We start from the raw sequence: 42,949 nt of genomic DNA, 5'->3' as shown, positions 1-42,949 counted from the left end.
TTGCTCATTGCTCATTGCTCATTGCTCATTGCTCATTGCTCATTGCTCATTGCTCATTGCTCATTGCTCATTGCTCACTGCTCACTGATAACGATCTAGCAATGCCTGTAAACCACCTTGATAGCCTGCACCAACAGCATTAACTCGCCATTCACCATCCTTGCGATAGAGTTCTGCCATAATCAAAGCCGTTTCCACAGAAAAATCTTCTGTCAGATCATAACGTACTACTTCCTGTTTGTTTTGGGCATCAACCACGCGCACAAAAGCATTCTGCACCTGTCCAAAATTTTGTTGACGTTGTTCCGCTTCGTGAATAGTTACCACCATCGCAATCTTATTTACGTCTGGCGGGACTTGCTTGAGATTGACTTTGATTACCTCATCGTCTCCCTCCCCTGCACCCGTGCGATTATCTCCCAAATGCTCGACAGATTTATGAGGATCAGGACTAGCAAGATTGTTATAAAAAATAAAGTGATTGTCTGAGATCAACTTCTCATTGCGATCTAGCAAAAATACAGAAGCATCAATATCAAAATCTTGCCCCGTATCAGTAATATTTGTATCCCAACCCAAGCCTACAAATGCTTCGCTGATTCCTGGTGCTATTTTCTCTAAAGAAATGCGCTGTCCTTTACTTAAATTAACTGCCATGTTTTTGATTACAAATTATTAATTACTGCTCACTTCTTACGAAGTTTGCTTATCCGAAGGTGTACCCATGGGGACAACGGGGGAAACCCCCGCGCCGCGAAGCAAGTCCTTTAGGGCAACGCACGGCGGCTTTTGAGTAAGAATACTCTTTCTCAAAACGCGCCTTAACTTCGCGCTGTTCATTGTTCATTGATATCGTTCTACCAAAGCCTGTAGTCCACCTTGATAACCCGCCCCGACAGCATTCATGCGCCATTCACCATCCTTGCGATAAAGTTCTGCCATAATCAAGGCTGTTTCTACGGAAAAGTCTTCCGTTAAATCGTAGCGAATGATTTCTTGTTCATTTTCGCAGTTGACAATTCTGACAAAAGCATTAGTTACCTGACCAAAATTTTGGTGACGCTTCTCCGCCTCATGAATAGTGACGGTAAGAGCCATTTTTACTACTTCTGGAGGAATAGTTTTAAGGTTGACATCAATGATCTCGTCGTCTCCTTCTCCTGCGCCAGTGCGATTATCACCCCGTTGCTGAATTGATTGTTCAGGGTCTGGACTTTTGGAATTATTGTAGAAAATAAAGTGCTGATCGGAAATCAACTTATCGTTGCTGTCCAAAAGAAAAATTGACGCATCAATATCAAAGTCCCCTCCAGTATCCGTAACGTTAATGTCCCAGCCCAAGCCGATAAAAATCTGTACTAGTCCTGGGGCTACTTTTTCAAGAGAAATTCTTTCCCCTTTGCTCAAATTAATAGTCATTGTTGATCTGTCCTAAATTTTTACTCGGTATTTTGCTCAGTCGGAAACTCAATCTGGGTGTTAACTGCTGATTGTGCTTATTTTAATAAATTTTAGAATAGTCTTCAGTTTCTTGGCTTTTCCTCTTGTCAATATTATCTACTTTCCTGATTTAACTTTTAAGAGACAAATTAATCCATTGGGGCTGATTCAGGAAAAAGAGTAAACTGTTTATCTCTGACTTGGGTTTAATTTAGGGGAATCATCTGCTACCTTGAAAAAGCAAAAATACAAACCTCAAAATTAATCTTAGTGAAAGCTAAAAAAACTAAAGTTGTTAAGCAATATCTTAGTTATTTCGTTCCTTTCGTCGCGCCTCAAGTTAAATCTTGGACATGGGAAGCCCGCTTATTAAACTGGCTAACCTGCGTCTGGTTAATTATTGGCTTAGGGACTTTAATGTCCGCTTCCTATCCTGAAGGAATGGTCAACAATAATGACGGACTGTATATTTTAAAACGCCAGATGATTGGGGTGGCGGTGGGCATTGTTGGATTTAACCTAGTGTCTCGTCTACCGTTGAATAAAACGATTAAGATTGCGCCTTTGATGGTGTTAGTGTTCTTAGTCTTAATTTTTGCCACATTGATTCCTGGCTTGGGCAAGACCACCATGGGAGCAAGTCGCTGGATTGCCATTGGGCCTTTTTCCTTGCAGCCTTCTGAGTTAATTAAACCCTTTTTGGTACTCCAATCAGCATATTTGTTTTCCCGCTGGCATAAATTGACTAATAAAGTACGATTAGTCTGGTTAATCATTTTTGCTTTGGTATTAGCAGGAATTTTGAAGCAGCCTAATTTAAGTACTACAGGACTATGTGGGATGAGTTTGTGGCTGATTGCTCTGGCTGCTGAATTACCCTTGAGTCAGTTACTAACCGTAGCGGGAGGAGGAGTAGGCATAGCCAGCCTCAGTATTGCCTTGAATCCCTATCAATTAGATCGGATCACTTCCTTCCTCGATCCTTGGCAGGACTATCATAACAAGGGATATCAGCTAATCCAAAGCTTACTGGCGATCGCTTCTGGCAGTTTTAGCGGCTCAGGATATGGTCTTTCTCAACAAAAATTATCATTTCTGCCAATTCGCTCGACCGACTTTATTTTTGCCGTTTATGCCGAAGAATTTGGCTTTATCGGTTGTGTACTGCTGCTATTGTTAATTATTGGCTATGGCACTCTAGCTTTAAGAGTCGCAATTAAGTGTAGTCAAGAACTGCCACGATTAGTTGCAGTGGGAGCAATGGTGTTTATTATTGGACAATCATTGATTAATATTGGTGTTGCCACAGGTTCTTTACCGACGACTGGCTTACCTCTACCTTTTTTTAGTTATGGCATTAATTCAATTATTGCTTCATTATTACTGGCAGGGTTACTAGTTCGTGTGGCGAGAGAAAGCAACACCACTAAGATAGTTAACCTCAAGCAAAGTACCGCTGTTCAACCCATTTCTAGTCGCTCAAACCTGACTAGACCATAACTGTACAATCGGATATTTAAGCTGAAACGATCAGCTAAAATATTTTCCAGGTTACGAACTAGTAAAAGTTGCTCCCTCACAATCAAGCTAGTCAAACTACAATAGACCTTCCTAGCCACTAATTCCGAAAAAGCAATGCACCTGCCAGGCACTATTATTGATAATCGATATCAGATTATTCAAAAGTTAGGTCGCTCAGAAAGGGAACAAACCTATCTAGCAAAAGACTTACAGACTATGGTTGATGCAAAGTGCATAGTCGAACAATTGGACTTTGACAGCGAAAATGAAGTAAATTGGCAAATTATTCAAGAATATCTGTTTAAGGAAGTTACGCTCATCAAAAGACTGGGAGATCATCCTCAAATTCCCCAGATCCAAAATTACTTTAGCGAAGGTCAACAATTTTATCTCGTCCGTGAATATATTGACGGTGATAATCTCGAACAAGAAATTGAACGTAAAAAATTTGACGAAGCCGAGACAGTTTACTTGATCCAAGATGGGTTAAGGATTCTCGACTTTATTCATAAGACTAATGTGCTGCATCGTGATATTCAACCAGTTCATTTGCTTAGACGCAAGCAGAATCAGGCTCATATTTTAATTAATTTTGGCGCACTGCGTAAAATTGAAGCCAATGAAATTAACCTACAAGGGGAGCTAATGTTAAGTAGAGGTATTGGTAATCCAGCCTATGCTGCCCCAGAGCAAAAAGCAGGAGAGTTCTACTTTAGCAGTGATATTTATGCCCTGGCTAAAACTGCTGTTTATGCTTTAACAGGGCGATCGCCCCTAGAGTTAGAGCAAGCTAATCTTGACTGGCGATCGCAATGTCAGATCAGCAGTAAATTAGAGGCAATTCTCACTAAAATGATGTCCCCGATAGTAGAGCATCGCTATCTTTCTGCTTTAGAGGTGCTGCAAGATTTGCGGCCATTGCTCAAAATTAAACAGTTAGTAGGTGGTCGCTATCTAATTACAAACTATTTAGGAGGGAATGAAGGGGTTGAGACTTATCTGGCTAATAATCTGCACCGTCAATATCAATCTCCTTGTTTAATCAAACAACTTGAACTACCTCATAGCGATGATGACAACAAGATTCAGCTCGAACATCATTTTGTCGAAGAATTATCTGTTTTAGAAAGACTAGGCTATCATGAGCAAATTCCTCAACTACGGGATCATTTTGAAGAAAACGATGAATTTTACCTAGTTCAAGAATATATTCAGGGCAAAAGTCTCGCCCAGAGAATAGCCCAGCAAAATCTCTCTACTGCTCAAATAGTTCAGATTTTAGATAGTAGTTTATCTGTTCTGCAATTTATTCATCAAAATCGTTTAATTCACCGCAACATTAAGCCGTCTAATTTAATCGTTCGCGAACTAGATCAGCAGGTAATTATCACTGATTTTGGTATTTTGCATGAAATTAAAACCCGCTCAAATTTGGCTAATTTGGTCGATAATCGCAGCGTTGACCGACAAAATTATTGCCCACCAGAACAGGTTGCGGGACGACCGACGATTAGCAGCGATCTTTACGCCTTGGGCATGACTATAATTGAGGCATTGACAGGAACTAAGCCAGCAACCTTTACCAGGGAAAAGAATGGGAAGTTGTTATGGGAGCAAAATCTCAATCTAGACCGCCGTTTAGTTAAAATTATTGATAAATTAGTTCAGCTAGATTTAGGACAGCGATATACCTCAGCCGACAAAGTTCTTAGTGAGCTACGAAAAATTAACAGTTACGATTTAAATCACCACCCACCTAAAACTCAACTTCAAGATGTTAAGACTGTTAATCGGCAGCCAAGATCGAGTTTGCCCCTGCTGGTGGGATTATTAGGTGTTATTTGTTTACTGGGCAGTATTGAATTTACTTTTCCAACTGTTAGACCTATTTATTATTTGTATCAGGGTCAGAAACTATTGCCCCAGAAGCCCCAGGCTGCTGTCGATCGCTTTACTCAAGCGATTAATCTTCAAGTTCAGAGTTGGCGGGCATGGTTAGGGAAGGGAGATGCTTTAGCAGCTATGGAACGCTATCCTGAAGCTTTAGATGCCTACATTGAGGCGACAGAGTTAAATCCCGATCTTGGTTCTAGTTGGCAAAAGCGAGGAGATACTTTATTCCGTCTCGATAATTTTACTGAAGCTATCTCCGCCTATAATCAAGCGTTAAGGTTAGAGCCACAAGAAGCCATAATCTATAATCGCAAGGGACAGGCTTTATTCCAACTTCAGCAATATGAAGCCGCTTTGGTCATGCAAGATGCAGCATTAGAGCGCGATCAGCTCAATCCTCAGTTTTTAAGCGATCGCGCCAAAATATTATTTCAACTGAGAAAATATCCTGAGGCGCTGGACTTATTTAATCAAGTTCAGGCAATTAAACCTGACAGTCTTGAGCTATGGCAAGATAAGTTTTTTGTTTTAAAGGCTTTAAATCGTTTTCAAGAGGCGGAAAAAGTTCGCAAAGAAATAAATAACAACTATATTAAAATCACCCAGCAGCGTCCCGAAGATAGATCAGCTTGGATTGCTCAAGGAGATTTTTTTGCAGCAACTCAAATGTATAGCAAAGCAGTCGCAGCTTATGACCAGGCGATTAAATTAATGCCCGATAGTTATCGAGGCTGGTTAGGCAAAGGCGAAGCTTTAGCACAAAATGGTCAGGGGATAAATGCCTTGGCGGCATTAGACCGCGCGCTCCAAATCCGTCCTCAATCTTATCAAGCTTGGCAGGCTAAAGGCACAATCTACCAACAGCAAAATAATCTCGATCAGGCGATCGCTAACTACGATCAAGCTCTCAAAATTAATGATAATATCCCTTTGTTGTGGCGCGATCGCGGCGTTGTCTTAAATCAGCAAGGACGATATACTCAAGCGATCGAATCTTTAACCAAGGCGAGTGAACTTAGCTCTTACGATGTGCAAATTTGGCGAGAATTGGCGATCGCTTGGTCAGCTTTAGGTAAAGATAATCAAGCCATCTCGGCAATTGATCGCGGACTTAAATTTTATCCCCAAAATTCCGCCTTATGGGGCTTAAAAGGTTCGCTCCAAACCAAAAATGCTCAGTATAATCAAGCCTGTGACACATATCGCAGCGCACGCGCAGCAGGTGGCGCATCGACGATAATTATGGACTATATGAGACAGTTAGGCTGTCGTCTAAATTAATTTACAGCAGTTTTCAACAACGTGGTTTGACCTGACAATGCAAGTTCGCCATCCCCATGTTCAATTGAACAGACCACGTTGATCACTCAATCAAGTGTTGTATTCAACCCAAAAGTGCAGTAGATTAATCGCCTTCCTCGTTCACAGACTGACATAAACACCAGCCTCAAAACAATTTGCAGATTTATTTACTCAAAATTATGAGAGTTTTTATAGTTAATTTTTTTAAAATTAGACGGCTGTAATTAAAATGCAGACTTTAAATAAAATAGTAGTTTAAATTAAGTCTTGCTTTACTAATTTTGGCAGAAAGGCGGTTGACGGTAGCAATTTTCTGCTCAATTTGTGCCGATAGCTGAGAATCTTGGTTGTATTTTTGCTGATGATTTTGCAATTTGGCTAAAGTTTCTTTCACAGCAGCTAATTCTTTCTCAATTTTGATTAGCAAAATAATTAACCGAGCAACCTTAACGGTTTTTTCTTCAGCAACAATCTCTTGTTGAATAGCAGAAATATAGTTATTAATGTCTTCCATGAATTTACTGATATGTTGGTGATTACAATAGAGTTACTATGTTTATTTTTATGACTTAAACTCAGTATATCCGCGAATATGGGAGCAAGCCGTAAAGTTTAAGTAATTATTGCCGTAAAAATGTAAATAATGTGTAAATTTACTTATTTAAACTCTGATAGCTTTAGTGGATAGGCATTGTATGGATAAATTTGCTGCTAAGTTGAGTGCTAATTAATTGCCTATTTATATTTTACAAGGTCGTGAGGCGAGATTTTAATGATTGTGGAGTAAATAATTTTACTTACGGAAATATATCAAGCTACAACATTAGTTGAAAACGAGTAGACAGGGTCAATTGAACAAATTATGCAATTGCCAAGATATAGTTTTGCCCAAACATCTTGTTCAGACGAAAAATATTAATTTTCTCAATTGCGTGTCCATCCAAATAATCCAGATTGCCTTAGTAATTAGCAAAATTTCCACTTTAAGATGCTAAAACATATATCTAACACTGATTATTAACGGTAAAACTATGCCCGAAATCATTAATACAATTGTTCAAGTTTTACTGGAGTTGCTAGGTCAAAGTATTAAAGCACTACCGAGTTTATTATCGGCTTTGGTAGTGTTATTTTTGACTCAATACGCAGTCAAAATTACCTTAAAACTTGCCGATGAAACAGGAAGGCGCGCGATTAAAAGTACTTCCCTACAGCTATTGCTCATCAAAGTATGTCGCATCGGCGTATGGACGGTAGGAATTTTGCTTGCCTGCGTTTTGGCATTTCCTGGATTTGAGCTAGGAGATATTATTGCGACGCTGGGGGTGGGTTCGGTAGCGATTGGGTTTGCCTTCCAAGATATTTTCAAGAATTTCTTAGCAGGAATTATTTTGTTAGTTGAAGAACCATTTCGGATTGGTGATGAGGTCGTAATTGGTGAATATCAGGGAAAAGTCGAACATATTAGTATTCGTACTACCAAGATTCGTACCTATCAAGGAGAACGAGTCTTATTACCCAACTCAGCGGTTTTTGCCGATGCAGTTAAAGTGGTTACTGCTTATGATTATCGGCGAACAGATTTAGCAGTAGGAGTCGATTACAATACCTCCTTACCCGAAGCGAGTCAACTATTATTGCAAACAATTGGTCAGGTTGAAGGGGTTATGCGCGAACCTAGTCCTGAAGTTGACTTGGTCAACTTTGGCGATAGTTCCATTGACTTTGTCGTGCGTTATTGGAGCAGATCCCAGCAAAGACAACTGCGTAGGGTACAAACTAAAGCCATAATGGCGATTAAAACAGCTTTGGATCGAGCAAATATTAGTATCCCTTATCCTATACGTACTCTTTACTATTACGATCAAGAAAAATATCACGATTATTCCCCTGTTGAGGTCGAACAAACTAACTAACCAACCATCTATCTATCTCGGTTAGGGGAGCAACATCCGTCGATTTAAAATTGATAAATCTGCTTTATTTACAATAATTATGCAAAACTATGTTAGACCTAGCCAAAATTGCGGGACAAATTCCTGGAATTAGTCAACATCTGCACAAAGAGGCGATCGCCTCCAGCAAAAGACTGGAGTATGCCCAAAATTTACAGCGACAGGCAGCTAAGTTACAGACAGAATTAATTCAGCAGCAGACAGATTTTCGCGATCGCCTGCTGTTTGCCGCAGCTACTCCCATCGAGCCTTTAGATCGATGTTTTGAGATTCCAACCGCACCCTATAGCCATAGTGTTTTTGCTACCGATGGTTCACAGATTTCTCCTTCTCACCATGAGATTGCCTACTGCTATCTGATTAACATCGGTCAGATTATGCTTCATTATGGACAAAGCCTACATCCATTATTAGATAGCCTTCCCGAAGTTTTTTACAAAACCGAAGACTTATACATCTCTCGACAGTGGGGTATTCGGTTAGAGGAATGGATGGGTTATCGACGCACGGTAGCCGAAGCCGAAATGTTGGCAGAAATGGCCTGTAATTGGGTGCTACCCCCAGGAGAACACCATCATGTACCTAATCTGGCTTTGGTTGATGGTTCGTTAATTTACTGGTTTTTAGATGGCTTGCCTGGGGAAGCAAGAGATAAAATATTACCGCCGATTCTCGCTGCTTGTGAACGCCTCAGAGAAACTCAAATTCCCCTGATGGGTTATGTCAGTGCATCCCGAAGTACTGAAGGACTAAACTTTCTGCGCTTGCATACCTGTGAACATGAACAGCCAAACTGTGTATCTCATTGTGGCGATCTAGTGGAAAAATATCCTTGTCAGAAAATAGATTCTCTACGAGATTCAACCTATTGGGCAAGTCGCCTCCAACCAGGACAGCGTAGCCCTTTATATCGGAGTAATTTACGTATTTTAGATCTTTACGAAGCAGCCCAAAGAGTCTATTTTTGCTATGTCAACGTTGGTGCAGAAGTAGCACGGATTGAAGTTCCTGCCTGGGTAGTAGAAGATCAGGCTCTATTCGATCAGTCTTTGAGTATTATGTTGGCTCAGGTACAGAAAGGTTATGGTTATCCTGTCGCCCTAGCAGAAGCTCATAATCAAGCCGTAGTTCGAGGCAGCGATCGCGCGCGTTTTTTTGGTCTATTAGAACAGCAGCTAATTAAAGCAGGTTTACGCAACGTCGGCACATCCTACAAAGAAGCCCGTAAACGAGGCAGTATTGCCTAATGTTGGAGTTGAGTTGAGGAGTGGGGGTTGAGATCTGGAAAATTTTGAAAATAAAGTTTTCCCACAACCTATCGCTTTGAAGGACAATCATTTGTTACAATTACTGGCGTTAATCTTAAGATCACCATATTTGTTCATTGAGCCAACAACCACTAGACACTGTTACCGCAAATGACATTAGCCTCGATACATTAACCCAAGAATTAGCAGCGATTCAGCAAACTGGTTCTAAGCGATTTGCCTTACTAGGTTCTCGCCATGTGCCTTTAATGCACCAGCAGCTAATTGAAATGATGAGCTACGCTTTGGTTTTGGCAGGAAATCGGTTAGTTACTTCTGGAGCAGTTGGCACTAATTCAGCAGCGATTAAAGGTGCAATGCGTGCGGACTCAAATTTATTAACTGTAATTTTGCCCCAGAGTCTCTCACGTCAGCCTAAAGAATCTAAAAAACAACTGGAGAAAGTCGTTCATCTAATTGAGAATTCTAGCAACGATCATCTGTCTCTGGGGGAAGCCAGTGCAATGTGTAACAGCGAAATTATTTCTCGTTGCCAGCAATTAATTTGCTTTGCGTTTCACGATAGCGATACTCTTTTGAAAACTTGTCGAGAAGCTGAGGAACAAAGAAAAATTGTTACCTTATTTTATTTTGATTAAGTTGTTTTATTGATGGCGTAGCGATCGCTTAATACCTGTAGTTGCTATTTTTTATAGTATCCCATCTATATTCGCTAGTTAGATAGATCATAACTAGTTAGAATAGACTAGGGATTTTAAAATATTTCCATGACTGTAAGACCTGTAAAACACCGTGAAGAGCATATTTTAATTGTTACCGATGGCAAAGGTCATCGCGAAATTCGTCTTCAGGATGATCTTTACTCCATGGGCAGAGGCGCACAATGTCATATTCTGCTGCAATCTCAGTTTGTGTCTCGCCATCATGCCACCCTAGTCAGAAGAAAGGAAGAGGATCATGATTATTATCGAATTATTGATGGTGATTCTGAAGGAAAAAATAGCGTCAACGGTTTATTAATCAATGGAAAAAAAGTTAGATTTCACGATTTAAAACATGGGGATAAGGTTGTATTTGGTCCACAGGTGGAAGCCGTGTATGAATATCGAGAATATGATGTTTTTCCAACTATTCCCCCCGACGATCCTTACGATATTACCCTGATCGATCCTGCCATGATTGATGATGATGATGTGAATTAGCTTCGTATAAACTAGCTAGTTTTCAGCTTTAAGCTTTAGCCCATATTTTAGATTTGGCCTTGGTTAAGACATGAATGCTTTTGCTAATCTGCTAGGTCAATCAAGAGCAGTGCAGTTGCTACAACAGGCGATCGCCAAACAGCGAATAGCCCCCGCCTATCTTTTTTGTGGTTCATCGGGAATTGGACGCACCATCGCTGCCCAAAATTTTACCCAACTGTTATTAACCATTGGTTTGTCTGCCGAAAAACAGCACCTGGCTTGCAGAAAGTTACACACAGGTAATCATCCAGACTTACTATGGGTAGAACCTACTTTTATTAAGGGGGGTGAACTATATACTGCTGCTCAAGCTACTGAACAAGGTTGGCAGAAAACACCGCCCAAGATTCGGATTGAACAGATTCGGCAGATTACCCAGTTTCTCAATCGTCCTGCATTAGAAGCCACAAGACAGGTTGTCATTATTGAAGATGCTCACACTATGGCAGAAGCACCTGCTAATGCTTTATTAAAAACCCTAGAAGAGCCAGTCAAGGCCACGCTAATTTTAATTGCCCCTGATGCCGACTCTTTGTTAACCACCTTGGTATCTCGCTGTCAAAAAATTCAGTTCAATCCTCTCTCCTCAAAGAATTTAAGCACTATACTGCAAAATGACTATCGAGAAATTTTAGAGCATCCTGAACTCATGGCGATCGCCCAGGGAAGTCCAGGACAGGCGATCGCTGCTTGGCAGCAATTAAAGCTAATTCCCGATCAACTGTTACAGCAGTTAAAGCAACCCCCCAAAACTCCTTTAGAGGCTCTCAACCTAGCACAAGCTATTACTACTCAATTAGATAGTTCAGTACAACTGTGGTTGGTGGATTATCTGCAATATTATTACTGGCAACAAAATCAACACCCAGAGTTAATGGAAACTTGGGAGAAAACTCGTCAGTATTTACTGAGTTACGTGCAACCCCGCTTGGTATGGGAGTGTGCGCTGTTAAATTTAATTTCCTTATAATCCGTCCTGTTTGTTAAAATCACTTCAAGATAACTTGTTAATTCCGTATTTGTAATGACAATTAATCAGCTATTCAATCTTGCCAATTTCTTCGTGCTTCCATTCTGGATTTTGATGATTTTCTTGCCTAAATGGGGAATTACGCAAAAAGCCATGGCATCTTTTCTCCCATTTATCGCATTAGCGGGTCTTTATATCTATCTCTTTTCAGGGTCAATTACTCCAGAATCGGCTCAGGCTCTTTCTAATCCTCAGCTAACAGATATCGCTCAATTTTTTGCTACCGAAAGAATTGCAGCTACGGGATGGGTTCATTTTTTAGTTTTAGATCTTTTTGTTGGTCGCTGGATTTACTGGCAGGGGCAAAAAACTGGAGTTTGGACGGTTCATTCTTTAATTCTCTGTCTTTTTGCGGGACCAGTAGGATTGTTATCCCATATCTTTACCGCTGCGATTACAGAGCGATTTTTCTCGACTACTAAAGATACAGAAGCTTCTACTCCCGCAACCCCCTAACATTTAAAAAAACTGAGCTAATTTCTGGAGAATCAACATTCTCATAGATATTGGATCTTGTGTGAACTTTACCTATCTTCAGCCCTTAATTAGTTTCTTAAGTTTTTTGACTAGAGCATTAAGCCAAAAGTCTTGAAACGGGTCGACATATTTAGCACCAGACCATAAAACAAAACAAGGTTGCTGAACCACTTGCAGTAACCCTAAATCATCCTCAGAATCAGTGACTAAGAGTGCTGTTTTGATTGCCGATGGGGATAATACTTTTTGCATCATTAATAGTTTACCCTGTTGGCGATCGCTTGCTCCTTGCCAAAATCGACAGCTAACTAAGCGATCGCATCTCATCGGCATATTTTGAAGTAAAGGAGTAATAATAAAATTGAAGCCCAAACTGGCAACAATAACTGGGGCTTCAGTATTTCGTTTGATCGCTGAAATAATTTCCAGATTGCTATAATCTTTAGCTAATCTTTGTGCTTTCTGCTGCCAAAGTAACAGCGTCCAGGGTAATAAAATCGTAGGAATTGTTACCAAATACCAATCTTTAGTTTGATTCCCTCTGAATATTCCTGGTAGCCAACACCAAGGTCTAATTATCTTTAAGAGCATAATTAACACAAAGCCAATTAAGCGGGGACGTAAACTGTTGATATATTCTGCTGTTGAGTTTCTAAGGAGGAGAGTTTCGTCAAAATCGAGAATTACAGTGGTTTCTTTAGTAGCATTCGCGATCGCTGCGAGCGATTTTTGTGAATCAATTGTGTTCATTATTTCACTTTGATTCTTTTCCATTGTCAAAAATTAGAAAAATTTAGTTTTATAATCATTCCCCCAAGAAACACTACTAATACAATATTCTTATCTAAGAATCAGTATTAGCTTTTATACTCTTGTAATGCCAAAGGCTACAATAATCGGGTTTAATTAGAACCATCTTGAGCTACTAGCTTAACTTGAAGCAGTATTCTTTTGATTTGACCTTGACCCTGAATAACACACCAGGCAATAATAGTCCACGTTTGCCACCTTTGCCATAATTCTAAACTTTGGCTGCCAAAACAGATACTTGTTAGCATAAAGATGAAGATTAAACAGCGCAAAACTTTTTCGGGTATTTCTCTAGGCCAGTCGTTAGAATCGCCTCCAGAGTATCGATATACGAGATACAAAAGGCTACGTGAAAGTATCTGACTGGATAACAAAGTAATGCCGATTAAATTAGTTGCTGTCACCCATAAAAAGCTGTAATAACGAAATGACTGTAATATTATGTACAACCAGATTCTAGTCTGTTTATTGGCATAATTGTACACGAAAAAACAGTATCTCATACAAACTAAAAAGATAATCCAAGATAAGTAAGTTAAAATTATCGGATTAAAAAAATTAATCTTTTGCGCTATTAATATTGCAAAAGGCAGATGAATGACTTGAGTTTTCTCTAGTAAAATTATCCCGATCAAACCAAACACTAACGACCAAAGCCAGGGATAAGCAGTCCTCATCATCGACTTATGGGCATAATAAGTCAGAGCTAGTTTTGGCTTTGATTCATACTTTTCTGCAACATAGTCATTTTCGTAATAGCCCAACTCATATACACACCAGAAGGAAACTAACAAAAATATTATGCTAACGCCATGTAAAACAGAGTTAGTTGCTTGCCAAGAAAAGGCTAATAAAAGTAGGGGAACATCATCCCATAAAATTACTTTAAGCGTATAGTTTTCGCCTCTGCGCTTTACTTTTTCTAAATAGGCAAATGGCAAATAAATAGCATTGCTCAAAAAAATTCTGACTTTGTTTTTTTTAGGAGTTACTGATTCAGCTAATTCTAGATTATTAACTTGCTCGACCTGTTTGATTGGACTCGATGGCATTTGCAATAAGTAAAATACTTTCCAACTACGTTTGTTTTTATTAGCAATGATTCAAGCTATAGAATTAAAAGTCTAATTATTTTTTGCCAACGTTTAAAAGGCTTGAAACTCTTGAAGCACAAGTTGGCCTACAAAAGTAATATTGATTAATATTCAATTAATAAGATTGTATAGTTAACTTGTAAAAAATCAGTATACGTCCATCTAGAAAAAGCGCGATCGCAAACTCCAGGCTTTTAGTCAGTATGGGCTTTGAGAGTATCTGCTATTACTCCTACCGATGTTAATATGCCTCTAATCGAAAACAAATTTAACTTTATTTTGTACTAATTTGTCATAACTACTTTAGAAGAGCCCAATTTTTTGGTAGTTGCTTGAGATGATATTTGGTTCGACTGGCTCATAATTATCTTTATGCTAGGGTAGATAACTTTACTAAACTAATAAATGTAATATTGAAGAGTTATCAAATTTTATCGTAGCAATTTATAGGAGTAACCCCAGTTGTGGAGTCACGATACAACGCAGCAGAAATTGAACAAAAATGGCAACAGCAGTGGCAAGAATTGGCGAGCAATCAAACTCCAGAGCAGAGCGAGCGCCCAAAATTCTATGCTTTGTCTATGTTTCCCTATCCATCGGGCAATTTGCACATGGGTCATGTGCGTAACTATGTGATCACTGATGTCATTGCGCGTCTAAAACGGATGCAGGGTTATCGAGTGCTACATCCTATGGGTTGGGATGCTTTTGGTTTACCTGCCGAAAATGCAGCGATTGATCGCGGAATTCCTCCTGCTCAGTGGACGTGGCAAAACATTGCTCAAATGCGGGAGCAGCTTAAGCAGTTGGGGCTTTCGATTGACTGGGAGAGAGAAATTGCCACCTGTTCTCCTGACTACTATCAATGGACTCAATGGCTGTTTCTCCAATTTCTGGATGCAGGATTGGCTTATCAGAAAGAAGCTGCGGTTAATTGGGATCCGATCGATCAGACTGTGCTGGCTAACGAACAGGTAGACAATGAAGGACGTTCTTGGCGTTCTGGGGCAATTGTAGAACGAAAGTTACTCAAGCAGTGGTTCTTTAAAATTACGGACTACGCAGAGAAGCTATTACAGGATTTAGATCAGCTTGACGGCTGGGCAGAAAGAGTCAAAACCATGCAGGCTAATTGGATTGGTAAGTCTGTTGGGGCTTATTTAGAGTTTCCTCTTGTCGGTAGAGACGACAAGATTGCTGTTTTTACTACCCGTCCCGATACTGTTTATGGGGTAACCTATATTGTGCTTGCCCCCGAACATCCTTTAACTCTTAAAGTAACTACTTCTGAGCAAAAAGCAGCGGTAGAAGCTTTTATTGAAGAGGTTAAAGGAGAGACTGAAATTGAACGGACTGCGGAGGATAAGCCTAAGCGAGGTATCCTGACTGGGGGCAAAGCAATTAATCCTTTTAACGGTGAAGAAGTACCGATCCTAATTGCTGACTATGTTCTCTATGAATACGGTACTGGTGCAGTAATGGGTGTCCCTGCTCATGACGTGAGAGACTTTAAATTTGCCACCGAAAAAGGTTTGCCCATTAAAACCGTAATTGTTCCCGACGAAACAAATCCAGGGGCGTCTCCCGTAAGGGCGTTTCGCGAAACGCCCCTACAAGATGCCTATACGGAGCCAGGAACAATAGTTAATTCAGGACAGTTTGACGGTATGCCTTCGGTTGAAGGAAAAGCCAAGATCATCGAATATGCCGAACAACAGGGTTATGGTCAGGCACGCATTCAATATCGTTTACGGGATTGGTTAATTTCTCGCCAAAGATATTGGGGTTGCCCCATTCCCGTGATTCACTGCGCTGATTGCGGTACTGTACCTGTCCCCGACCACGATCTACCTGTAAAATTGCCCGAATCTGTGGAATTATCAGGGCGCGGTGGCTCGCCTCTGGCTCAGTTAGACAGCTGGATTAACGTAGATTGTCCCGCCTGTGGCAAACCTGCTCAACGGGAAACCGACACGATGGATACTTTTGTTGATTCTTCTTGGTATTTCCTCCGCTACAGCGATGCTAATAACCCTGAAAAAGCTTTTGCTCCTGAGCAGGTCAACGACTGGATGCCTGTGGATCAGTATGTAGGTGGCATCGAACACGCTATTTTACATCTATTATATTCTCGCTTCTTTACTAAAGTGTTGCGCGATCGCGGTTTACTCAATTTTGACGAGCCATTTAAACGTTTGCTAACTCAAGGAATGGTGCAGGGTTTAACTTATAAAAACCCCAAAACTAACAAATATATTCCCTCTACCGAAGTTAATCGTGACAATCCTGTAGATCCCGAAACAGGAGATAGATTAGCAGTTTTCTACGAAAAGATGTCCAAATCCAAATATAACGGTGTCGGTTTAGCAGAAGGGTTGGGTAAATACGGTGTGGATACCGCTAGGATGTTTATCCTCTTTCAAGCTCCTCCTGAAAAGGATTTAGAATGGAATGACGCGGGGGTAGAGGGACAATTCCGCTTTTTAAATCGAGTATGGACTTTGGCGACAGACTACGATCCTGCTGGTATTAATCAATCCCCTGGAGAACTTACTAAAGCCGAAAAAGAATTACGCCGAGCTATTCACACTGCCATTAAGGAAATTACCGAAGACTTAACAGGAGATTACCAATTTAATACTGCTGTCTCGGAGTTAATGAAGTTAAGCAATGCCTTAAAAGATGCTCAGTGTAAAACTTCCCTTGTATATCAAGAAGGAATTGAAACTTTGGTCTTATTGCTTGCTCCTTTTGCGCCTCACATTGCTGAGGAATTATGGAGTAGGTTAGGTAACAGTGAATCAGTCCACCAACAACCGTGGAGGTTAGTAGATCCATCTGCCTTAGTGGTAGACGAGGTAACTTTAGTGGTGCAAATCATGGGCAGAACTCGCGGTACAATTCAAGTCCCTGCTGGCTCTGATAAGTCCACGTTGGAAAAATACGCCACTGAATCGGAAATTGCTCAAAAATATATCGAAGGGAAAGAAGTGAAAAAGGTAATTGTCGTACCGAATAAGTTAGTTAATTTTGTGCTGGGAAAATAGTTTTTTGGCGATTGGCAAAGCCAGCGCAGAGCGCATCTTATTTTCTTGCTTGAGAAAGAAATTAAACATTACAAATATTACCTTTACCCAGCGATTTTTAGAATACTAGAGCAACAAAAAGCAGGTTAATTATGGTTAACCTGCTTTGACAAAATATTAAATTTAGCTAGTTTCACCTTATTGTCTATTATTTGACTAAGTTTAACTGAGCCTTCTAATTAATGTATCTACACGCCGAAAGACTTGCCACAGCCACAAGTTTGAGCGGCATTCGGGTTGGTAAACTCAAAACCACCACCAATCATAGCGTTACTATAGTCTAAAACTAAACCATAAAGATACAACAGGCTTTTAGGATCACATACAATCTGAAACCCATCGTAATCAAACACTTCATCGCTATCGTTGAGGTGATCGGGTTCTTCAAAATCCATCATGTAGGACATGCCAGAGCAACCCCCTTGACGAACCCCTACACGAAGACAAAGTTCCTTTCCCTGTTGTTCTTGCAGCATTTTAATATGCTTAAAAGCATTTGGGGTTAATTGAATTCCTCTTTCTATTGTTTTGATTGCTTCTGTCATCTTTTTAAATAACTCCTATTGAGATCTAACGATCATTTAGTCATGGGACTCCCTCGCAACTGTGGCTTACTCAGGATTCTCCAGAACAATAAACTTCATCACTTCTCTATATTTTAGATTCTTTGTTTAGAACCAGGAAAATAATAATGCTGACTCGATTATATTGTTCAGGTTATAAACCACAAATTCATGCCTAGATCTTGGAGATATAGTCATTTCAAATAGAAACCAAACGAAGAGTAAAAGCTGGTAAATTTGCTGTAAAGCTTTTGACTACATACGGGCATATGCCCTAAATGACACACCTGCGGATATTAATTGGAATCACTATAGTTGTAGGGGGAATTAGTAAGCTAAATGGTAAAAACCTTCGTGGAGATAGCAATTAACTTCCTAGATCCCCGCAAAACATTATTCGGCTACACTACTAACGCTTAGAGGAACTAAATCACCGTAGATTGTAAATCCTAGCAGCATTGATTCGTCTTCTTGAATTAGCTTCCCTGTTAAGGCGCAACTTTCATCTTTGCGAGCCGTTGCTTCTACTGTAGCGCGAATATCAGAGCGAGCAAATTGAGGTCGATAATCGCCAGATTTTTGATGGACATAGTTCCACAAAATATCTCTGATTAAAGCCTGATAGCCTTGATTACCCGAAAGTTCTTTGAGCTTGTCTTTGAGACTACGCTCTAAACGAATACTGGTAACTTCCATTTCAGTTGTTGATGTGCGAGTTAGGGTTCGCATTTTTTTCCTCTAGATACTAGACATACACGGTGCTATAATTGTAGTATTAAAAATGTAGTTTGGAAACCCTTAGCCACAAATTTAATCTTGTTTTAATCACTTTTCTCTTTAATCCATAATGTATCGCGCCTCAACATATGTTTGTTTTTAAACAACAAACGCCAGCGTTGTGTGAGTTTAGGGAAAAGTGCAGTATAAAGTACAGCATATTTATTAATAATAAAACGTAGAAAGGGTAATAACCTAGAATTAGTTAGGGATTACACTCTAAAAATTGAGCGTAAATCACGCCTAGAAATGGATAGCGGGGCAAAACAGTTCAAAATAGCCATACTAAATTGAGAGCTTATTTTAATAAAATTTAACATATCTCGCAGCCTCAAAAAGATTCTCCAGGGTTTTTTAAAATTAATTTTTTCCAAGTAAACAATTGTCAAGTGATTTGTGTCAATGTCAAAAACTAGAAAATAGTCAACAGTTAGTTATGGATTATTTCAATCCAATAAATATATCCCCAACCTGAATCTACAGGGACAACCTTACCTTAGAGGAGTAAAGCATTATCATGCTAAAAATTACTTATTTAGAAGATGGAATCAATTTAGAGTATTTAGAAGAAGCTGTTGAAGTTTGGAAAGCAAATCGCATTCTAGTTAATTTGCGCGCTGGAGTATGCATCTATTTTGAATCCAGCATCGCCAATATAGTACTATCAATTAGTTCTGAAACCAATAATTTAGTCAAGTTAGTGGAAAATCAGCCGATTGAATTAATTCCCTGTGATGATAATTATCTAGAAGTTAGCTTAATCGGTACTTGGCTAGCTCAAACAAAAAATAGCGAAGAAGGAGTATTTGTTTGTGAGTTAAATCCTGAAATCGAATATTCTCTATATAAGCTTTGGCAGGCTTCTCAGGTAGGAACTTCTGTAATCAACTAATGACAATTAGTTTGCTTTTCATACTTTGCTTTTTATACTAAGTACTAATAGTTTTAATTTTATTTGAGCAGAAAAAACTGATGAGTTCGGAAAGACTGGCGCTTGATTGATTTGGGACTAGAGTTTTAACCTGATTAATACTATCTTGATTTAAGTAAATAAAAACTTGGTTGCGTAGAATCTGACGCATTTGGGGCATAAATCCTGCAATTTCCTGCTCAAATCTGGCTTGTCTTTCATGAGCTAAGTCAACTATAAAGCGAGCCATGGTTAATAACTTGGCTTTAGTTACGTCCGGCGCAAGAGAGTTGGGGCGATCGCAATTTAAGACCAACTCCAGAAGATAGGGATTGTCTTCGAGAAAAACTAATATTCCATCCTGAATATATGCCTCTACTCCGTCCATGCCTAAAGCACCTAAATCGGCCAAAGCAATAATGCTGCCGACGAGGGAGATCTTGGTTTGAGGATCGTAAAGATAGGGTTGGTAGATTGAATAGGAAAAAAAAGTGGTTTTGGTCTTGCTTCCTTGGGGATCTTGGATACAGATCGTGGCAATGATAGCATCGCGAATAATTTGCTGTTCGCGATCGCTAAATAAAAAAGTTGGAGCTGATTTTTCTGTTGATAAAGCCTGATTTAGCTCTTGAATATACCTTAACAGTTTGTTGGCTGTTTCTGTTTCGCTCAAGCCAGAAAGCCTCTTACGAGAAAGATTTGATGAAGTCGGCTCAAATACTTGCACCATGTCGTGAGCCAATCCACAAATATCAATCAGACTTTCTAATCGTGTTAGCTCCTGTAGTGAGTGATTTTGGGACAAGGCTGGTTTAATTGCTTGAAAAATTGAGTTAGCACGCCTTTTAACTGCTAAAGCATGGTTGAGATTGTGATAATAAAGTTGTTTATCTTTGGTTTCTCGAACAATTTCAGTCTGAAGATACTTTTCTACTAATTGAACCATCTCTTTAAAAGAGGTAGGTTTTTTTTCCCAATATTTTTGTGTCATAAACTATGGCTACATAACGTGAGTTCGATGGGTTGCAAAATTGAATGGTTTAGATTGAGAAAAGGGAAAAGCTTTACTTCTCGTTCTCACTGGCGTTGCCTAGCCGCAGATGATTTAGAGTCAGCAACGATTAATTATGCTCCAAGTCCCCAAGTCAATACCATCCTATGATGAGGCAACGCCGATTAATTTGCTCGTTTTGTCGTCTTAATTGGGCAGATCAAAATTGTCGATCGAACTCACGTCGATCATACTTTTATTGTTGCCATAGTTGTGTAATCACTGTCTCAGGCTGTATTTCTTGCAAATCCTCGGTTTTAGAAGAAATGGCATGACAGTTTTCTTGGTTAATAGGTATAGTTTTGTCTTGACTGCCAACTAACGCAAAAGTATAAGTATCAGTGGCTATAGCTAGCTGCATTGCCATTCCACTAGTACATAGTACTAGGTTAGCTCCAGCAATAATTGCTGCGGTTTTACCCACATCAGGAGGGGCGATCTCCTTGAGATTGCCATTAGCCGAAACCATGGTCGTCACCCAGGCTTGATTGCGATCGCTTTGTAAGATGACAATCGATAATCCTGTTTGACGCTGCTCCATATCTTGAACAATTGTTTGCCAGTTGGCAATGGGGTAAGAACTTATTTCAGTTGTTGATGGTTGATCCCAAAGAACAATATACCCACTATCCATCCTCCGTCGCTGCTGTTCCGATTCTGCCCACTGAATATCTTCCGTCGGTACATTGATCGTAATGGGGGGGCAAGAAGCCCGAATACCCAGTCCTGTGAGCAAATCATGATACATTTGCGCCGTATACTGCTCTGCTTTACGGTTCACAGTAGTGGATAGGTATATTGCTGAATCATCTTGGTAGCCAATTCTAGTGGGGATGCCATTGAGCCAGAGTAAGAGCTTAATTCGCCAGGAGGTTTTGAGACTAATGAGGACATCATACTCGCGATCGCGCACCGTCCCCAAAAGATTGAGATAATCGGCGAAACTGTTGCGGTCTTGAAAATCAAACACTAGAACGTCATCAACATTTTTGCAAACTCGATAAGCTTTTTTAGAGCTAGGTTCGACTAAAACATCAATTGACGCTTGAGGATACTGTTGCTTAATTGTTTCCAGGGTAGGAAAAAAGAGAATTTGATTGCCAATATCGCCAGGCACGAGGGCTAGTACACGCATTCTATAAAGAAAATATAGTCCTTAGTTTTATCTGAGGACAATTTTAGTAGATGATAGAGCTAAAGCGGATTATTTTTAGGAAAACATCATTAAAATGCACTTATTGATTCCCGCAGCAGGTATGGGTCGTCGCATGGGCAGCGAGTTCGCTACGCGAGGGCTACGCCAACGCAATAAGCTCTTCTTGGAACTGTTGGGAAAGCCTGTACTAGCTTGGAGTTTATTGGCTGCGCAAGCCGCTTCAACTATCAAATGGATTGGTATTATGGGTCAGTCTGAAGACTTGATCGAGTTCCAAAATATTTTGCAGCAATTAAATTTAACTAATCCAGTTGAGTTAATTGTGGGAGGGGAAACTCGTCAGGAGTCAGTTTACAATGGTTTACAGGCTTTACCAGCAGATGCCAAGCGCGTTTTAATTCACGACGGCGCGAGGTGTTTGGTCACTCCTAAACTGTTCGATCTTTGTAGCGAAACATTACACACTTGTCCAGGATTGATTGCTGCTGTGCCAGTGAAAGATACGATTAAAGTGGTAGATCAAGACGGCATTATTTCCGCTACCCCCGATCGCCATAACTTGTGGGCTGCTCAGACTCCCCAAGGATTTGAAGTAGAGTTACTAAAACGTTGTCATGCTCAAGGCAAAGAATTAGGTTGGCAAGTCACAGATGATGCTGCTTTATTTGAAAACTGCGACCTGCCTGTAAAAATTGTGCGGGGAGAAGAAACCAATCTTAAAGTTACTACTCCTGTAGATTTGGCGATCGCTGAATTTATTTTACGGCAAAGAGCAAATTAATTTAGTTGAACTTACCGAAAAAATGTCTGTAACTGATTTAGAGATCGATCTGGCTACCTATATTGACCACACCCTACTAAAGCCGAGTGCTATTGCTGAAGAAGTTAAGCAGATTTGTCAGCAAGCATGGCAATATAATTTTCCTGCCGTTTGTATTTATCCTGCTGCGGTAAAACAGGCGCGGGAGTTATTGCATGATAAGCAGCCTCATGTTTGTACTGTGATTGGGTTTCCTACGGGTGCAGTTACTTCCGCAGTGAAGCTATACGAGGCGCAGGAAGCAATGGAAAATGGGGCGACTGAGCTAGATGTCGTAATTAATTTGGGTTGGGCTAAATCTGGAGAATCAGGCAAGATCTATCGTGAGATAGCGCAAATCTGTGATGAAACAGGTCAAACTGTTAAAGCAATCTTAGAAACTACAGTTTTAACCAACGAAGAAAAAAGACTGGCAGCAGAAGTATGTCTTGATGCGGGGGTAGCTTATCTCAAAACTAGTACAGGCTGGTTTGGTGGGGCAACGATAGAAGATGTTGAACTACTCAAAGAAATTACCAAAGGACAAGTCGGCATCAAAGCTTCAGGAGGAATTCGTACTTATGAACAGGCGATCGCTCTAATTCATGCAGGCGCAACCCGTCTTGGCACTTCTCGCGGAGTAGATTTGCTTCGGCAACAGAATGAATTGGGTAAGTGAAGTCAAAAGTTAATCAAACCATTTTTGCCAATCGAAAATTTAGCAGCAAAAACTAAAAACCAATCGATTTTTCCTCAATAATGAACCAAAAGTATAAAGCTATAGGAATTGTTTTAAAAGGTTCATCCTTTAAGGAAAATGACCGCCTTGTCACGGTGTTAACTCCTGAGTATGGATTGATTAGGGCAATTGCGCCAGGAGCAAAAAAGTATAAATCCCAGTTACGAGGCAGAACTGAACTGTTTGTAATTAATGAGTTTTTGATCATTCAAGGGCGATCGCTGGATAAAATTATTCAGGCAAATACTGTTTATACTTATCCTGGTTTAAGCCGAGACATTGGCAAGTTAGCAACTGCTCAATATTTGGCGGAATTGTCCCTTGCCTTAGCGGTAGCGGAGCAACCCCAGCCAGAGCTATATGAACTGCTTAATGAGCATCTGCGACGAATTGAAGGGTGTGAATTAGGGGAGTCGGTATATCCTTATTTGGCTCAGGCAGTATTTCATCTAGTTGCGATCGCTGGCTTAACTCCTCAGCTTTTAAAATGCTGTGTAACTCAAGAAATTATTCATCCCAATCTCGATTCTGTTGCCTGGCAGGTGGGATTTAGTTTTGAAGGGGGGGGGATTATCAGTTTGAATGCGTTGCAGCAACAACATGACCATGAACTAGATGCAGTGGAAACTTATAATATTCGCTTACCTCAAATCGATTATCGCCTCAACGGGCTGGAATTATCTTTGTTACAACAGTTAATTAATCAGGAACTACCTGCAACAGAATTATTCACGCATCAAGTAACCAGCAATTTTGATTTAGAGATAACTTGGAGCAAAATCGAAAAGGTTTTGCGAGAATATATCCAATATCATATTGGTAAGACGATTCGTTCAGCTAAGCTAATAGATAATCTCTATATTGAATTTTAAAATCCAGCCAAACTATATAAAATGCGCCTGTCGGAATCAGAAACTTCCTCAACTTCAGATAGCAAAACAGAAATAGCAACATCAGACCATCAAGGATTTGCTCCTGTCTTAAAGAACCAACAATTTTTAATACTTTGGAGCGGTCAAATATTTTCTCAGCTAGCTGATAAAGTTTACTTGGTGATGATGATTGCCATAGTCGCTAATCAATTTCAGTTACCTAATCAGCCGATTAGTAAATGGGTATCGCCTATCATGATTGCTTTTACGATTCCGGCGGTGTTGTTTGGGTCTTTAGCAGGAGTATATGTAGATCGCTGGCGCAAAAAACCTGTATTAGTTATTTCTAACTTGCTCCGAGGAATTTTGGTATTGACATTGCCACCTTTGTTATTGATATTTCAAGGACAGATTTTGTCTACTACTATTCCCTGGGGATTTGGCGTAATACTAGGGGTTACTTTTGCAGTTTCTACCTTTACGCAGTTTTTTGCTCCCGCAGAGCAAGCGGTAATTCCCTTAATAGTCAAAGACAAAAATCTTTTGGCAGCTAATTCTCTTTATACCACCACCATGATGGCGCTGCTAATTGTTGGGTTTGCTATTGGTGAACCATTGTTAAATATTGCCGATAGTTTAGCTGCCCAAGTTGGGTTGCCCTCAAATATCGGCAAAGAAATCTTAGTTGGATGTGCTTATGTAATCGCTGGGGTAATATTACTCATCCTCAAAACAGGAGAGATAGAGCAATCTCCACAAGAAACGCCTCATGTTTTAGCTGATATTAAAGACGGAATTAAATACCTGGGAGAAAATAACCGTGTACGCAATGCCTTGATTCAATTAGTAATTTTGTTCTCAATTTTTGCCGCTTTGGCAGTGCTGGCAGTGAGCATAGCAGATCACATTCCTCAGATTGCAGCCGAACAATTTGGTATTTTGCTGGCAGCAGCAGGCATCGGTCTGGGAACAAGTGCAGCTATTTTAGGGAGCAAAGGAGAAAGTATCAGGCGCGCTCGCTTAAGTTTAATTGGTTCAATTGGAATGGCTGCTGCTTTAATCGGCTTATCTTTTTCGACCCATAATCTCTGGTTAGCTTTGACGATGACAGCATTAATCGGCGCATTTGCAGCTTTAGTCGGCGTACCGATGCAAACTACAATCCAGTCACGAACTCCTGAAGCGATGCGAGGAAAGGTATTTGGTCTACAGAATAATGCCGTAAATATAGCTCTTTCCTTACCCTTAGTGCTGGCTGCCGAAGCAGAAAGTCACTTGGGCTTGTCTGGAGTGATTTGGGTTTTAGCAGCGATCGCTGTTTTCGGAGGGGTTTTAACTTGGTATATGATGCAGACTGCTGATGCTCTAGATCGCGATCAGTCTCAACCAGAGACAAAAGTTTAGAATTTAACAACGGATTTTCTGGAGAAAAAGCCAGAGTTTACCCTAATCTGGTAAATTAACTAAAGCTAATAAATAGCTTTACTGTCGTAGTTGCCTAGGAGAAAGAGCATTTGAATGCATATTGCTTGGCTGGGAAAAAAAACGCCTTTTTGTGGCAATGTAACCTATGGTCGAGAAATAACTAATACCCTGTTAGACCGAGATTATCAGGTGAGTTTTCTGCATTTTTCTCAACCACAGACCAATTACGAACATCATCCCACTCAGGAATCACCAGATTGGCCATATTGCCACGAGGTTTCCCTACCGTTTATCTACAAATCTCAGGTTTATACAATTCCCACCTTTAAATCGAGTAAGGTATTGTTGCGATCGCTTCAACGGTTAAAACCAGATTTAGTTCACGCCTCGTTAACTTTATCTCCCCTAGATTTTCGTCTGCCAGATATTTGTGAAGAGTTAAATATACCCCTGGTTGCCACCTTTCATCCCCCCTTCGACAGCAAGATCCGCAATCTTAAGTCTAGTACTCAATACCTCACTTATCAGCTATATGCGCCGTTTTTGGCTCGTTATGACCGAGTAATTGTCTTTAGTGAGATTCAACGAGACTTGTTGATTAAACTGGGAGTTCCCAGCGATCGCGTGATAATTATTCCCAATGGTGTGGATCAGCAGAAATATTCCCCAGGTTATTCTAGCGTCAAATATCAGCTAGGAGCGAAAAGACTATTTGTTTATCAGGGACGGATTGCCGCCGAAAAAAATATTGAGGCTTTATTGAAAGCTTGGAAATTAGCAGATCTGGGGGATAGCTGTCAGCTACTAATGGTGGGGGATGGCCCGTTGAGAAGCTCGCTACAGCTTAGTTATGGTAAGGAACATAATGTTATCTGGCTTGGCTATATTTCTGATGAGCAACAGCGCATCAATATTTTGCGGGCTGCTGATGTGTTTATTTTGCCTTCTTTAGTAGAGGGTTTATCTATTTCTTTATTAGAAGCAATGTCTTGTGGTGTCGCTTGTCTGGCCACCGATGCGGGGGCAGATGGGGAAGTATTAGATCAGGGTGCGGGAGTGGTCTTAGATACTCAAGACGTGACTTCACAGTTAAAAACTCTGCTCCCCCTATTTCGGGATCATCCTGAAATGACTAATTTATTGGGTAATAAAGCTCGTCAAAGAGTTTTGGAAAGGTATACGCTCCAGCAAAATATCACTAAGTTAGAACGGCTATATTCAGAAATTGCCAATCGACAATTAATCATTAATAATCAATAATCGCTACTGATGTTTCTTTTCTAGCAAAGATTGTGGTCAAAGTTAGTGTAATTATTCCTGCTTATAATGGAGATCGCTATTTAGCAGAGGCGATTGATAGTGTGTTGCAACAAACCTATCAAGACTATGAAATTATTGTCGTCGATGATGGTTCAACGGATCACACGGCTCAAGTAGCTCAACAATATGGCAAGGCGGTTCGATATTTGACCCAAACAAATCAGGGAGTAGCAGCTAGCCGTAATCTTGGATTAGCAGCAGCCTTGGGGGACTATATTGCCTTTTTAGATCAGGATGATATCTTGTTACTTGATAAGCTCTCTTCTCAAACAGCATTGCTTGATCGAGATCCTGATTTAGGCATGGTTAATAGTGGGTGGCAAATTTACAGGGAAAATTCAATTAGCGATCGCCAAGATGCAGCAGCAGCTGCGGTAAAGCCATGGGAACAAATACCTCAGCTTACCTCGGCTGATCTGATCATTTGGAAACCTGTTTTCTTGGGGGCAATGCTGTTTCGCCGTAATTGGCTAGAGCGAGTAGGAGGTTTCAACACTAGCTTAGAACAAACCCCAGATGTCGATTTAGTGATGCGTCTGGCTAAAATTGGCTGTCCCGCTGCTTGGGTAGAACAAATAACAGTAAAATATCGGCAACATGAAACCAATGCATCTAAAAATGCCTTGCTGCAAGCTCAAGAGTTAAACCAAATTACAGCTAATTTCTTCACTGAATCTAATTTGACCCCAGCAATAAAAACTGTAGAGGCACAATCTCGTTATCAAAGTCTGATCTGGAGTGCTTGGCGATTACATCAAACAGGATATTTAGCCGAAATGAGGGATTATCTAACTAAGTCTCAAGCCTACAGCAATCAATATTCCACCAAGATACCTTTAGACTGGCTTGAATCTTTCAAAAACTATTCTGCCGAATATGGTCAACAGTTTGATGTTAATAATTTGCTGGCTTCTAGTGAATGGCAAGATTTATTGCATCAATGTACGTTGTGAACTGCCCAAGTTGTGTTGATAGTAAGATCATAAATACGCACTGCTCATAACGATGAACTTCTATCTTGGTATTGATTTTGGCACTTCTGGCGCGAGGGCGATCGCAATTGATCGCCAAAGAAATATTATTGATACTCAGCAAGCTAATTTCGGTAATATACCTTCGCATCAGTTAGTTCAGACTTGGCAAGATACTTTATTTGAGTTGATTACTCAGATACCCGTCAAGGTGAGAGAAAATATTCAGGCGATCGCTATTAACGGAACTTCATCTACAGTGTTACTCTGTGATGCTGTGGGCAAACCCATCACCGAACCGCTGCTATATAATGACTCTAGAGGACAAGAGGTGTTAGAGCGGGTTAAAGCGATCGCTCCTGATAATCATGTAGTAATTAGCGCCACTTCCAGTCTGGCAAAATTAATTTGGTGGAGTGAACAGCCTTACTTTAAGCAAGCTCATTATTTTCTCCATCAGGCTGATTGGTTGGCTTATTTGCTACACGGTAAATTAGGTATCAGCGATTATCACAATGCTCTTAAGTTAGGGTACGACGTAGATAATTTGTGTTATCCCCAATGGTTACAAGATTTACCCTTTAGTTATTTATATCCTCAAGTTCTAACTCCTGGGGCATATGTAGGGATGTTAACTAAGACTAACTGTCAGCGTTTAAAGTTACCGCCCAACTGTATCGTTAAGCTCGGTACAACGGACAGTATTGCTGCATTTCTGGCTAGTGGCGCTAACCAACCAGGAGAAGCCGTTACTTCTCTCGGTTCAACCTTAGTTTTAAAATTATTGAGTCGAACTAAGGTTACTGCTGCTGAATTTGGTATCTATAGCCATAAAATAGGAAACTTATGGTTAACTGGTGGTGCTTCTAATACAGGTGGCGCTGTACTTCAGCATTTTTTTAGTAACGAGCAGCTAGAACAACTGTCAAGGCAAATCGATCCCGATCTAGCCAGTTCTTTGGAATATTATCCCTTAATTCAGCCAGGCGATCGCTTTCCCATCAATGATCCTAATTTGCCACCCCAGCTAGAACCTCGTCCCCAAGAACCAGTAGAATTTCTCCATGGTCTATTAGAGGGTATTTCGCGGATTGAAGAAACTGGCTATCAAAAATTGCAAAGCCTTGGTGCCGATCGCTTAACTCGTGTATACACAGCAGGAGGTGGGGCAAAAAACCTTGCCTGGCAGAAAATTCGCCAGCGACATCTAAAAGTATCAGTTACATCGGCAAAGTATACTGAAGCAGCTTATGGTACTGCCTTACTAGCTGCTAAACAATCTGTAATGTCTTTATTGCAATAATCGGCATTGCTAATTAAAGGATTGAATGACTATAAATTGAGCAAAAGGCAGCTAGCCTTTAGGCAAATTCTGGTTTTGTATATCACCTAAAATAAAAGTATGTTTCCCCTGGGCAGCAATCTTGACAATTGTCTCTAAATACTGGATAAACTTAATGTTTTCGTGGTTTTGCATCAATTCAGCAGCATTTTTCAAAGCTCTTAGTGTAGCAACAGTAGTCCGCGCATTTTCTAAATCTATTTTTGCCCTAATCTTTGTTTCCAACTGTTGAGCAAATAGCTGTTGAATCATTTTAGGAAAACAAACGTCTTTAACTATCAGTTGATGAACTGTAATACCGTAGCTTCCTAACTGATTTTTTAGCGACTCTGGGATTTGATTAAGAACTTCATGTTTTTGTTCATTTATTTGTTGGCTGTCAATCTTGGCGATCGCATCTCGTAAATCAACTTGAGATAGATTATGAACCACGCTCTCTGCTTGAGCAATTAAATTAGCAGAGGAATTGTATGCAGGAGTATCAAATAAGCTGAATCTATTTATAAAAATATCACCATCAGTAATTTGATATTCCAAAAGATAAGATAGTCGCAAGGAAATATTATCCTTGGTCAAAACTTCTTGATTAGCCACAGTAATTAGCTTACTAATGGTAGGAATAATAGCTACGTCAAACTTGTGAGAAAAATCAAAAAACTTATAAATTCCTGGATTAAGCTTTTTGTGTAGCTTGTTGTCTTGATATAAATAACCAATCTGATTTGGTCTTACTGAAACTACCTTCTGGAATAAGTTCATTATTGTAAATGATTAAACCTAGAAACAAGAAGAACACTAAATAATGAGGAAAACCAATTTAGTCAAAGCTATAAAAGCTGAGTCGATATCCTTGATTTTGCAAATCATTATTTAGTTTGTGTTCAACACAGCCCTTCTTAATTATTTTCTAGTTAAATTGTGAACCTAATGTTCGATAAAGAGGAAATGTTTAGGAACTTATTTCCGCAATACCCTGTAATTGAGTAAGCTCCTAATTGTTTTACAGGTGGCGGTTCACACTAATATAGCAAATATAGTAAGTTTGTTTGTTAATGTTGATTAATATAAATAGCTGGGTGGAATTAAATATAAAATAACGGATTCTTATCTTTACTCCCCTATCTCCATTACTCCACTACTTCACTACTTCACATCAGTCTTTAAATTAATTATGCCTACCTACTTACTTCACTGTTTGGTATCTAAAGTAATTTTGCCATCTTCTAATTCCACAATGCGATCGGCTACATCTAGGATGCGGTTATCGTGAGTCACAATCAGAATTGTACAACCTTGTTCCCTGGCTAATTGTTGCATCAATTCCACCACATCCCTACCTGATTTACTATCTAAAGCTGCGGTGGGTTCATCTGCCAGTACCATTTTGGGATGAGAAGCCAAAGCACGAGCGATCGCCACCCGTTGTTTTTGACCTCCAGAAAGACTATGGGGATGATAGTTGATATGATCGCTTAAACCTACAGCTTCGAGTAAGGCGATCGCTCTTTGTTCTATTTCTGTGGCTTTAATGCCATGATGTAGCTCTAATGACATCTGGACATTTTGTCTTGCCGTTAAAGATGCCAATAAATTATGTGATTGGAAAATATAGCCAATATTTTTTCTAGTCTGTACTAGCTTATTTTTTTTCGCCCCAACTAATTCTTCCCCAAATACTCGCAAACTACCTGATTGGGCCGATCGTAATCCTCCCATTAAAGTTAGCAAAGTGGTTTTACCTGAACCAGATGGCCCTTTTAAAATAATTACTTCTCCTGAATTAAGAGTTAAATTAATATCAAATAAAATTTGTTTTTTTAATTTTCCTTCCCCAAAGAAATGATTGAGGTTGTGCATATTAACAACTTGGTTAGTTGTTGATGGTTGATAGTTGATGGTGGATTGAATCTTATTCATCGATTAACAATTAACTAAAAAATATCTGCGGGATCGGCTGCGCTCAATTTCCTCACAGCAACAGTACCTGAAACACAACACATAATGACAGTTAGAATTAAGACTGTTATAGCTCGATTGGCTGTCATGGCTAGAGGTAAAGCGGTGGCTCCTGCTGCCAAACTATACAAGCCTGTAGCAATTAAATAGCCAGGCAGGAATCCTAATACTGCCAAAATAATTGCTTCTTGAAATACTAAAACTACAAAATAGCTATCCTTATACCCCATTGCTTTGAGGGTGGCATATTCAGGCAAATGATTAGCAACATCAGTATAGAGAATTTGGTAGACAATCACTATTCCCACGACAAAACCGATCGCTGTGCCGAGAGTAAAAATAAACCCAATCGCCGTAGCATTTTGCCAATAAGATATTTCATTTTGAATAAATTCTGCTCGATCAAAAATCTCGACATCTTTTGGTAGTTTAGCTTCTAGGGTTGCTTTGACCGACTCTAAATTTGCTCCTGGTTTGAGATTAATAATTCCCATATCAATTAATCCCTTTTGCCGCTCGGGAAATAGGCGCAAAAAATTAGTATCACTCGTCAGAATATTGCCATCAGCAGCAAAAGAAGCTCCCATCGTAAATATTCCTCCCACAGTTACTTTGCGAGAATCAACTTCAGCTTTTACCACTTTATTTTGGGCTAATAAATCAGGAATTGGGCCAAACTCTGCTCGCGAACTATCGTCAAATAACACTACGTCTGGTAATTTAATCTGGTCAATATTTTGTTGAATACCTGGGAAATTTACAGGATTTTGGGCAGGATTAAAAGCGATCGTTAAAATAGTGCGGGTGTTACGCTTAATCGGATTTTTCCAAGAGCCAAAATTAAGATAAATTGGCACTACTGACTCTACTTCTTCAACTGCTAAAGACTGATATAAACGTCTTTCTGAAAAAGTTTTGGTAAAGCCCAAAGCATCAGATTGTGGACTCATGAGAAATATATCCCCAGTCAGTGCTTTGTGAAAAGTAACGCTGCTGTCAAACAAAGCTGCCTGAAAACCTAACTGAATAAACATTAACATATCTGCAAAACCAATACCTGCTAACGCAATTAGCAACCGTGCTTTTTCATGACTTAACTGTAACCAAGAGAGAGGGATTTTCATTACTAATTACTAATTACTAATTACTGATTACTGATTACTGATTATTTGCGAAGCTTATCCTTTAGGACTGATTACCGTTCGCTCGATCTATATACTGGCTTACAAATTAATTTTGACGATCGCCTTAGAATTGGTCAGATGAGAGACACGGCTACTAGTTTCAGGATCGAAATGTATTTCGACTTCCACAACTCTGCTATCGACATCCGCAGCAGGATCGGTACTGAGGACATCTTGTTTGCCAATTTTTAAGCCGATTTGACGGACTTCTCCGTTGAGTTCTTCGGCAAATGACCCTGTTTCACTGGTAATACTGGCAGTTTGACCGACTTTAACTTTGCCAATATCGCTTTCGTAGACTTCCGCAATAACCATCATTTTGCTGGTTTGCGCAAATTCAACTATCCCGTCATCACCGACTACTTCTCCTGGATAAGCATTGATTTTAATAATTTGTCCGTCGCTCGGTGCTTTGACTTTGGTAAGTTCTAAGTCTTCTGTTGCCTGGCGTAAAGCGGCGATCGCTTTGTCTACCTCTGCCTGTGCTTTGATCACATCGACATCCCTGACTTCCCCAACACTATCTAAAGTTGCTTCTGCTTGGCTAATTTGTTGTTGTAGCGTATTTTTGTTTTGCAGGGCGATCGCTTGGGCTTGATTGATTTGCTGTTGTAGAGTGGTTCGGGTGCGATTATAACTGGCTTGGGCTTCAGCTACCGCTGTTTTGGCTGTATCTAAGGTAAGACGGCGAGAATCTAATTCGGATGCGGAGATGACTTCCTGTTGCGCTAATTGTTGATAGCGTTTAAATTCGCTGGCTGCATTACGTAATTCTGCCTGCAAACGCTCTGTTGTGGCTTGCTTTTCTAACCTTTCGGTACTTAGTTGAGCTTGTAGACGAGCTACTTCTGCCTCATTGGCGACTATTTCTCCTTCTAACTCGGCTTTATACCGTTGAAGATTTGCTACCTGTGCATTGATATCTCCTCGTTTTGCTCCCGCTTTAATAATGGCTAAATCTGCCTGTGCTACCTTTACCTCTTGGCGCGCTACCTCTAAAACTGCATTGGCACGTCTATGGTTATCCAACAAAGCAATAGTTTGTCCTGCCGTGACGCGATCGCCTTCTGCCACTAGTAACTGCGCTATTTTCGATCCTCCTAAGTCTGGAGAGGGTGCAAGTTGAATCATTTGTCCTTGGGGTTCAATCCGCCCTAAAGCAGTTACAGCCTTAATTGGTTGGGGCTTGATTGTTTCTGTTTCTTCTTGAATATCAGCTTGATTAACACTATAAATTGTTGTTCCCATCACCAAGGCTAACCCTGCAAGACAAAAAGCAATGATTAACTTGTTATTAAGCGGTAACTTAGGTAATTTGTGTAATTTATCCATAATTTCTCTAATTATGATTAATAATTTTAATTTTTTCTTTCTTTGACGGGAGATAAGAGCAAATCAAGCAAAAATTTACCAAAATCTTTCATGCTGAGATCGAATATTTTGTCTCTTTCACTGCGTTCCCAAAAACCCATAAAGGCAAAATAGCCAATTTCTGCTTTATGTCTAGCTTCTATTTCGTTAAAACCATAGTCTTGTAATAGTTGATTTAGATAATCAACCCGTTTGGTTTCAACAATACGTACTCGCTCTTGGATTGCGGGTTCTTGATTTGCCCAAGTTAAAATAGCTGTTTCGGGATCGGGTAAATCACATAATTCTTCTCCCAAGGCAAACAATTTAACTAGCCGAGTTTCGGGAGTAGTTTCTTTTTGCGACTCCTCAATTAACCACAAAGTTTCACTTTCCCAACGTTTTAAGATTTCTTCCAGTAATTCTCGGCGGTTTTTAAAATGCCAATAAAAACTACCTCTACTAACCTCTAATTTACGTGCTAATACTTCAACTTTGACGGCTGCAACCCCTTCGTTTGCCATTAATACCCATCCTGCATTAATCCAGTCTGCTTTTGTTAGAGCCAATTATTTTTCCATACAGTTATGTATGTTTTTAGTTTAAATAAAAAAAACACCTCCGTCAATACAGAAGTGTATGTTGATTTTTTTGGCAATCTATCTTAGCCTATTTTAGCAATCAATCATAGCAATTTAACTTGTAAGATTAGTTCAGCTGCTCTAAAAAATTATTCGCTCATGACTAACAAATTTCGCACCCCTGGCTATCATCCAATCCGCAAGTTAAAAGTCATCCTCTCAGGTCTTCATATTGCGGTGGTGACTGATTTTAGTGTTGCTTATAAAGTAATTTTATCTATACCTGTTTTAAGCGGTTCTTTTTTCTTGCGTCAGTGGGTAGATATCAGCTTAATTTTGTTAGCAATGGGATTAATGCTAATTTCTGAATTGTTTAACAGTGCGATCGAAGTTTTGTGCGATTTTGTAGAACCTCAGCACAATAAGCGTATCGGAGTCATTAAAGATATTGCAGCGGCAGCGACTGGGCTAAGTATTATGGTGTGGGCAGCAATTTTAATCATCGAAAGCATTCGTCTTTTGAAACTACAGTAAGAAAGCTGAAGAGTTTCATTTCTTATCCTTTTTATTGCTTGGCGCTATTTACGAACCGATTACTATTGATGTCCTAATCTGCGGCGACTTTTGAGTATGAAGATTCACACTCAAAACGCGCCGCTAACTTTGTACGGCTATAAAATTTTTGCCACAAAATTATTATCAAATTGACATGGCAGCGACATTCAATCTAGCTAAACTTATGTAAAATTATTCAGAGCTTGATTATGTCCGCAGCTAAAAAACAGTCAAATCGTCAATCAAAGCCAGAAAATATTTGGCTTGAAAATATTAAAACTTTGGGACTAAGCTTATTTTTGGCTTTTGGAATTCGCACGTTTATTGCCGAAGCGCGTTATATTCCTTCAGGCTCTATGTTACCTACTTTGCAAATCGATGATCGTCTAGTTATCGACAAAATTAGTTACGATTTTAGCGAACCCAAACGAGGCGACATTGTAGTTTTTAATCCCACTCCAACTTTAAAACAAGACAATTATTATGGGGCTTTCATTAAACGAGTAATCGGTTTACCTGGAGATAAAGTTGAGATCCAAAATGGTCGGGTTTCTGTCAACAATATTCCCCTAAGGGAAAATTATCTTGAAGCTTCATCAAATTATCAATGGGGACCAGAAATTGTGCCTGCTGAGTCTTATTTAGTGTTGGGTGATAATCGCAACGATAGTTATGACAGTCGCTACTGGGGTTTTGTCCCCCGCAACAATATTATTGGGAAAGCAGTGTTTCGTTTTTGGCCTCTTAATCGTGTTGGAGAAATAGATCGCCCTGTATATGTAGTTAAAGGTATAAATTAATTAAGCGATCGCCTTAAATTAAACCCCGTCTAGATTAACAACTAGAATTTTAAATAACCTAAAATTGAATTGAATCAAAAGAAAGTCGATATTTTGCCTGAACGGCAATTCACAGGCAACTATCAGGTTAATGATGAGCATTTGCTACAACCGACTCTCTCTTGACTAAGCCGTCACTTTATCTTCTTGGACTAGCATTTGTTCGGCACTAGGAAGTTCTAGGCAATATCCTGCACCATAAACAGTTTTAATGTAGTTGGGATGGCGTGGATCTGGCTCTAATTTAGTTCTTAAATGGCGAATATGAACTCGGATGGTTTCAATATCATCATCAGGATCGTAACCCCATACTTCCTTGAGTATCTCTGGTGGAGCAACAGTTTGACCATGACGCTGCAACAGACAGTGTAGTAGTTCAAACTCTAGGTGAGTTAGTTTGACTGTTTTGGTAAACCAAATCGCTTCAAAACGTTCAGGAATTAGAGTTAAAGGACCAAAATTAAGAATTTCCGAATGTTTAGCAGCTTGGGGAATGCGATCTGTACGACGCAGCAAAGCTCTAACTCTGGCTAACATTTCCTCTACTTCAAAAGGCTTCGTCAAATAGTCATCTGCACCAGCATTAAAACCTTCTACTTTATCTTGGGTTTGTCCCAAAGCAGTTAGCATTAAAACTGGAATATCAGATGTGCGTTCATCACGGCGTAGCCTTTGGCAAACTGTAAAGCCATCGACTTTTGGCAACATGAGATCGAGCATAATGAGATCTGGCTGTAGCTGAACTGCTAGCGCTTGTCCTTTGATGCCGTCTTCTGCCTGATTGACATCATAGCCAGCCATCTCTAGGTTGATCGAGACTAATTCAGAGATTGCGGGATCGTCGTCAATTACTAGTATTCTTGGCATATTAAAATATGATTGATATTTATTGGTAATACAACGCTCCTGTGATTGGGTTTAACACCAAAAACTAAGATACGTAACAAACCCTGTCATGATTATAAGCAAAAATGCTGATTATTTTAAGTTACTCGTAATATGTTAAAGATTAGTAAATTTTTATCACGCTTATCACATACTAAAGAGTTGAATTACTGATCTACAAACTCTGCCAGTCTTCTAACTCCTTCTTTGATCGTCGTTAGATCCGTAGCATAGGAAAAGCGGATACAGTTATCTGTCCCAAAAGCTAGCCCAGGAATTGCAGCAACCTGTTTAGTTTCGAGTAGTTCTTGGCAGAAAGCGAGAGATTGTTTACCAGTTTTAGATATATCAACAAAAAGATAAAAAGCACCATCGGGCTTAGGACAGCTTAATTGAGGAATATCGTTGATCGCCTGATACATGTAGCTGCGACGTTGAGCAAAGGCGGTTAACATTTCTTGCACACATTCTTGAGACGCTTCTAAAGCTGCGATCGCACCATATTGAGCAAAAGTGCAAACATTAGAAGTACTGTGGCTTTGAATTTTCGTCATTGCTTTGACAATTTCCAAAGGTGCGGCGGCATAGCCTACACGCCACCCCGTCATCGAATGACTTTTGGCAAAACCGCTGCTGACAATAGTACGGGCAAAGATTGACTCATCAATCGAACCAATACTAAGATGTTCGACATCATCATAGAGAATTTTCTCATAGATTTCATCGGAGACAACTAAAATATCTCGTTCAACAATGACCTGAGCTAAAGCTCGAATTTCTTCAGGAGTATAGACCATTCCCGTCGGATTAGAGGGAGAATTCAAGACAAACAGCTTGGTTTTGGGGGTAATCGCCCGCTCTAGCTCTTCGACAGTAATTTTATAGTTATTTTCGGCTAAGGTATCCACAATCACGGGAATACCATCTGCCAGTTTCACCATCTCTGGATAACTCAACCAGTAAGGTGCAGGAATAATCACTTCATCACCATGGTCAATCAAGACTTGCATCAGGTTATATAAAGAAAACTTACCGCCATTAGTGACGATGATATTCTCTGGTTCATAGGGCAGATGATTATCTTGCCGTAGCTTTTTGGCGATCGCTTCTCTTAATTTTAGTTCTCCCGCAGCAGCACCATAGCGAGTTTTACCTTCGTCTATGGCAGTTTTAGCAGCTTCACAAATATGCTTGGGTGTAGGAAAATCTGGCTCTCCAGCACTAAAGCTACAAACATCAATTCCCTGAGCCTTCATTTCTTTTGCTTTGGCAGAAATTGCTAAGGTGATCGAACTTGATACGTAATTTGCTCTCGCTGCTAATTCCATTTAATTCAAACTTAAAATATTGCTACTGTTGCACCCTGAAGGATATTATCTAGTCTCGCAAAGACTAATCAGCTTAACTGACATCTTGGCACTTTTCTTTACATTTATCCCTCAATTGTCAGCAAAATAGGATTATTTGAACTAAATTTATGACCCACCAAACTCTTCTTTTAATAGATCATCATTATCATCAGCCAGGTTGGCAACCAGAGTAATTAAGCGAGAAATTTCGCCAGGATACATATCTGCTACGGTGCGTTGTGCCGAAATCATCACTTTGCCATCATGAATACTAAAGCAGGTTTCAAAAGTACCAGTCCAATTCATTTCGAGCAAACGACGCATTAATCCAGGTTCATCACGAGCAGGAAGTTGCAGCAAACTTGACCAGACTGTTAAAAGATCGTTTTCGCTTTCTCCTGTAAGTTGCACAAAAACTTCGACGCTGCCATAACTAAACTTCCAGACGCTACCCTCATCGGTATGACTGACCATGGCGGTATTGTCCTGATCGAGACTAGAAATTACCGTTTCAATCACTTCTTGATGAGTAGAGTTGTCTTGAATCAATTCTGCCTCAACTTTTGCCATGTCTGCTTCTGAATTTGAAATTTGACCAACCATATTAAATTCCTATAGTTACAGTTACATTAGAATGCCGACATTGTGAATTTAGCATTAAGTGTTAACAATTACTAATATTACACCCTTAAATTTTAGCGTCGTCTTGAATCTGGAAATTTGTAGCAGCCGAAGTAAAGATTAAGACGTTAAACAATTCGCCAAATAACAGTTTTCCATAAAAAACGGCTGCCTGAGCAAGCCGAATTAATTAAGTGATTTTATTTGTACCGATCAAGCTGAGTAGGTCGCTAGTTTGATTTGAAGTGCTTATTTTTCTTCTATGTACATTTCTGGTTCAACTGCAAAATTGTTCAAACGACCAGATTCATCAATAACATAGCCTTCAGTAGTGCTGATACCTGTACCTTCTTCTTGTTCGGCAAATGCTTCTATTTGTTCGATATCTTTTTCTGGATCTGCACCAGAGGGAATAATTGCTTCGGGATCATTAACATCTACTGACTGAGCTAACTGCACTCCTATTTGGTTGCCAGGAGCGCCTTTTCCAGGTTCAGCATTTTCTGGTTCGTGTTTGACAACTACTTTTTTATCTTGGTTATCCATAATTAATTTTTGCGGTTTTTATATTTGACGAGGCTTTTGGCTATTGAGCATTTAGCTGTGATAGCACACGGAATTTAGCCCCCACGCATCGTACCTGCGTTATTCTCACGATTGCCAATGGGATCTTGAGTATCTAGATCTGTACCAATAATGTTGCCTCGATCTGCTTGCGAGTTTTCAATTGAAACCCAGTTACCGTCTTGATCTTGCTGGTAACTATTTTTCACTGAACTCCAAGCGACTTTGGTAGCATTTTCCTCATTCATACCATTTTCTGATGCGGCATTGTAGGCAGTCATGAATAGTTGCTGTCCGTGTTTGGGCAGTTTTTCGGTTACTTCGCTGGGTAATTCTTGTAACTGTTGATAGGTCATAATTTAAAATTAAGCAATTCGTTATTATTATCAAAGCAAAATCTGCCTAATCTAACGATCTTCCTTTGGTTGTAAATTAATTAACTCAAAAGCTATATCGCAGGAAATATCAATAATTATGGCGATCGCCTTAAAGACTATTTTTAATTATTTAAAGCATCGGGTGTTGCTTCGGGGGGAGAAGCATTGGGGGCAGGTTTGAGGAATAACTGGTGTATGGATAGATAGATGCCACCAGCAATAACTATGATCATTAAGATTACTTTTCCCTGCTTGTGTTTCGCTGGTTTGGGTTGGACTTGAGGAGAACGATTAGCCATGACGGCGATAGAGCGCACACCAGGCAAGGCATTATAATCTTCGCCAGCATTTAGTTCCTGTCTGCGGTTTTCAACTTGCCAAGGTTTGAGCATGGTTTGATTTGTGTCGATCCCTACTGGCGGGAAACAGTGATTCAAATCATCTAAAACAGATTGCGCTGAAGAATATCGCTCTTTATAATTGTACCGCGTCATATTGGTGAGTATTTTAATCAACTCAGGTTTAGTATCAATTAGGTGTGACCACACAATTTCTCCATTTTCGTCTTCTTCTAGATCTAGTGGTTTGACCCCTGTAAGAGCCTGAATGGCAATCATGCCTAAAGCGTATAAATCGCTACTAGAGCGAGGTTTCCCTCTTGCCTGTTCAATTGGCATATAACCTTGTGTTCCCACTGATACAGTCAACTCAGCGATACTACTTTGTCCTTGGAGAATGTTTTTGACCGTGCCGAAATCGACTAAAACAATTTTGCGATCGCTATCACGACGAATTAAATTAGCTGGCTTGAGATCGCGATGGATTACGCCTCGATTGTGAATAAATCGCAGAATATTTAAGCAGTCTTGTAATAATTCGATGACTTCCTCTGTCGACCAAACTTGGTTGGGATTTATTTCCTTCTCTAAGGTTTGACCTGAAATATATTGCTGTACAAGATAAAATTTTTCTGCTTCCTCAAAATAAGCTAACAGCTTCGGAATTTGCGGATGATTACCTAAATTATGGAGTGCCGCGGCTTCTGACTTGAATAAGCGTCGAGCGATCTCCAATAGTTTAGGATCATTAAAGCTAGGAGCGAGTTGCTTGACGATACAGAGATCTTTAGCTGGAAGCTGGGTGTCTTGCGCTAGATATGTTCTACCAAACCCACCTTCAGCAATATATTCTAAAACTTGATAACGCGAACCTAAGATTCTTCCCTTCACAGTTTAATTTTGGTGCGGATTTTATTATTATCAAAAGACAAAAATATTTTCTTAGAAAATAAATAAGTTAAGGATAACTCAACAATACGCTTAATTTAACAGTAAAAGTTTTGCCCTGGCTAAGAGCTATTAGTTCTCAATTTTTAGCTTAATTATGCCGTGGAATGCCATAGCGACGGCTTTTGTTGGTAATTAACAACTGGAAACCCTGTTGACGACGAAAATCTGACCAAATAGCTTCATCGACTGCTAAGGACAAATATTTTGCGGGGTAAAGATCGATCGCTCTCTCTAGACAGATAATTGCCCAATTGCGATTATTTAACTGAGCATAGCAACAAGCTTGCTGATACCATGCTAAATCAGATTTCGGTTCTAAATCTAACGCCTGCTGATAACAGTTTATTCCCTGGTCAAACTGCACCAACTGTTGCCAGATTACCCCTTGTTGATACCACGCCCAATAATCATCTGGCTCAAGACTTGAAGCCTGTTGATAGCTAGCTAAAGCTTCCTTGAGCTTACCCCATTGCTGTAGTGCTTCTCCGCGACGATAATAAGCCCAAAAATCATCTGGACGTAATGCTAAAGCATGATTGTAGTAATCTATCCCTTGCTCATACTGTTCTAGCTTACGATAAGCTTCTGCTAGACGATAAGTCGCCCAATAGTCTTGAGGACGCAGTTTAAGAGCCTGGTTGAAACAGGCGATCGCCCGATTGTATTCGCGAAACTCGGTAAAATGAATGCAGCCTTGTTCGTACCATGACCAATAGTTATCTGGCTCAATTGTGGAGGCTTGAGTAAAACTATCAATTGCTTCGTGGTAGTGACCCAACGCCTCAAGGACGACCCCTTTGCGATACCATGACCAATAGTCACTAGGTTGATAGTTTAAAGCCCTTTCGTAGCTAGCCAAAGCTTCATAGTAGTAACCCTCTGCACGGAGCTTATTGCCTCTTTGATACCATTCTTGATAGCTATCTGGACGACATTCCAAAGACTGATACATTTTGCCAAGTGTGAATTACAAATTTAATGCTAAAAAGCGACTTACTTATATATAAACGTAATGGGGAGACAATCATACCCAAAAAGTTAGGAATCGATAACCGAAATTTAGCGATCGCTACAGAAATTATTGATTGTTTTCAAGACTGTCTTGGTCAAACTCAGGGAGAATTAGATCGCCGCTTATTGGAGTTAGAAGGAGACAGTCCAGACTATCGACTTAAAAGAGGATTAGCTCATATTCTCCGTAATAGCTTTGCTACTTTTGAAGTTATCAGTCCTCTTGAGCCTTTGATTTTAAGACAACAAGTCTTTGCCGAAGCTGCCAAAACAGGAGCATTACCAGATTATCGAAGCGATACTTTAGAAAGTATTGCCCGTTCTTTGAGCGATGAATTAAAGCATCCTGTATCACGTCAGGAAATTGAAACGGGATTATATGCAGACTTGCTGGAAAATCGAATTTTAACTCAGTTTGAACCACCTTTGGCTGAATCTCTGTTGCACCGCTATAATTTATCCCAGGTGCAGGGAGTTTTCTATCGCGCTAGCAGCGTTGTTATTAATGCTCATCGTAACGATCCTGGAGAATATAAGCTCTTATTTCGCTACATCAAACTGTTTCAACTGATGGCATATATTGAAGGAGATGCCGATACTGGTTTTACCTTGACGATGGATGGTCCTGCTAGTCTTTTTAAAGCCAGCACTCGTTATGGACTAGCCTTGGCGAAGATGATTCCTGCACTGCTTCATGTTACCAAGTGGAGTCTCCAGGCCAAGCTGCAAAACCGCGATCAATATTCGGGTAATACTAAAACAGGTAAGTTTATCTTAACAAGCGATCGCTGCGATCTCGTTTCCCATTATCCGCCAGGAAAACCCTATGACAGTATGTTGGAAGCTTCCTTTGCCAAAAGTTGGGCAAAAGCTAAAACGGAATGGCGTTTAGAAAGAGAAGTCGATTTGATTCCCCTGCCTGGGAGTGTAATGATTCCCGACTTTCGTTTAGTACATCCAGACGGCAGAGAATATTTACTGGAAATTGTCGGCTATTGGCGACCAGAATATTTACAGAAGAAATTTTATCAAGTTCGTAATGGCGATACTGACAACTTGATTCTCGCTGTTTCCGAGAGACTGAATTTAGATAAAGCAGGAGTCAAATTTACCGATTTACCTAATAAATTAATTTGGTTTAAAAACAAGTTGAATTCTAAAGCAGTCTTGGAGATATTAGACAGTTAATTGTTCCGTTTTTAGGTAGTAAGTAGTAAGTAGTAAGTAGTAGGTAGTAGGTAGTAGGTAGTAGGTAGTAGGTAGTAAGTAGTAGGTAGTAAGTAGTAGGTAGTAGGTAGTAGGTAGTAGGTAGTAGGTAGTAGGTAGTAGGTAGTAGGTAGTAG

Annotated in this window: 41 protein-coding genes; 20 read left to right on the top strand and 21 right to left on the bottom strand. The window is 39.9% G+C overall.

All coding sequences use genetic code 11. The features are described 5' to 3' along the window. Positions 1 to 81: 81 nt before the first annotated feature. Entirely contained in the window at positions 82 to 657 is a 576-nt protein-coding gene (locus tag C7B62_RS11095) for a TerD family protein (RefSeq protein ID WP_106235873.1), read from the bottom strand. Between the two features lie 186 nt (positions 658 to 843). After that, positions 844 to 1,419, bottom strand: coding sequence for a TerD family protein (locus C7B62_RS11090; RefSeq protein WP_106235871.1), 576 nt, complete (start codon positions 1,417 to 1,419; stop codon positions 844 to 846). Between the two features lie 291 nt (positions 1,420 to 1,710). Between C7B62_RS11090 and C7B62_RS11085 the strand changes: the two genes are divergently transcribed. After that, complete coding sequence (locus C7B62_RS11085; protein WP_233219912.1) at positions 1,711 to 2,940, top strand: FtsW/RodA/SpoVE family cell cycle protein; 1,230 nt, start codon at positions 1,711 to 1,713, stop codon at positions 2,938 to 2,940. A 135-nt stretch (positions 2,941 to 3,075) separates the two neighbouring features. Further along, positions 3,076 to 6,135 carry a serine/threonine-protein kinase gene (locus C7B62_RS11080; RefSeq protein WP_106235866.1) on the top strand — a complete coding sequence of 1,020 codons (3,060 nt, stop codon included), beginning with the start codon at positions 3,076 to 3,078 and terminating at the stop codon, positions 6,133 to 6,135. A gap of 259 nt (positions 6,136 to 6,394) precedes the next feature. Here C7B62_RS11080 and C7B62_RS11075 read toward each other — a convergent pair whose 3' ends face one another. Next, a complete protein-coding gene (locus tag C7B62_RS11075; protein ID WP_106235863.1) occupies positions 6,395 to 6,670 on the bottom strand; it encodes a chromosome segregation protein SMC in 276 nt (91 codons plus the stop codon). Between the two features lie 517 nt (positions 6,671 to 7,187). On the opposite strand from C7B62_RS11075, the gene C7B62_RS11070 reads away from it, so the two are divergent. The 6 genes from C7B62_RS11070 to C7B62_RS11045 all read left to right on the top strand — a co-directional run bounded on the left by C7B62_RS11070 (position 7,188) and on the right by C7B62_RS11045 (position 12,109). Continuing rightward, positions 7,188 to 8,072 (top strand): mechanosensitive ion channel family protein, encoded by an 885-nt coding sequence (locus C7B62_RS11070; protein ID WP_106235860.1) that lies wholly within the window; start codon positions 7,188 to 7,190, stop codon positions 8,070 to 8,072. An 89-nt stretch (positions 8,073 to 8,161) separates the two neighbouring features. After that, the gene (locus tag C7B62_RS11065; protein WP_106235857.1) at positions 8,162 to 9,358 is read left to right on the top strand and encodes a DNA double-strand break repair nuclease NurA; all 1,197 of its coding nucleotides are present in this window, start codon (positions 8,162 to 8,164) and stop codon (positions 9,356 to 9,358) included. A gap of 137 nt (positions 9,359 to 9,495) precedes the next feature. After that, the gene (locus tag C7B62_RS11060; protein WP_106235854.1) at positions 9,496 to 10,017 is read left to right on the top strand and encodes a DNA recombination-mediator protein A; all 522 of its coding nucleotides are present in this window, start codon (positions 9,496 to 9,498) and stop codon (positions 10,015 to 10,017) included. A gap of 129 nt (positions 10,018 to 10,146) precedes the next feature. Next, positions 10,147 to 10,581: an FHA domain-containing protein gene (locus C7B62_RS11055; RefSeq protein ID WP_106235852.1), complete on the top strand. Its 435-nt coding sequence runs from the start codon at positions 10,147 to 10,149 to the stop codon at positions 10,579 to 10,581. Between the two features lie 70 nt (positions 10,582 to 10,651). Next, the gene (locus C7B62_RS11050; RefSeq protein WP_106235846.1) at positions 10,652 to 11,593 is read left to right on the top strand and encodes a DNA polymerase III subunit delta'; all 942 of its coding nucleotides are present in this window, start codon (positions 10,652 to 10,654) and stop codon (positions 11,591 to 11,593) included. Between the two features lie 54 nt (positions 11,594 to 11,647). After that, entirely contained in the window at positions 11,648 to 12,109 is a 462-nt protein-coding gene (locus tag C7B62_RS11045) for an ABA4-like family protein (protein WP_106235844.1), read from the top strand. Between the two features lie 78 nt (positions 12,110 to 12,187). Here the strand turns inward: C7B62_RS11045 and C7B62_RS11040 are convergent, their stop codons facing one another. Together C7B62_RS11040 and C7B62_RS11035 are read right to left on the bottom strand one after the other, a co-directional pair. Further along, a complete protein-coding gene (locus C7B62_RS11040) occupies positions 12,188 to 12,880 on the bottom strand; it encodes a hypothetical protein (protein ID WP_106235842.1) in 693 nt (230 codons plus the stop codon). A 152-nt stretch (positions 12,881 to 13,032) separates the two neighbouring features. Then, positions 13,033 to 13,992, bottom strand: a complete 960-nt coding sequence (locus C7B62_RS11035) for a hypothetical protein (RefSeq protein WP_106235840.1) — start codon at positions 13,990 to 13,992, stop codon at positions 13,033 to 13,035. A gap of 506 nt (positions 13,993 to 14,498) precedes the next feature. Here C7B62_RS11035 and leuS point away from each other — a divergent pair. Further along, positions 14,499 to 17,081 carry a leucine--tRNA ligase gene (leuS, locus tag C7B62_RS11030; protein WP_106235838.1) on the top strand — a complete coding sequence of 861 codons (2,583 nt, stop codon included), beginning with the start codon at positions 14,499 to 14,501 and terminating at the stop codon, positions 17,079 to 17,081. A 227-nt stretch (positions 17,082 to 17,308) separates the two neighbouring features. Here the strand turns inward: leuS and C7B62_RS11025 are convergent, their stop codons facing one another. Both C7B62_RS11025 and C7B62_RS11020 read right to left on the bottom strand, forming a co-directional pair. Then, positions 17,309 to 17,665: an iron-sulfur cluster assembly accessory protein gene (locus tag C7B62_RS11025; protein WP_106235836.1), complete on the bottom strand. Its 357-nt coding sequence runs from the start codon at positions 17,663 to 17,665 to the stop codon at positions 17,309 to 17,311. Positions 17,666 to 18,076: 411 nt separating this feature from the next. Further along, positions 18,077 to 18,412 (bottom strand): hypothetical protein, encoded by a 336-nt coding sequence (locus tag C7B62_RS11020; RefSeq protein ID WP_106235833.1) that lies wholly within the window; start codon positions 18,410 to 18,412, stop codon positions 18,077 to 18,079. A 565-nt stretch (positions 18,413 to 18,977) separates the two neighbouring features. Here C7B62_RS11020 and C7B62_RS11015 point away from each other — a divergent pair. Beyond that, the gene (locus C7B62_RS11015) at positions 18,978 to 19,352 is read left to right on the top strand and encodes an alr0857 family protein (RefSeq protein WP_106235830.1); all 375 of its coding nucleotides are present in this window, start codon (positions 18,978 to 18,980) and stop codon (positions 19,350 to 19,352) included. A gap of 37 nt (positions 19,353 to 19,389) precedes the next feature. Here the strand turns inward: C7B62_RS11015 and C7B62_RS11010 are convergent, their stop codons facing one another. Together C7B62_RS11010 and C7B62_RS11005 are read right to left on the bottom strand one after the other, a co-directional pair. Further along, positions 19,390 to 20,361: a hypothetical protein gene (locus C7B62_RS11010; protein WP_106235827.1), complete on the bottom strand. Its 972-nt coding sequence runs from the start codon at positions 20,359 to 20,361 to the stop codon at positions 19,390 to 19,392. Between the two features lie 256 nt (positions 20,362 to 20,617). After that, complete coding sequence (locus C7B62_RS11005; RefSeq protein ID WP_106235824.1) at positions 20,618 to 21,556, bottom strand: glycosyltransferase family 9 protein; 939 nt, start codon at positions 21,554 to 21,556, stop codon at positions 20,618 to 20,620. 94 nt (positions 21,557 to 21,650) lie between these two features. On the opposite strand from C7B62_RS11005, the gene ispD reads away from it, so the two are divergent. The 7 genes from ispD to C7B62_RS10970 all read left to right on the top strand — a co-directional run bounded on the left by ispD (position 21,651) and on the right by C7B62_RS10970 (position 29,006). Then, entirely contained in the window at positions 21,651 to 22,358 is a 708-nt protein-coding gene (gene ispD / locus C7B62_RS11000; protein ID WP_106235821.1) for a 2-C-methyl-D-erythritol 4-phosphate cytidylyltransferase, read from the top strand. Positions 22,359 to 22,380: 22 nt separating this feature from the next. Further along, positions 22,381 to 23,055: a deoxyribose-phosphate aldolase gene (gene deoC / locus C7B62_RS10995; protein WP_106235818.1), complete on the top strand. Its 675-nt coding sequence runs from the start codon at positions 22,381 to 22,383 to the stop codon at positions 23,053 to 23,055. 80 nt (positions 23,056 to 23,135) lie between these two features. Beyond that, on the top strand, positions 23,136 to 23,987 hold the full coding sequence (gene recO / locus C7B62_RS10990; protein ID WP_106235815.1) for a DNA repair protein RecO: 852 nt from the start codon (positions 23,136 to 23,138) through the stop codon (positions 23,985 to 23,987). A 21-nt stretch (positions 23,988 to 24,008) separates the two neighbouring features. Further along, the gene (locus tag C7B62_RS10985; protein ID WP_106235813.1) at positions 24,009 to 25,391 is read left to right on the top strand and encodes an MFS transporter; all 1,383 of its coding nucleotides are present in this window, start codon (positions 24,009 to 24,011) and stop codon (positions 25,389 to 25,391) included. 114 nt (positions 25,392 to 25,505) lie between these two features. Beyond that, on the top strand, positions 25,506 to 26,672 hold the full coding sequence (locus C7B62_RS10980; protein ID WP_106235811.1) for a glycosyltransferase family 4 protein: 1,167 nt from the start codon (positions 25,506 to 25,508) through the stop codon (positions 26,670 to 26,672). 32 nt (positions 26,673 to 26,704) lie between these two features. Continuing rightward, positions 26,705 to 27,685 carry a glycosyltransferase family A protein gene (locus C7B62_RS10975; RefSeq protein WP_106235809.1) on the top strand — a complete coding sequence of 327 codons (981 nt, stop codon included), beginning with the start codon at positions 26,705 to 26,707 and terminating at the stop codon, positions 27,683 to 27,685. Between the two features lie 52 nt (positions 27,686 to 27,737). After that, the gene (locus C7B62_RS10970) at positions 27,738 to 29,006 is read left to right on the top strand and encodes an FGGY-family carbohydrate kinase (protein WP_106235807.1); all 1,269 of its coding nucleotides are present in this window, start codon (positions 27,738 to 27,740) and stop codon (positions 29,004 to 29,006) included. Positions 29,007 to 29,057: 51 nt separating this feature from the next. Here the strand turns inward: C7B62_RS10970 and C7B62_RS10965 are convergent, their stop codons facing one another. From C7B62_RS10965 to C7B62_RS10945, 5 genes are all read right to left on the bottom strand, one after another. Beyond that, entirely contained in the window at positions 29,058 to 29,804 is a 747-nt protein-coding gene (locus C7B62_RS10965) for a slipin family protein (RefSeq protein ID WP_106235804.1), read from the bottom strand. Positions 29,805 to 30,233: 429 nt separating this feature from the next. Continuing rightward, positions 30,234 to 30,962: a DevA family ABC transporter ATP-binding protein gene (locus C7B62_RS10960; RefSeq protein ID WP_106235801.1), complete on the bottom strand. Its 729-nt coding sequence runs from the start codon at positions 30,960 to 30,962 to the stop codon at positions 30,234 to 30,236. A gap of 14 nt (positions 30,963 to 30,976) precedes the next feature. Next, complete coding sequence (devC, locus tag C7B62_RS10955; protein ID WP_106235798.1) at positions 30,977 to 32,125, bottom strand: ABC transporter permease DevC; 1,149 nt, start codon at positions 32,123 to 32,125, stop codon at positions 30,977 to 30,979. Between the two features lie 99 nt (positions 32,126 to 32,224). After that, the gene (locus tag C7B62_RS10950) at positions 32,225 to 33,517 is read right to left on the bottom strand and encodes an ABC exporter membrane fusion protein (RefSeq protein WP_106235795.1); all 1,293 of its coding nucleotides are present in this window, start codon (positions 33,515 to 33,517) and stop codon (positions 32,225 to 32,227) included. A gap of 26 nt (positions 33,518 to 33,543) precedes the next feature. Then, complete coding sequence (locus tag C7B62_RS10945; RefSeq protein WP_106235793.1) at positions 33,544 to 34,104, bottom strand: TetR/AcrR family transcriptional regulator; 561 nt, start codon at positions 34,102 to 34,104, stop codon at positions 33,544 to 33,546. Positions 34,105 to 34,275: 171 nt separating this feature from the next. Between C7B62_RS10945 and C7B62_RS10940 the strand changes: the two genes are divergently transcribed. Continuing rightward, complete coding sequence (locus C7B62_RS10940) at positions 34,276 to 34,650, top strand: diacylglycerol kinase (protein WP_106235791.1); 375 nt, start codon at positions 34,276 to 34,278, stop codon at positions 34,648 to 34,650. Positions 34,651 to 34,880: 230 nt separating this feature from the next. Further along, entirely contained in the window at positions 34,881 to 35,471 is a 591-nt protein-coding gene (gene lepB, locus C7B62_RS10935) for a signal peptidase I (RefSeq protein ID WP_106235788.1), read from the top strand. Between the two features lie 165 nt (positions 35,472 to 35,636). Here the strand turns inward: lepB and C7B62_RS10930 are convergent, their stop codons facing one another. The 7 genes from C7B62_RS10930 to C7B62_RS10900 form a co-directional block, all read right to left on the bottom strand. Then, positions 35,637 to 36,377 (bottom strand): response regulator transcription factor, encoded by a 741-nt coding sequence (locus C7B62_RS10930; protein ID WP_106235786.1) that lies wholly within the window; start codon positions 36,375 to 36,377, stop codon positions 35,637 to 35,639. A gap of 185 nt (positions 36,378 to 36,562) precedes the next feature. Next, positions 36,563 to 37,723, bottom strand: a complete 1,161-nt coding sequence (locus tag C7B62_RS10925; RefSeq protein WP_106235784.1) for a pyridoxal phosphate-dependent aminotransferase — start codon at positions 37,721 to 37,723, stop codon at positions 36,563 to 36,565. A gap of 147 nt (positions 37,724 to 37,870) precedes the next feature. Continuing rightward, positions 37,871 to 38,347: a YbjN domain-containing protein gene (locus C7B62_RS10920; protein ID WP_106235782.1), complete on the bottom strand. Its 477-nt coding sequence runs from the start codon at positions 38,345 to 38,347 to the stop codon at positions 37,871 to 37,873. A 267-nt stretch (positions 38,348 to 38,614) separates the two neighbouring features. Continuing rightward, on the bottom strand, positions 38,615 to 38,911 hold the full coding sequence (locus C7B62_RS10915; protein WP_106235780.1) for a hypothetical protein: 297 nt from the start codon (positions 38,909 to 38,911) through the stop codon (positions 38,615 to 38,617). Positions 38,912 to 38,985: 74 nt separating this feature from the next. Continuing rightward, positions 38,986 to 39,285, bottom strand: coding sequence for a ChaB family protein (locus tag C7B62_RS10910; protein WP_106235778.1), 300 nt, complete (start codon positions 39,283 to 39,285; stop codon positions 38,986 to 38,988). 143 nt (positions 39,286 to 39,428) lie between these two features. Continuing rightward, on the bottom strand, positions 39,429 to 40,535 hold the full coding sequence (locus C7B62_RS10905) for a serine/threonine-protein kinase (protein ID WP_106235776.1): 1,107 nt from the start codon (positions 40,533 to 40,535) through the stop codon (positions 39,429 to 39,431). A 148-nt stretch (positions 40,536 to 40,683) separates the two neighbouring features. Next, complete coding sequence (locus C7B62_RS10900) at positions 40,684 to 41,547, bottom strand: lipopolysaccharide assembly protein LapB (protein ID WP_106235774.1); 864 nt, start codon at positions 41,545 to 41,547, stop codon at positions 40,684 to 40,686. Positions 41,548 to 41,573: 26 nt separating this feature from the next. Between C7B62_RS10900 and C7B62_RS10895 the strand changes: the two genes are divergently transcribed. Beyond that, positions 41,574 to 42,794: a DUF790 family protein gene (locus C7B62_RS10895; protein WP_106235772.1), complete on the top strand. Its 1,221-nt coding sequence runs from the start codon at positions 41,574 to 41,576 to the stop codon at positions 42,792 to 42,794. The last annotated feature ends 155 nt before the right edge of the window (positions 42,795 to 42,949 follow it).

Origin of the sequence: Pleurocapsa sp. CCALA 161 (assembly GCF_003003995.1) — a bacterium.
In the GTDB taxonomy this organism is placed as follows: domain Bacteria; phylum Cyanobacteriota; class Cyanobacteriia; order Cyanobacteriales; family Xenococcaceae; genus Waterburya.
The sequence above is the reverse complement of the archived record's forward strand: the minus strand, read 5'-3'. Positions and strand labels throughout refer to the sequence as shown.

Excerpts from the sequence above, each read along its gene's own strand:
- C7B62_RS11095 (WP_106235873.1), bottom strand. The coding sequence starts at position 657 with ATGGCAGTTAATTTAAGTAAAGGACAGCGCATTTCTTTAGAGAAAATA.
- C7B62_RS11090 (WP_106235871.1), bottom strand. The coding sequence starts at position 1,419 with ATGACTATTAATTTGAGCAAAGGGGAAAGAATTTCTCTTGAAAAAGTA.
- C7B62_RS11080 (WP_106235866.1), top strand. The coding sequence starts at position 3,076 with ATGCACCTGCCAGGCACTATTATTGATAATCGATATCAGATTATTCAA.
- C7B62_RS11075 (WP_106235863.1), bottom strand. The coding sequence starts at position 6,670 with ATGGAAGACATTAATAACTATATTTCTGCTATTCAACAAGAGATTGTT.
- C7B62_RS11070 (WP_106235860.1), top strand. The coding sequence starts at position 7,188 with ATGCCCGAAATCATTAATACAATTGTTCAAGTTTTACTGGAGTTGCTA.
- C7B62_RS11065 (WP_106235857.1), top strand. The coding sequence starts at position 8,162 with ATGTTAGACCTAGCCAAAATTGCGGGACAAATTCCTGGAATTAGTCAA.
- C7B62_RS11055 (WP_106235852.1), top strand. The coding sequence starts at position 10,147 with ATGACTGTAAGACCTGTAAAACACCGTGAAGAGCATATTTTAATTGTT.
- C7B62_RS11050 (WP_106235846.1), top strand. The coding sequence starts at position 10,652 with ATGAATGCTTTTGCTAATCTGCTAGGTCAATCAAGAGCAGTGCAGTTG.
- C7B62_RS11045 (WP_106235844.1), top strand. The coding sequence starts at position 11,648 with ATGACAATTAATCAGCTATTCAATCTTGCCAATTTCTTCGTGCTTCCA.
- C7B62_RS11040 (WP_106235842.1), bottom strand. The coding sequence starts at position 12,880 with ATGAACACAATTGATTCACAAAAATCGCTCGCAGCGATCGCGAATGCT.
- C7B62_RS11035 (WP_106235840.1), bottom strand. The coding sequence starts at position 13,992 with ATGCCATCGAGTCCAATCAAACAGGTCGAGCAAGTTAATAATCTAGAA.
- C7B62_RS11025 (WP_106235836.1), bottom strand. The coding sequence starts at position 17,665 with ATGACAGAAGCAATCAAAACAATAGAAAGAGGAATTCAATTAACCCCA.
- C7B62_RS11020 (WP_106235833.1), bottom strand. The coding sequence starts at position 18,412 with ATGCGAACCCTAACTCGCACATCAACAACTGAAATGGAAGTTACCAGT.
- C7B62_RS11015 (WP_106235830.1), top strand. The coding sequence starts at position 18,978 with ATGCTAAAAATTACTTATTTAGAAGATGGAATCAATTTAGAGTATTTA.
- C7B62_RS11010 (WP_106235827.1), bottom strand. The coding sequence starts at position 20,361 with ATGACACAAAAATATTGGGAAAAAAAACCTACCTCTTTTAAAGAGATG.
- C7B62_RS11005 (WP_106235824.1), bottom strand. The coding sequence starts at position 21,556 with ATGCGTGTACTAGCCCTCGTGCCTGGCGATATTGGCAATCAAATTCTC.
- ispD (WP_106235821.1), top strand. The coding sequence starts at position 21,651 with ATGCACTTATTGATTCCCGCAGCAGGTATGGGTCGTCGCATGGGCAGC.
- deoC (WP_106235818.1), top strand. The coding sequence starts at position 22,381 with ATGTCTGTAACTGATTTAGAGATCGATCTGGCTACCTATATTGACCAC.
- recO (WP_106235815.1), top strand. The coding sequence starts at position 23,136 with ATGAACCAAAAGTATAAAGCTATAGGAATTGTTTTAAAAGGTTCATCC.
- C7B62_RS10985 (WP_106235813.1), top strand. The coding sequence starts at position 24,009 with ATGCGCCTGTCGGAATCAGAAACTTCCTCAACTTCAGATAGCAAAACA.
- C7B62_RS10980 (WP_106235811.1), top strand. The coding sequence starts at position 25,506 with ATGCATATTGCTTGGCTGGGAAAAAAAACGCCTTTTTGTGGCAATGTA.
- C7B62_RS10970 (WP_106235807.1), top strand. The coding sequence starts at position 27,738 with ATGAACTTCTATCTTGGTATTGATTTTGGCACTTCTGGCGCGAGGGCG.
- C7B62_RS10965 (WP_106235804.1), bottom strand. The coding sequence starts at position 29,804 with ATGAACTTATTCCAGAAGGTAGTTTCAGTAAGACCAAATCAGATTGGT.
- C7B62_RS10960 (WP_106235801.1), bottom strand. The coding sequence starts at position 30,962 with ATGAATAAGATTCAATCCACCATCAACTATCAACCATCAACAACTAAC.
- devC (WP_106235798.1), bottom strand. The coding sequence starts at position 32,125 with ATGAAAATCCCTCTCTCTTGGTTACAGTTAAGTCATGAAAAAGCACGG.
- C7B62_RS10950 (WP_106235795.1), bottom strand. The coding sequence starts at position 33,517 with ATGGATAAATTACACAAATTACCTAAGTTACCGCTTAATAACAAGTTA.
- C7B62_RS10940 (WP_106235791.1), top strand. The coding sequence starts at position 34,276 with ATGACTAACAAATTTCGCACCCCTGGCTATCATCCAATCCGCAAGTTA.
- lepB (WP_106235788.1), top strand. The coding sequence starts at position 34,881 with ATGTCCGCAGCTAAAAAACAGTCAAATCGTCAATCAAAGCCAGAAAAT.
- C7B62_RS10930 (WP_106235786.1), bottom strand. The coding sequence starts at position 36,377 with ATGCCAAGAATACTAGTAATTGACGACGATCCCGCAATCTCTGAATTA.
- C7B62_RS10925 (WP_106235784.1), bottom strand. The coding sequence starts at position 37,723 with ATGGAATTAGCAGCGAGAGCAAATTACGTATCAAGTTCGATCACCTTA.
- C7B62_RS10920 (WP_106235782.1), bottom strand. The coding sequence starts at position 38,347 with ATGGTTGGTCAAATTTCAAATTCAGAAGCAGACATGGCAAAAGTTGAG.
- C7B62_RS10915 (WP_106235780.1), bottom strand. The coding sequence starts at position 38,911 with ATGGATAACCAAGATAAAAAAGTAGTTGTCAAACACGAACCAGAAAAT.
- C7B62_RS10910 (WP_106235778.1), bottom strand. The coding sequence starts at position 39,285 with ATGACCTATCAACAGTTACAAGAATTACCCAGCGAAGTAACCGAAAAA.
- C7B62_RS10900 (WP_106235774.1), bottom strand. The coding sequence starts at position 41,547 with ATGTATCAGTCTTTGGAATGTCGTCCAGATAGCTATCAAGAATGGTAT.
- C7B62_RS10895 (WP_106235772.1), top strand. The coding sequence starts at position 41,574 with ATGCTAAAAAGCGACTTACTTATATATAAACGTAATGGGGAGACAATC.